This is a genomic window from Dactylosporangium sp. NPDC000555 (assembly GCF_040300025.1).
GTDB lineage: Bacteria > Actinomycetota > Actinomycetes > Mycobacteriales > Micromonosporaceae > Dactylosporangium.
In genome coordinates, this window is sequence record NZ_JBEPDB010000018.1 from 1 (window position 1) to 57,340 (window position 57,340).

General features: G+C 74.4%; 46 protein-coding genes and 1 pseudogene. 26 read left to right on the forward strand and 21 right to left on the reverse strand.

Annotated features, from left to right (window positions below; genetic code table 11):
• Positions 1–258, reverse strand: a pseudogene (locus tag ABT297_RS14185) (hypothetical protein); the annotation flags it as partial.
• 141 nt (positions 259–399) lie between these two features.
• On the opposite strand from ABT297_RS14185, the gene ABT297_RS14190 reads away from it, so the two are divergent.
• Positions 400–1,062: an HAD family hydrolase gene (locus ABT297_RS14190; RefSeq protein ID WP_350548739.1), complete on the forward strand. Its 663-nt coding sequence runs from the start codon at positions 400–402 to the stop codon at positions 1,060–1,062.
• Positions 1,063–1,111: 49 nt separating this feature from the next.
• On the opposite strand, the gene ABT297_RS14195 is transcribed toward ABT297_RS14190, so the two are convergent.
• Positions 1,112–1,825: an ABC transporter ATP-binding protein gene (locus ABT297_RS14195; protein ID WP_502885569.1), complete on the reverse strand. Its 714-nt coding sequence runs from the start codon at positions 1,823–1,825 to the stop codon at positions 1,112–1,114.
• 53 nt (positions 1,826–1,878) lie between these two features.
• Here ABT297_RS14195 and ABT297_RS14200 point away from each other — a divergent pair, with 53 nt between their 5' ends.
• Positions 1,879–3,846, forward strand: a complete 1,968-nt coding sequence (locus ABT297_RS14200; RefSeq protein ID WP_350548743.1) for an Hsp70 family protein — start codon at positions 1,879–1,881, stop codon at positions 3,844–3,846.
• Positions 3,847–3,874: 28 nt separating this feature from the next.
• The gene (locus ABT297_RS14205) at positions 3,875–4,570 is read left to right on the forward strand and encodes a B3/B4 domain-containing protein (protein WP_350548745.1); all 696 of its coding nucleotides are present in this window, start codon (positions 3,875–3,877) and stop codon (positions 4,568–4,570) included.
• 47 nt (positions 4,571–4,617) lie between these two features.
• Here the strand turns inward: ABT297_RS14205 and ABT297_RS14210 are convergent, their stop codons facing one another.
• The 3 genes from ABT297_RS14210 to ABT297_RS14220 all read right to left on the reverse strand — a co-directional run bounded on the left by ABT297_RS14210 (position 4,618) and on the right by ABT297_RS14220 (position 7,178).
• Positions 4,618–5,454, reverse strand: coding sequence for an undecaprenyl-diphosphate phosphatase (locus tag ABT297_RS14210; RefSeq protein WP_350548747.1), 837 nt, complete (start codon positions 5,452–5,454; stop codon positions 4,618–4,620).
• A gap of 62 nt (positions 5,455–5,516) precedes the next feature.
• Positions 5,517–6,212, reverse strand: a complete 696-nt coding sequence (locus ABT297_RS14215; protein ID WP_350548749.1) for a hypothetical protein — start codon at positions 6,210–6,212, stop codon at positions 5,517–5,519.
• A gap of 57 nt (positions 6,213–6,269) precedes the next feature.
• Entirely contained in the window at positions 6,270–7,178 is a 909-nt protein-coding gene (locus ABT297_RS14220; RefSeq protein ID WP_350548751.1) for a LysR family transcriptional regulator, read from the reverse strand.
• Positions 7,179–7,251: 73 nt separating this feature from the next.
• Between ABT297_RS14220 and ABT297_RS14225 the strand changes: the two genes are divergently transcribed.
• The 4 genes from ABT297_RS14225 to murD are packed head-to-tail and all read left to right on the forward strand — an operon-like array spanning position 7,252 to position 12,017.
• Positions 7,252–7,962, forward strand: coding sequence for a succinate dehydrogenase cytochrome b subunit (locus tag ABT297_RS14225; protein WP_350548753.1), 711 nt, complete (start codon positions 7,252–7,254; stop codon positions 7,960–7,962).
• A gap of 1 nt (position 7,963) precedes the next feature.
• Complete coding sequence (locus tag ABT297_RS14230; protein ID WP_350548755.1) at positions 7,964–9,901, forward strand: fumarate reductase/succinate dehydrogenase flavoprotein subunit; 1,938 nt, start codon at positions 7,964–7,966, stop codon at positions 9,899–9,901.
• Positions 9,901–10,650: a succinate dehydrogenase/fumarate reductase iron-sulfur subunit gene (locus tag ABT297_RS14235; protein ID WP_350548757.1), complete on the forward strand. Its 750-nt coding sequence runs from the start codon at positions 9,901–9,903 to the stop codon at positions 10,648–10,650. The genes ABT297_RS14230 and ABT297_RS14235 overlap by 1 nt, the downstream gene beginning before the upstream one ends.
• Positions 10,651–10,661: 11 nt before the next feature.
• Positions 10,662–12,017 carry a UDP-N-acetylmuramoyl-L-alanine--D-glutamate ligase gene (gene murD / locus ABT297_RS14240; protein ID WP_350548759.1) on the forward strand — a complete coding sequence of 452 codons (1,356 nt, stop codon included), beginning with the start codon at positions 10,662–10,664 and terminating at the stop codon, positions 12,015–12,017.
• An 11-nt stretch (positions 12,018–12,028) separates the two neighbouring features.
• Here murD and ABT297_RS14245 read toward each other — a convergent pair whose 3' ends face one another.
• The 5 genes from ABT297_RS14245 to ABT297_RS14265 are packed head-to-tail and all read right to left on the reverse strand — an operon-like array spanning position 12,029 to position 25,109.
• Positions 12,029–14,257 (reverse strand): hypothetical protein, encoded by a 2,229-nt coding sequence (locus ABT297_RS14245; RefSeq protein WP_350548761.1) that lies wholly within the window; start codon positions 14,255–14,257, stop codon positions 12,029–12,031.
• The gene (locus ABT297_RS14250) at positions 14,254–18,273 is read right to left on the reverse strand and encodes a vWA domain-containing protein (protein ID WP_350548763.1); all 4,020 of its coding nucleotides are present in this window, start codon (positions 18,271–18,273) and stop codon (positions 14,254–14,256) included. Before ABT297_RS14250 ends, ABT297_RS14245 begins: the two co-directional genes overlap by 4 nt.
• Positions 18,257–19,417, reverse strand: a complete 1,161-nt coding sequence (locus tag ABT297_RS14255) for an ATP-binding protein (protein ID WP_350548765.1) — start codon at positions 19,415–19,417, stop codon at positions 18,257–18,259. Before ABT297_RS14255 ends, ABT297_RS14250 begins: the two co-directional genes overlap by 17 nt.
• Positions 19,414–24,237, reverse strand: coding sequence for a hypothetical protein (locus ABT297_RS14260; RefSeq protein ID WP_350548767.1), 4,824 nt, complete (start codon positions 24,235–24,237; stop codon positions 19,414–19,416). The genes ABT297_RS14255 and ABT297_RS14260 overlap by 4 nt, the downstream gene beginning before the upstream one ends.
• Positions 24,234–25,109 (reverse strand): DUF4132 domain-containing protein, encoded by an 876-nt coding sequence (locus ABT297_RS14265; RefSeq protein WP_350548769.1) that lies wholly within the window; start codon positions 25,107–25,109, stop codon positions 24,234–24,236. Before ABT297_RS14265 ends, ABT297_RS14260 begins: the two co-directional genes overlap by 4 nt.
• A 96-nt stretch (positions 25,110–25,205) precedes the next feature.
• On the opposite strand from ABT297_RS14265, the gene ABT297_RS14270 reads away from it, so the two are divergent.
• The 4 genes from ABT297_RS14270 (at position 25,206) to ABT297_RS14285 (ending at position 29,485) form a co-directional block, all read left to right on the forward strand.
• Positions 25,206–25,481, forward strand: coding sequence for a DUF2277 domain-containing protein (locus tag ABT297_RS14270; protein WP_350548771.1), 276 nt, complete (start codon positions 25,206–25,208; stop codon positions 25,479–25,481).
• A 111-nt stretch (positions 25,482–25,592) separates the two neighbouring features.
• The gene (locus tag ABT297_RS14275; RefSeq protein WP_350548773.1) at positions 25,593–26,759 is read left to right on the forward strand and encodes a sensor histidine kinase; all 1,167 of its coding nucleotides are present in this window, start codon (positions 25,593–25,595) and stop codon (positions 26,757–26,759) included.
• Positions 26,744–27,571, forward strand: coding sequence for a response regulator (locus ABT297_RS14280; RefSeq protein ID WP_350548775.1), 828 nt, complete (start codon positions 26,744–26,746; stop codon positions 27,569–27,571). Before ABT297_RS14275 ends, ABT297_RS14280 begins: the two co-directional genes overlap by 16 nt.
• Positions 27,572–27,778: 207 nt before the next feature.
• Positions 27,779–29,485: a hypothetical protein gene (locus ABT297_RS14285; RefSeq protein WP_350548777.1), complete on the forward strand. Its 1,707-nt coding sequence runs from the start codon at positions 27,779–27,781 to the stop codon at positions 29,483–29,485.
• 53 nt (positions 29,486–29,538) lie between these two features.
• Here ABT297_RS14285 and ABT297_RS14290 read toward each other — a convergent pair whose 3' ends face one another.
• Positions 29,539–30,333 (reverse strand): endonuclease/exonuclease/phosphatase family protein, encoded by a 795-nt coding sequence (locus ABT297_RS14290; protein ID WP_350548779.1) that lies wholly within the window; start codon positions 30,331–30,333, stop codon positions 29,539–29,541.
• Between the two features lie 88 nt (positions 30,334–30,421).
• On the opposite strand from ABT297_RS14290, the gene ABT297_RS14295 reads away from it, so the two are divergent.
• The 4 genes from ABT297_RS14295 to ABT297_RS14310 are packed head-to-tail and all read left to right on the forward strand — an operon-like array spanning position 30,422 to position 32,463.
• Positions 30,422–30,853, forward strand: a complete 432-nt coding sequence (locus ABT297_RS14295; protein ID WP_350548781.1) for an SRPBCC domain-containing protein — start codon at positions 30,422–30,424, stop codon at positions 30,851–30,853.
• Positions 30,843–31,175 (forward strand): ArsR/SmtB family transcription factor, encoded by a 333-nt coding sequence (locus tag ABT297_RS14300; protein ID WP_350548782.1) that lies wholly within the window; start codon positions 30,843–30,845, stop codon positions 31,173–31,175. Before ABT297_RS14295 ends, ABT297_RS14300 begins: the two co-directional genes overlap by 11 nt.
• Positions 31,176–31,235: 60 nt before the next feature.
• Positions 31,236–31,721, forward strand: coding sequence for a hypothetical protein (locus ABT297_RS14305; protein WP_350548783.1), 486 nt, complete (start codon positions 31,236–31,238; stop codon positions 31,719–31,721).
• Positions 31,722–31,779: 58 nt separating this feature from the next.
• Positions 31,780–32,463: a cysteine hydrolase family protein gene (locus ABT297_RS14310; protein WP_350548785.1), complete on the forward strand. Its 684-nt coding sequence runs from the start codon at positions 31,780–31,782 to the stop codon at positions 32,461–32,463.
• Positions 32,464–32,491: 28 nt separating this feature from the next.
• Here the strand turns inward: ABT297_RS14310 and ABT297_RS14315 are convergent, their stop codons facing one another.
• Positions 32,492–33,178 carry a response regulator transcription factor gene (locus tag ABT297_RS14315; protein ID WP_350548787.1) on the reverse strand — a complete coding sequence of 229 codons (687 nt, stop codon included), beginning with the start codon at positions 33,176–33,178 and terminating at the stop codon, positions 32,492–32,494.
• Positions 33,179–33,295: 117 nt separating this feature from the next.
• On the opposite strand from ABT297_RS14315, the gene ABT297_RS14320 reads away from it, so the two are divergent.
• Genes ABT297_RS14320 through ABT297_RS14330 form a run of 3 tightly spaced genes read left to right on the forward strand, consistent with a single transcriptional unit; the run spans position 33,296 to position 35,950 of the window.
• Complete coding sequence (locus ABT297_RS14320) at positions 33,296–33,991, forward strand: phosphatase PAP2 family protein (protein ID WP_350548789.1); 696 nt, start codon at positions 33,296–33,298, stop codon at positions 33,989–33,991.
• Positions 33,936–34,706 (forward strand): polysaccharide deacetylase family protein, encoded by a 771-nt coding sequence (locus tag ABT297_RS14325; protein WP_350548791.1) that lies wholly within the window; start codon positions 33,936–33,938, stop codon positions 34,704–34,706. The genes ABT297_RS14320 and ABT297_RS14325 overlap by 56 nt, the downstream gene beginning before the upstream one ends.
• Positions 34,703–35,950 carry a YncE family protein gene (locus ABT297_RS14330; RefSeq protein WP_350548793.1) on the forward strand — a complete coding sequence of 416 codons (1,248 nt, stop codon included), beginning with the start codon at positions 34,703–34,705 and terminating at the stop codon, positions 35,948–35,950. Before ABT297_RS14325 ends, ABT297_RS14330 begins: the two co-directional genes overlap by 4 nt.
• Here ABT297_RS14330 and ABT297_RS14335 read toward each other — a convergent pair.
• The 3 genes from ABT297_RS14335 to ABT297_RS14345 form a co-directional block, all read right to left on the reverse strand.
• The gene (locus tag ABT297_RS14335; RefSeq protein WP_350548795.1) at positions 35,917–36,750 is read right to left on the reverse strand and encodes a PIG-L family deacetylase; all 834 of its coding nucleotides are present in this window, start codon (positions 36,748–36,750) and stop codon (positions 35,917–35,919) included. The two genes, ABT297_RS14330 and ABT297_RS14335, sit on opposite strands and share 34 nt — an antisense overlap.
• A 299-nt stretch (positions 36,751–37,049) precedes the next feature.
• A complete protein-coding gene (locus ABT297_RS14340; protein WP_350548797.1) occupies positions 37,050–38,210 on the reverse strand; it encodes a glycosyltransferase family 4 protein in 1,161 nt (386 codons plus the stop codon).
• A 28-nt stretch (positions 38,211–38,238) separates the two neighbouring features.
• Positions 38,239–39,288, reverse strand: a complete 1,050-nt coding sequence (locus ABT297_RS14345) for a lysylphosphatidylglycerol synthase transmembrane domain-containing protein (RefSeq protein WP_350548799.1) — start codon at positions 39,286–39,288, stop codon at positions 38,239–38,241.
• 272 nt (positions 39,289–39,560) lie between these two features.
• On the opposite strand from ABT297_RS14345, the gene ABT297_RS14350 reads away from it, so the two are divergent.
• From ABT297_RS14350 to ABT297_RS14365, 4 genes are all read left to right on the forward strand, one after another.
• A complete protein-coding gene (locus ABT297_RS14350; RefSeq protein WP_350548801.1) occupies positions 39,561–42,782 on the forward strand; it encodes a GH92 family glycosyl hydrolase in 3,222 nt (1,073 codons plus the stop codon).
• Between the two features lie 84 nt (positions 42,783–42,866).
• Positions 42,867–43,361, forward strand: coding sequence for a hypothetical protein (locus ABT297_RS14355; protein ID WP_350548803.1), 495 nt, complete (start codon positions 42,867–42,869; stop codon positions 43,359–43,361).
• A 103-nt stretch (positions 43,362–43,464) separates the two neighbouring features.
• On the forward strand, positions 43,465–44,295 hold the full coding sequence (locus ABT297_RS14360) for an MEDS domain-containing protein (protein WP_350548805.1): 831 nt from the start codon (positions 43,465–43,467) through the stop codon (positions 44,293–44,295).
• On the forward strand, positions 44,292–45,248 hold the full coding sequence (locus ABT297_RS14365; protein ID WP_350548807.1) for an anti-sigma factor RsbA family regulatory protein: 957 nt from the start codon (positions 44,292–44,294) through the stop codon (positions 45,246–45,248). The genes ABT297_RS14360 and ABT297_RS14365 overlap by 4 nt, the downstream gene beginning before the upstream one ends.
• 52 nt (positions 45,249–45,300) lie before the next feature.
• Here the strand turns inward: ABT297_RS14365 and ABT297_RS14370 are convergent, their stop codons facing one another.
• Together ABT297_RS14370 and ABT297_RS14375 are read right to left on the reverse strand one after the other, a co-directional pair.
• Positions 45,301–48,051, reverse strand: coding sequence for a carbohydrate-binding protein (locus tag ABT297_RS14370; RefSeq protein WP_350548809.1), 2,751 nt, complete (start codon positions 48,049–48,051; stop codon positions 45,301–45,303).
• 199 nt (positions 48,052–48,250) lie between these two features.
• Complete coding sequence (locus ABT297_RS14375) at positions 48,251–48,718, reverse strand: GNAT family N-acetyltransferase (RefSeq protein WP_350548811.1); 468 nt, start codon at positions 48,716–48,718, stop codon at positions 48,251–48,253.
• Between the two features lie 212 nt (positions 48,719–48,930).
• Between ABT297_RS14375 and ABT297_RS14380 the strand changes: the two genes are divergently transcribed.
• Positions 48,931–49,371 (forward strand): SRPBCC family protein, encoded by a 441-nt coding sequence (locus tag ABT297_RS14380; protein ID WP_350548813.1) that lies wholly within the window; start codon positions 48,931–48,933, stop codon positions 49,369–49,371.
• A 35-nt stretch (positions 49,372–49,406) separates the two neighbouring features.
• Here ABT297_RS14380 and ABT297_RS14385 read toward each other — a convergent pair whose 3' ends face one another.
• Entirely contained in the window at positions 49,407–50,534 is a 1,128-nt protein-coding gene (locus ABT297_RS14385) for a histidine kinase dimerization/phospho-acceptor domain-containing protein (RefSeq protein ID WP_350548815.1), read from the reverse strand.
• A 287-nt stretch (positions 50,535–50,821) separates the two neighbouring features.
• On the opposite strand from ABT297_RS14385, the gene ABT297_RS14390 reads away from it, so the two are divergent.
• Entirely contained in the window at positions 50,822–51,646 is an 825-nt protein-coding gene (locus tag ABT297_RS14390; RefSeq protein ID WP_350548817.1) for a sensor histidine kinase, read from the forward strand.
• A 50-nt stretch (positions 51,647–51,696) separates the two neighbouring features.
• Here the strand turns inward: ABT297_RS14390 and ABT297_RS14395 are convergent, their stop codons facing one another.
• Both ABT297_RS14395 and ABT297_RS14400 read right to left on the reverse strand, forming a co-directional pair.
• A complete protein-coding gene (locus tag ABT297_RS14395; protein WP_350548819.1) occupies positions 51,697–51,855 on the reverse strand; it encodes a hypothetical protein in 159 nt (52 codons plus the stop codon).
• 546 nt (positions 51,856–52,401) lie between these two features.
• Entirely contained in the window at positions 52,402–54,648 is a 2,247-nt protein-coding gene (locus tag ABT297_RS14400; RefSeq protein WP_350548821.1) for an exo-beta-d-1,3/1,6-glucosidase, read from the reverse strand.
• Between the two features lie 123 nt (positions 54,649–54,771).
• Here ABT297_RS14400 and ABT297_RS14405 point away from each other — a divergent pair, with 123 nt between their 5' ends.
• Together ABT297_RS14405 and ABT297_RS14410 are read left to right on the forward strand one after the other, a co-directional pair.
• The gene (locus ABT297_RS14405) at positions 54,772–55,815 is read left to right on the forward strand and encodes a LacI family DNA-binding transcriptional regulator (RefSeq protein WP_350548823.1); all 1,044 of its coding nucleotides are present in this window, start codon (positions 54,772–54,774) and stop codon (positions 55,813–55,815) included.
• 145 nt (positions 55,816–55,960) lie between these two features.
• On the forward strand, positions 55,961–56,161 hold the full coding sequence (locus ABT297_RS14410; RefSeq protein ID WP_350548825.1) for a DUF1918 domain-containing protein: 201 nt from the start codon (positions 55,961–55,963) through the stop codon (positions 56,159–56,161).
• Between the two features lie 197 nt (positions 56,162–56,358).
• Here the strand turns inward: ABT297_RS14410 and ABT297_RS14415 are convergent, their stop codons facing one another.
• Positions 56,359–57,279, reverse strand: a complete 921-nt coding sequence (locus tag ABT297_RS14415) for an acyl-CoA desaturase (RefSeq protein WP_350548827.1) — start codon at positions 57,277–57,279, stop codon at positions 56,359–56,361.
• Positions 57,280–57,340: the final 61 nt, after the last annotated feature.

Consider the following 57,340-nt stretch of genomic DNA (forward strand, 5'->3'; position numbering starts at 1 on the left):
CGCGGAGTAGGCCGGGGCCGAGGGCGGCGGCGCCGGGTAGGCCTGCACGGAAGCCGGCGGTGCGTGCATCTCCGGCCCGCGCTGCTGCGGAATCACCACCGCCGGAGTCGTCGGCGGCTCGCCGGCGACGACCACGCCCGGCGACACCACCGGTGCGGCCGAAGGCGCGGCGGGACCCGGACCGGCCGGCACCGTCGGCTCGTCCGAGCCCGGCGCGGCCGGAGCGCCCACCGGCTCGGTGTTCTCCCCGTGATACACGCAGGCACCGTACTGGATACGAGCCGTCCTCGGGTATCGCCGGACCGGCCAGGCCGGTGCTCCGCCGCCGGACGTGACACGCATCATAGGAGGCCACGGACGTGCCGGGCCGGCCCGGATCGCGCCCGTAGTGTCGCGGCCATGCTCCGCGGCCTGGACGCCCTCGTCTTCGACTTCGACGGCTTGCTCATGGACACGGAGTCCACGCTGCTGGAGTGCTGGCGGGCCGAGTGGCGCCACCACGGCCTGCGGCTGGACGAGACCAGGTTCTTCGCCGATCACGGCGGCGACGTCACCGAGCAGCGCTACGCCGAGCTCGCGGCCGCGGTCGGCCCCGGGTACGACCGCGCCACCAGCCACGCCCGCCGGGTCGCCTACCGCGACGCCCTGCACGCCGGGCTGGGCCTGGCGCCCGGGATCCGCGACTGGCTCGACCAGGCCGGCGGCCTGGGCCTGCGGCTGGCCGTGGCCAGCAGTTCGCCGCGCTCGTGGGTGGAGGACCACCTGGCCCGCACGGGCGACCTGGACCGCTTCACGGCTGCCGCGTACGGCGACGAGGTCGCCGGCCACAAGCCCGACCCGGCCGTGTACCTGCTCGCCCTGCACCGCCTCGGCGTCGCGCCGGACCGCGCGGCGGCGTTCGAGGACACCCCGCACGGCGTGGCCGCGGCGAGGGCGGCGGGCCTGCGCTGCGTCGCGATCCCCAACCGGTACGCCGACCCGTCCCGCTTCGCCGCGGCCGATCTGTTCCTGCGCGCGGCCGTGGACGCCCCGCTGGCGAAGGTCCTCAGCGCGCTGGCGTGAGCGCCCGCGGTCCGCCGGCCGGGACGTCGCCGGCAGCGTGATCCGGTGGTCAGCTCGTCGGCGAGCCGCTCCTTGACCTGTCCTCCGCGGCTTCGCGCACCGCGTGGCCGATCTCGGTGCGGTAGGCGGCGTAGGCGGCCAGGCCGCGCAGTTCGTCGGGCTCCACGCCGGCGCGCGGCAGATCGATGTCGCGGTCCAGCGCGATGCGCCCGGGCCGGCTCGTCAGCACGATCACGCGACTGCCGAGATACACGGCCTCGTCCACGCTGTGCGTGACGAACACGCAGGTCCGCCCGGTCTCCGCGCTCACCCGCCGCAGATCCTCCTGGAGGTGTTCGCGGGTCAGGGCGTCCAGGGCCGCGAACGGTTCGTCCAGCAGGAGCAGCGGATTCGGTACGGCGAGTGCGCGCGCGATGGCCACCCGCTGCTGCTGGCCGCCGGAGATCTGCCAGGTCCGGCGCCCGGCGACGTCGTGCAGCCCGACCCGGGCCAGCAGCTGCGCCACCCGCTCCGCCCGCTCCTGGCGCGGCACCCCGGCATAGCGCAGCGCCAGCTCCACGTTGCCGCCGACCGTCTTCCAGGGCAGCAGCCGCGGCGCCTGGAACACCAGTCCGGCGCCTCGGCCCGGCACGGGCTCGGCCCCGGCGACCCGGACGGATCCGGCGGCCGGCCGCTCGAACCCGGCGATCAGCCGCAGCAGGGTGCTCTTGCCGCAGCCGGATGCGCCGACGAGTACCAGGAAGGAACCGGACGGCACCTGCAAGTGGGCCTGGTCGCGGGCCGGGACCGGGTGCCCGCTGCCGGTACGATGCCGCGATGCCTTTCCGGTTCGCGGTGGACCTCGGCACCTCCAACACCGTCGCGGTCGTCGACCGCGGCGACGGCACGCCCCGCCCGCTGCTGTTCGACGGCAGCCCGCTGCTGCCCTCAGCGGTCTTCGCCGATGCCGCCGGCGCGCTGCTCGTCGGCCGTGACGCCGAGCGGCACATGTTGACCGACGCCGCGCGGTACGAGCCGAACCCCAAGGGCCGCGTCGACGAGGGCGTGATCCTGCTCGGCGACCGGGAGCTGCCCGTCGCCGAACTGCTCGCCGCCGTGCTGCGCCGGGCCGCCGCCGAGGCCGCCCAGACCGGTGTGCCCGTGCCCGGCGCGACCGTCCTCACCTGCCCCGTCGACTGGGGCAACACCCGCCGGGCGGTGCTGCTGGACGCCGCCGCGCGCGCCGGGCTCGGCCGGGTCGCGCTGGTGGACGAGCCGGTCTCCGCCGCGACGTACTGCGTGCGCGCCCTCGGCGGACGCCTGGCCCCCGGCCGCTGCGCGGTGGTCTTCGACTTCGGCGGCGGAACGCTCGACGTGACCGTCGTCGAGGCGCCCGGCCCGGCGCCCGCGGGCCTGCGCGTGCTGGCCACCGGCGGACTGGCCGACCTCGGCGGCACCGACGTCGACGCGGCGCTCGTGGGCCACCTCGGCCACCTGGTCGCCGCCGCCGACCCGGAGCTCTGGCGGCGGCTCGCCGCGCCGCGGACCGTGGCCGAGTTCCGTGACCGGCGCACGTTCTGGTCCGAGGTACGCCAGGCCAAGGAGATGCTGTCCCGGGCGTCCTCGGCGCCGATCCACGTGCCCGGCAGCGACCGCGCCACGCACCTGACCCGCGACGAGCTCGACCGCATCGCCGGCCCGCTCGTCGACCGCGCCGTCGACGAGACGCGCCGGGTCCTGCAGCGTTCGGGGGTATCGCCCGCGCGGCTGGACGCGATCGTGCTCGTCGGCGGCTCCAGCCGGCTGCCGCTGGTGGCGAGCCGGCTGCACGCCCGGTTCGGCCTCGCCCCGGTCGTGCCCGAGCAGCCCGAGCTCCCGGTCGCCTTCGGTGCCCTGCTGCTCGCCAACGGCAATGACGGCGGGGCCGGCGCGGTGCCGTCCCCGACTGCGGACCGCACGTGGACCGGCACCATCCACGGCGGTACACCCTCCCCGCCGGCCGCCGTCTCGACACCGCCCGGCGGCTTCCCGGCCACGTCCGCGGCTCCGGTCAGTGCTCTTCCGGTCAGTGCCCTTCCGGTGCAGGCCGCCGCGCCCGTGAGTGCGTTGCCCGTGGCGCCGGTCAGCGCTCAGCCCGGCGCCGCACCACCGCGGCGGGCGTCACGGCCGTCGGTCGTCATCGGGCCGGGCGTGACGCTGCAGGGCAACGTGGCCGTGTACGGCGACGCCGACCTCATGCCCGACGATGACGACGAGCCGCGGCGCGGTTCGGCCGGCCCGCACGAGCCATCCGCGCCACCCGAGCCGCGCGGGTCGCGCCGCCGTCGAGGCGGGGGGATGCTGCGCCGGCTGCGCTTCGCCGCGCTGCCGCTGCTGCCGTGGGTGCTCATCATGACGCTGACGCCCTGGGGTCGCGGCCTGTTCAACGACGGCAAGGCGAAGGTCGAGAGCCTGTTCGGCGTCGCGCCGTCGCCGAGCGTCACCACGCCGGCGCCGGCCGACGGCCCGCCCGCGAGCCCCGCGCCCTCCGCGAGCGCCCCGCCGGCGACGGCACTGCTCCAGCCGAACAGCGGCCGGGCCGGCGCCGCGGTGAGGCTGACCGCGAGCGGGTTCGGGCCGGGGGAGCGGATCGAGGTGCGCGCCGGCACCAGGACACTGACCACGCTCACCGCCGACGAGCGGGGCGGAGTCGAGGAGAGCGTGACGGTGGCCGCCGCCGGGACCAAGGCCGGCACGTCGGTCGTGGTCCAACTCGTCGGCAAGACGAGCCACCGCTCCGCGACCGCCTCCTATCGGGTGGCCTGACCGCCGGATGGCGCGCGATACTGGCCGGGTGCGTTTCCGACACCGCGCCGAGATCTGGCGCGACTTCCCCGATCTCGTCCCGGGCGTGCTGTACCTGGAGGGTGTCACCCCCGATGCCGACGTGAGCCGCGGCGTCGCCGCCCACACCGCGGCAGCGCTCGAGCGGCTCGCCGGCGGCGGGGAGAGCGCGATGCCCGAGATCCAGGCCTGGCGGCGGGCGTTCGCGGCGCAGGGCGTGCGGCCCACGCAGTACCGCTGCGCCTCGGAGTCCCTCCTGCGCCGCCTGCGCCGCGAGGGTGCCATGCCGAGCCTGCACCCGCTGGTGGACCTGTGCAACGCGGTGTCGATGGCGTACGCCGTCCCGATCGCCACGCTGGACGTCGACCGCGTGGACGGGGACCTCGAGGTCGGCTACGCGGCCGGCACCGAGACGTATGAGACGTTCGCCGGCACCGTCGAGCACCCCGACCCGCGCGAGGTCGTCTACGCCGACGGTGCCAGGTTCGCGCACGCCCGCCGCTGGACCAACCGGCAGAGCGGCCGCTCCGCGATCCGGCCGGAGACGACGCGGACGCTGATCGTGGCCGAGGCGCTGCACGAGACGGCCGGATCCGACGTACCGAAGCTGGTCGAGGCCCTGGCCGAGGCGCTGCGGGAGGCGTGGGGCGCGACCCCGGCGACGGCGATGCTCACCGCCGAGCACCCGGAGATCCAGGTGGTCTAGATCCCCTGGTCCTCGCGAGGACCAGGGGAGCCGGCGATAGGGAACGCTCAGGTGGCGGCGATGGCGCCGGTCCACAGCAGGCCGACGATGACGCCGCCGACCGCGACCCGGTAGTACACGAACGCGCCGATCGAGTGGCCGGCGACGAACTTCAGCAGCCAGGCGATGCTGGCGTACGCCACGACGAAGCTCACCGCCGTGCCGACCGCGGTGGACACCCACCCGACCGTCGCGGCGATCTCGTCGGCCCGCTGCACGCCCTCGAGCACGCCGGCCGCGGAGAGCGCGGGGATGCCCAGGAAGAACGACAGCCGGGTGGCGGTCACCCGGTCGAGGTTGCGCAGCAGGCCGGCGCTGATCGTGGCGCCGGAGCGGGACACGCCCGGCACCAGCGCGATGCACTGCGCCAGACCGACGAGCAGCGCGTCCTTCCAGCCCACGTCGGCCTCGCCGCGCTTCTGCCGGCCCAGGTACTCGGACAGGACCATGACCACGCTCCACACCACCAGCGCTCCGGCCACGAACCACAGGCTGCGCAGCGCGCCCTCGATGAGGTCCTTGAACACCAGGCCGATGACGGCGATCGGCACCGAGCCGACGATGACGTTGACCGCCATCCGCCAGTCCTGGTGCCGGCGGCCCTCGGCGCTGCGCAGCCCGCGGAACAGGCCCGCGATGAACCGGATGATGTCCTTGCGGAAGTAGATGATCGCGGCGATGATCGCGCCGACCTGGATGACCGCGGTGAACGCCGTGACACCCTTGTCGTCGATCGGAATGCCCATCAGTTTCTCGGTGATGGTCAGATGACCGGTCGAGGACACGGGGAGGAACTCCGTCACGCCCTCCACGACGCCCAGCACGATCGCTTCCCAGATCTGCAACGCCCGTTCCTCCTCGCCGTGCCCGACACGCCGCAGGCGAACATACCGGACGGAGTCGAGCGCTACTGCGGCGGCGCGGCGTCGCGGTGGTGCCGGTTTGCGTGTCCCTCGCGCAGCTCGGCGCGCAGCTCGGCCAGGTGCGCGGTGTCCTCCGGCAGGTCGAGGCGATCCAGCAGCTCCAGGGCCGGGGTGATCTCCAGCGAGCCGTAGACGTCGTGGTAGCTGTACAGCAGGCCGTTGAACACCGCCGGGCGCAGCTTCGGCACCTCCACGGCCGCGGTGTACACGGCGTGCTTGAGCTTCCACGGCACCGGCCCGCTGACCTTGAGCACCGCGGCCGCGCGCCGCAGCAGCCCGTCGCCGGCCTCCGGCAGCCGCGGTACGTCGTTGGCGAGCACCTCCGCGAACGCGTGCTCGACGGTGGCGATGTCCTCGAACCAGTCGACCCACAGCGAGTACAGCACGGCCTCGCTCGGCATCGGCTGCTCCAGATGATCGCGGATCGCCTGCCAGTGCGTCGCCCGGAGCACGTCGTCGTTCGCCGCGTTGACGAACCAGCGCAGCTCGACCGTCACCCAATAGGTGTCGAGCAGCTCGAGCAGGCCCAGGCCGAGCTCCAGCCGGTCGGCCGGGTCGAGCTCGGCGTCGTTGCGGATCTCGGGCATGATCGCGCGGGCGGCGTCGTCGGGGTCACCTTCCGTGGTCAGGTCGTGCGCGGCCAGCCACTGCCGGGTGCGTTCGCTTCGTGCGGTTTCCACGATCGACAAGTATCGCCGGTTCGCGGATTTCCCGCGCGGCTGCGCGGACCGCCGGCGTCAGAGGGGCTGGACGCCGACGGGGAGCGAACCGTGCGCGGCGTGGTCGAGCAGCATGGCGCGCATCTCCCGCGCGGCGTGCGGCAGGACCGACTCGCGGCGCTGGGCGAGGGCGATCGTGCGGTGCACCCCCGGCGCGACCAGCGGGGCCGCGCGCAGCAGCGGCCGGTTGACCAGGGCCATGCTCGGCACCAGCGCCACACCCAGGCCGGCCTCGACGAACGCGAGCACCGCGTCCATCTCGCCGCCCTCGACGGCGTACCGCGGCGTGAACCCGGCGCGGCGGCACGCCTCCAGGGTGGCGTCGCGCAGGTCGTACCCGGTGCGGAACATGACCAGCGGGGTGTCGCGCAGGTCGGCGAGGGAGATGCGCTCGGACAGCGGCGAGACCGAGGCGACCACGAGGCTCTCCCGCAGCAGCGGCACCGTCTCGAGGGCCGGGTCGGTGCCGCGCGCCGGCTCGACGATCAGTGCCAGGTCCAGCGAGTGCGCGACCAGGTCGGCCACCAGGTCCTGCGAGCCGCCCTCGTCGACGTGCAGCTCGATGTCCGGGTGCCGCGCGTGGAACTCGCGCAGCACCACCGGTACCAGCGACGTGCAGAGACTCGGCGTCGCGCCCAGGCGCACCCGGCCACGGCGCAGGCCGACCACTTCCTGGACCGCGTCGCGGGCGCTGTCGGCGTCGGCGACGACCCGGCGGGCGAGCGGCAGCAGCGTCTCGCCGGCGGTCGTGAGGAGCACGCCGCCGCGGGACCGGTCGAACAGCGGGGCGCCGAGCGCGTGCTCCAGGGTGTGAATTTGTTTACTCAGTGTAGGTTGGCTCACACCGAGTCGCTCTGCCGCCCGGGTGAAATGTCGTACTTCGGCGACAGTTACGAAGTATCGAAGCTGTTGCAACTGCACTCTCATAGCCTATGGCTATTGTGGCTGCGGCCTTCATGCATTGGACGAATCGAGCCGGACCGACCTAGCGTCGGCGGGTGTGGCGGTAATAACGGCAGAACGGACGAATCCGGCAACCCGGAGGAAGAAGACCTCGTCCGTCGCCCTGAAGATGCTCATGGCGGGCACCGGCATCCTTCTGGTGCTGTTCCTGTTCGCGCACATGGCCGGCAACCTCAAGATCTTCGTCGGCGAGGACGCGTTCGACCACTACGGACAGTGGCTGCGTGATCTCGGCGCGCCCCTGCTGCCGCGCACCGGGTTCCTCTGGCTGCAGCGCGCCGGGCTCACCGTCGCGGTGCTCGCGCACATCTTCGCAGCCGTCCTGCTGGCCCGCCGGGCCCGCGCCGCCCGCCCGGTCCGCTACGCGCACCGGCCCAAGGTGCAGGGCAGCTACGCGGCGCGCACCATGCGCTGGGGCGGCGTCATCATCCTGCTGTTCGTCGTCTTCCACATCCTCGACCTGACCACGGGCACGGTGAACCCGGTCGGCGACAAGGAGCACCCCTTCGCCAACGTGGTCGCCGACTTCGCGCCGTCGCGCTGGTACGTGACGCTGTTCTACACCCTGGCGATCGTGGCGGTCGGGTTCCACCTGCGCCACGGGATCTTCTCCGCGCTGCGCACCCTCGGCCAGCAGTCCCCGCGCGGGGAGCGGCGGGCCCAGGCCGTGGCCCTCGCGCTGTCGGTCGTGCTGGTCGCCGGCTACCTCTCCGTGCCGTTCGCCGTTCTCACCGGGTTGGTGAAGTGACATGACGTACTGGATCGAAGGCGACCCCGTCGCGGACCAGGCGGCCCCTGACGGGCCCGTCGAGACCCGCTGGGAGCGGCGGCAGTTCTCCGCCAAGCTGGTCAACCCGGCCAACAAGCGCAAGCTGACCGTCATCGTCGTGGGCACCGGCCTGGCCGGCGGGTCCGCGGCCGCCACGCTGGCCGAGGCCGGTTACAAGATCCGTTCGTACTGCTACCAGGACAGCCCCCGCCGCGCGCACTCGATCGCGGCGCAGGGCGGGATCAACGCCGCCAAGAACTACCGCAACGACGGCGACTCCGTGTACCGGCTCTTCTACGACACGGTGAAGGGCGGCGACTTCCGCGCCCGCGAGTCCAACGTGTACCGCCTTGCCCAGGTGTCGGTGAACATCATCGACCAGTGCGTGGCGCAGGGCGTGCCGTTCGCCCGCGAGTACGGCGGCCTGCTCGACAACCGCTCCTTCGGCGGCACCCAGGTCTCGCGCACCTTCTACGCCCGGGGCCAGACGGGCCAGCAGCTGCTGCTCGGCGCGTACCAGGCCCTGGAGCGGCAGGTCGCGGCCGGCAACGTGGAGATGAACGCCCGCCACGAGATGCTCGAACTGATCGTGGTGGACGGCCGGGCCCGCGGCATCGTCGTGCGTGACCTGGTCACCGGCGAGATCACCACCGACTTCGCCGACGCGGTCGTGCTCGCCTCCGGCGGCTACGGCAACGTGTTCTTCCTGTCGACCAACGCCAAGGGCTGCAACGTCACCGCGTCGTGGCGGGCGCACCGCCAGGGCGCGCTGTTCGCCAACCCGTGCTACACGCAGATCCACCCGACCTGCATCCCCGAGTCCGGCACGCACCAGAGCAAGCTCACGCTGATGAGCGAGTCGCTGCGCAACGACGGCCGGGTGTGGGTGCCGGTGCGGGCCGGCGACGACCGCGCCCCGGCCGACATCCCCGAGGACGAGCGCGACTACTACCTCGAGCGCATCTACCCGTCGTTCGGCAACCTGGTGCCGCGCGACATCGCCTCCCGCGCCGCCAAGAACGTCTGCGACGAGGGCCGGGGCGTCGGCCCCGGCGGACTCGGGGTGTACCTCGACTTCGCCGACGCGATCGCGCGCCTGGGCCGCCCGGCGGTCGAGGCCAAGTACGGCAACCTGTTCGAGATGTACGAGCGGATCACCGGCGACGACCCGTACGTCACCCCGATGCGCATCTACCCCGCCGTGCACTACACGATGGGCGGCCTGTGGGTCGACTACGACCTGCAGTCCAACATCCCCGGGCTGTTCGTCATCGGCGAGGCCAACTTCTCCGACCACGGCGCCAACCGGCTCGGCGCGTCCGCGCTCATGCAGGGCCTCGCCGACGGGTACTTCGTGCTGCCCAACACCATCAACGACTACCTGGCGGCCGGCCCCTTCCCGAAGGTCTCCGACACCGACGAGGCCGTCGTCGCGGCGCGCGGCGCGGTCGAGGAGCGCATCGCGAAGCTGCTGTCGATCGACGGCGACCGCACCGTCGACTCGTTCCACCGCGAGCTCGGCCACATTATGTGGGAGTACTGCGGCATGGAGCGCACCGAGGCGGGCCTGACGAAGGCCGTCTCGCTGATCCGGGCGCTGCGCGAGGAGTTCTGGACCCGGGTCAAGGTGCCCGGCGCCGGCGAGCAGCTCAACCAGAACCTCGAGCGCGCCGGCCGCGTCGCCGACTTCTTCGAGCTGGCCGAGCTCATGTGCGTCGACGCCCTGCACCGCGCCGAGTCGTGCGGCGGGCACTTCCGCGGCGAGAGCCAGACGCCCGACGGCGAGGCGCTGCGCCACGACGACGAGTTCTCCTACGTCGCGGCCTGGGAGTTCGCCGGCACCGGCGAGCCGCCCGTGCTGCACAAGGAGACGCTCGAGTTCGAATACGTCCACCCGACCCAGCGGAGCTACAAATAATGAACATCAAGCTGCGCGTGTGGCGCCAGGCGGGCCCGGCCGACCGTGGCCGCATGGTGACGTACGAGGTCGAGGACATCTCGCCGGACGCCTCGTTCCTGGAGATGCTCGACGTGCTCAACGAGCGCCTCATCCTGCGGGGCGAGGAGCCGATCGCGTTCGACCACGACTGCCGCGAGGGCATCTGCGGCATGTGCGGCATGATGATCAACGGCGTGGCGCACGGCCCGCTGAAGGCCACCACGACCTGCCAGCTGCACATGCGCCACTTCAAGGACGGCGAGACGATCGACGTCGAGCCGTGGCGGGCGGCGGCGTTCCCGGTCGTGCGCGACCTCGTCGTGGACCGCGGCGCGTTCGACTCGATCATCCAGTCCGGCGGCTACATCACCGCGCCCACGGGCGCGGCGCCGGACGCGCACGCCACCCCGGTCCCGAAGGCGGACGCCGACGCGGCGTTCGAGGCCGCCACCTGTATCGGCTGCGGCGCCTGCGTCGCCGCCTGCCCGAACGGCTCGGCGATGCTGTTCACCGCCGCCAAGGTCGGCCACCTCGGCCTGCTCCCACAGGGCCAGCCCGAGCGCGACCCCCGGGTGCTGAACATGGTCGCGGCGCACGACGAGGCCGGCTTCGGCGGCTGCACCAACACCGGCGAGTGCACCACGGTCTGCCCCAAGGGCATCCCGCTCACCCTGATCGGGAGACTGAACAGCGACTACCGCAAGGCGTCGACCGGCCGCCGCGGCTAGAGTACCGACTCATGCATCTGTCGGAGCTCGCCGGGCGGCGGGTGGCCGTGTGGGGCACGGGCCGGGAGGGCGTCGCCGCGATCGAGGCGATCACCCCTGTCGGCCCGGCCTCGCTGGTCGTCGTGCAGGACAAGACCACCTTCCTGGCCGCGAAGTGGGAGGGGCGGCTCGCCGAGCTGGCCCCGCTGCACGAGGGCGAGGCCATGGGCCCGGCCCTGGAGGGCGTCGAGGTCCTCGTGCGCTCGCCGGGCGTCGGCGAGTCCAACCCGTGGATCCAGCAGCTGCGCCGCCGCGGGGTTGCCATCACCGGCGGTACGTCGCTGTGGATGGCCGACCACGCCAAGCACACGATCGGCGTGACCGGCAGCAAGGGCAAGAGCACCACCACCACGCTGATCTCGCACCTGCTCACCGCGACCGGCCGCCCGAACGAGCTCGGCGGCAACATCGGCATCGCCGTGCTGTCGCTGCCGCCGGCCGAGCGCTACGTGCTCGAGCTGTCCATGTATCAGTGCGCCGACCTGCAGGACTCGCCCCGCGTCGCCGTGCTCACCTCGCTGTTCGAGGAGCACCTGGACTGGACCCGCGACGGGCTGCCGTCGCAGTACTACGCCCACAAGCTCAACCTCGCCGAGCACGGCCCGGAGTCGGTGGTCTACAACGCCACCGACCCGACCCTCGCCGCGGAGCTGGCCGCCCGCCCCGGCCTGCCGCTCGTCCCGGCCGCCACCGAGGACTCCTTCCACGTCGTGGACGGATGGGTGGTTCTCGGTGGCGACCGGCTCTTCCCACGCGACGCGTTTCCCCTCCGCGGCCGCCACAACGCCGGCAACCTGTGCGTGGCCCTCGCCGCGCTGCAGGCCGCCGGCGTCGATGTCGCTGGCGAGCGCGAGGCGATCGAGGCCGGGCTGCGCTCCTACACGCCGCTGCCGCACCGGCTCACCCCGATCGCGGACCCCTCGGGTGTGGAGTTCGTGAACGACTCGCTCTCCACCGCGCCGCAGACCACGATCCACGCCGTCGAGGCCTACGCGGGCCGCCCCCTGGCCGTCATCGTCGGCGGCCAGGACCGCGGCATCGACTACACGCCGCTGCGGGACTACCTGCGCGACAAGGCGGTGGAGCTCACCCTCGTCGCGGTGCCCGACAGCGGCGAGCACATCCTCGACGTGGTCGGCGACCTGCCCACCGTGCGCCGGGTGGTGGCCGCCGACCTGCCGGACGCGGTCCGCCTGTCCCGCGAGATCGTCCCGCCCGGCGGCGTGGTGCTGCTCTCGCCCGCGGCCCCCAGCTACGGCCGGTACGACAACTACGAGGCCCGCGCGAAGGCCTTCATCGCCGCGATCGAGGCGACGCGCGCCTCCTGAGCTCTTCTCGATCATCCGGTCGGCTCCAGGTGCGGGTCGCCCGGCAGCCACGCCGCCTCGGCAAGAGCGCGCCCGGCGGCGTCCGCGTACGTCGCCGCAGCCAGCCACGCCTGCGCGAACGCGGTGCCGTCGTCGTCGGCCAGCCGCCCGAACGCGTCCCGCGGCCGGTCCGCGGCCGCGCGGGCGAGCCGGTCCAGCAGGTCCGCGCCGGTGTCCAGCCGGGCCCACCGCAGCCGGGCCGCGTCCGAGGCCCCCCGCCCGTTCGGGAACGTCAGCATGACCCGCCCACCCGAGACCGCCCGCTCCACCTGCGCGGTCAGCATGTGCAGCGCCGCATCGTGTACCGCGGGCCGCCATCCCCCGTCCGCACCACCGCCCACGGCTCCGGCCGCCCCCGTGACCTCGTCCTTGCCGCCGCCCACGGACTCGGCCGGCCCCGCGACCTCGTCCTGGCCGCCGCGCGCTGCGTCCTTCGCCGTCGCCACGGGCTCGTCCTGGCCGCCGCGCGCCGGGTCCCTCGCCGTCGTTGTGACCTCGTCCTGGCCGTCGCGCGCTGGGTCGTTCGCCGTCGCCGCGGGCTCGTCCTGGCCGCCGCGCGCCGGGTCGTTCGCCGGGTCCGGCTGGGGGAGCTGGCTGCGGTGCAGTCGGTCGAACGCCAGGTCGGCATGCCCGTCGAACGGTGCCGGTAGATGCCACGCCGCGCCCGGCGGCGGCGCGACCGCGAGCGGCAGGACCGTCCCCGGCCGCCCCGGGTCGGGCCGCGCGATCAGCAGCAGCTCGAGCCCCTCCGCACGGCCGAGCACGCGCAGGTTCTCCCGGTACCCCAGCGCCGGATGCTCCACCGCCACCCGCAGGCTCAGCGGCAAGCCATCGGGAGTCTCGGCGAGGACCGCGTCGCCGTCGCGTCCGCGCAGCGTCACCCGCAGGAACAGCAGGTCGGCGCCCGCCGGACGGTCGGTCACCGGCACCGCCAGAGCCTCGAACGCCCGGTGCACCTGCGCGGCGACCGGCTCCGCCCACAGCCCGGCCAGCGGCTCCTCGTGCCACGCCGCCCCGGACGCGGTCACGGCCCGCACGCCCCGCCCCGCGCCCAGCTGCCGGGTGCCCGCCGCAGTCGCCCCCGACACGACCAGACCCGCCCGGGTCAGCCGGCGGTGGGTGAGCGCGGTCTCGCCCATCGCGATGGTGGCGTCGCCCGCCCGCGCGGCCCGCCGTGCGTCACCCGGCATGACGTCGGCGACCATCCACAGCCGCCCCCGCCGGTCCGCCGCGTACGTCACCACGCCCGCGTGTCCCGTCCCCGCCAGCACCGCGGTCGTGCACAGGCCGTAGAGCCGCAGGCTGCCCTCCAGGTGGTACTGCCGGCGCGCGCTGCCCAGCAGCTCCTCCCCGCCGGGTCCGGGTTGGCCACCGCGAGGCCGTGCCGAGCCAGGCTGGGCGGCAGCGGTGCCGCCCGGCCAGGTGCGCAGCCGATGCACGACGCCGAGCAGCTCGCGTAGCGCCTCGCTCAGATCGCCGAGCCGGTAGTTCGCGTCCCCGCCCCGGCCCGCCTGCAGCAGCGTGGCCACGACCCGCGCCGAGGCCGCCGCCCGGTAGACCTTGCACGCCTGCGCCTCGTGCGCCGCCCGCAGCAGCGCGGCCCGTGTGACCGTGCCGGACCCGGTGGTCCCGCCCGCGAGCACCGCGACAGCCGCCCGCCAGAGCTGTGCCACCGCTGCGGCCTGCTGCGCGGTGAGCACCACGGCGTCCTCCTCCGGCACCGCGACCTCGACATCGCCGCCGCTGTCCCGCACCGCGCCGCGCCCGTCCTGCGCCGGGTTCCCGTCGCCCCGTGCCGGTGTCCCGTTCCCCCGAGCCGAGATTTCCTCGTCCTTCGCCGGGGCTTCTTCGTTCCGCGCCGCGATTTCGTTGCCCTGATCCTGGGGTTCGTCGTCTTCTGCCGGGGCGTCGCCGTCGTGGACCGGGGCCAGGGACAGCACGGCCGCGCGGTGCAGGCAGTTCGGGGCGAGCAGGCAGGTGCACGTGACGGCGTCCGGTGCGCGGACCACGCCGCCGTCGGTCGTCAGGGTCACCGTCGTCGCGTCGTCGATGGCCACCGTGTGCTGGTCGCCGTCGCGCGTCACCGTCCGGCCGGCGAGCTTCGCCGCGGCGTCGTCGAGCTTCTTGCGCAGCCGGGCCGGCAGCGCGTCGAGCGCCGCGAGCAGCACCGGCGTCTCGATCGGCGGCAGGGAACCGTTCATGTGCGCACCTTCTCCGCGACCCAGCGGGCCAGTTCCATGGGGCTCAGCGCGGCCACCGGCATCCCGGCCGCCACGAGCTGCGAGGCGATCGGCACCGAGTACCGCGGCCGGCCCGAGTCGTCGAGGCTCGCACACCCGAGCACCGTCACGCCCGACTCGACGAGCGCACGCGTCTCGGCGAGGAGGCCTCCGAGCGGGTACCCCTCCTCGAAGTCGCTGACGAGCACCACCAGCGTCCGCGACGGCACCGTCACCAGGCTCCGCGCGTGCCGCAGCCCTTTGGCGATGTGCGTGCCGCCGCCGACCCGCACCTCCAGCAGGAGGCTCAGCGGGTCGCTCACCCGGTCGGTCAGGTCGACGACCTCGGTGGAGAACGCCACGAAGTGCGTCGTCAGGGCCGGCACCCCGGCGAGGATCGCGCCGGTCAGCGCCGACCAGATGATCGACGCCTCCATCGACCCGGAGACGTCCACGACCAGCACCAGCCGCCAGTCGACGCCGCGCCGCGCCCGCGTGCGGAACACCGGCCGCTCCGGGATCACCAGGACCCGCCCGTCGGCGTCCCGCCGGGTCGTGGCCAGGTTGGCCCGCAGCGTGCGTGGCAGGTCGAGCGGCCCGCCAGGCCGGCGCGTCGGCCGCGGCGTGCTGATCCCCGCGAGCGCCGGGCGAAGTTGCGTGGCCAGGCGCCGGGTGAGCTCGTCGACGATGCGCGCCACGAGGGGCCGCAGTCGCGCGACCGAGCTCTCGGACATGCCCCCGGCCAGCGACAGCACGGTCTGCAGCAGCTCAACCGAGGGGTTGACCGCCTCGGGATCGAGCAGCATCACCGCGTCATGCCGCCCCGCCTCCGCGGCCCGGGCGAGCACCTCCTCGCGAATCCCCGGCCCGAACAGCGCGGACAGCTCCTCGGCCCACTCCCGCACCCCGGGGAACGGCGCCTCGCGCCCGGCCCGCCCGGCCGCATCGGCCTCGGCCCCTTCACCCGTGCTCGCCCCGTAGAGCTCGTCGAGCGCCGTCGCATACCGTCGCGCTGCCCCGGCGAGCCGTTGATCCTGTCGCCCGAGCAGCAGCCGCCATCGATCGATGACGATCAGCGACCGTTGGCCACTATCCGGAGAATCGGAAATATCCGATGTGTCGGTGGACGGGGCGCCAGCGGCGGTCGACGCCCCACGGGGCAGCGCGGCCGCTTCACGGGGCGACGCCGCACCCGGGGAACCGGCACCGGCCGGAGCATCACCGGGAGACGGTGCACCCCCCAACGAAGCGGCCGCGCCGCCGGGAGCCGTATCGCCGGGAGCCGCACCGCCGGAAGCGGCACTGTCGGAAGCCGCACCGTCGAGAGCCGCACCGTCGAAAGTCGTAGCGTTGGGAGCCGTGCCGTCGGGAGCCGCGCCGTCGGAAGCGGCACTGTCGGAAGCCGCACCGTCGAAAGTCGTAGCGTTGGGAGCCGTGCCGTCGGGAGCCGCGGCGTTTTGATCCGCGGCGTCCAAGGCTGCGGAGTCCGAGGCCGCGGCATCCGGCGTTGTGGCGTTCGGGGTTGCGGGCGGGGGGAGGAGGCCCAGCGCGTCGGCGGCGGCGCGGCCGGCGCGGTCGGCCAGCAGGCGGCGGAGCAGGGCCGCCGGATCCGTCGACTCCACGTCGCGGGTCAGGCCGTCGCCAAGGCGGTCCTCGACCACCGCGAGGAGGCGGTCCCGGGCCGCCGGGCTCACCGTCTGGAAGCCGCCGCGCAGGGCCGGCAGCCTCGATAGGAACGCGGCATCGGGGAGTGAGGCCACCCGCTCGAGCAGGCCGTCCAGCGCGTCCGGGCCGGACTGCAACAAGGGTTCGGCGGCGGCCAGCAGGCCGCGCAGGTGGCCCAGTAGCCGGCGGCGGCCCTCGTCGGAGACGGCGCCGTCGATCCACGACGCGACCCGGGTGCCGAGGGCGGCGGGCTCGTCGAGGCCGACCAGGACCTGGACGGCGCAGGCAGCGGCGGACATCGTCGGGGTGCCGGTGGCGGCCAGGCGGCGCAGGGCGTCGGCCAGGCGCAGGCCAACGCCGGCGGCGTCGGCGCGGCGGCCCAGGGCCACCAGGGCACGCACGTCGGCGACGTCGTCGGACCCGGCGAGGCCGTCGATCTGGCGAACGGCCGCGGCCTCGAGCGCGTCGCCCAGCGCCGGCAGGTCGGCCAGGGTCGCGGCGACCTCGGCCGGCAGGCCGGGCACGTGGCCGTTGCGGAGGCGGTCGAGCAGCGCCAGGGCCGTCATGAGCTCCTCGAGCGTCGCGCTCGCGGGGATCTGCTCGGCCAGTTCCGTCAGCCGCTCGCCGGCCAGCCCGGGCAGCCCGCATTCGGCCGCGGCGGCGAGCCCGGCGATGATCTGCGCCGCGGTCGGGCCCTCGGCGCCCTCGTCGGCGCGGCGCCGCTCGCGCAGCGCGCCCTCGGCCGCCTGGGCCAGGGTCACGCCGCGGATGCCGGCGACGCCGAGCATCGCCTCGGTGCCGGGCGTCCACTCCACCGTCCAGCGGGTGGTCAGGGCGTCGACGCCGGCGGTGCCCTCGACGGCGGTGTTCTCCGCGTAGGGGATCCGGCACGCGGCCAGTTGCCGCAGCGCGACGTCGCGGCGGCGATCGAGGCCGGAGCGCAGCGGGTCGAGGCGTAGGTCCTTCGCCCGCTCGCCGGGGCCGGGCAGACGCAGGTCGGCGAGCAGCGCCCGCACCGCCGGGAGCAGCCCGGAACGCGGCGCGCCGGGCGCGAGGGCGCCGCGGACATCGCCGACGAGGACGGTCTCCATCGCCGCGGCGACGACTCGGCCGCGGCCGAGCACCTCGCCGTGGGCGAGCACGCTCTGCAGCGACTCGATCAGCTCGCTGCGGCCCGGCGCCGGCAGGCCCCGCAACCGGGCGAGGTCGGTGGCGAGCCGGAAGGCCTCGCGCGCCTCGGCCGGCCCCGCGGGGTGCCCGGCGGCCCGCACCCGCGCGCAGACCTCGACCACGCTCGCGAGGGCGGCCGCCTCGACCGCGTCGGGCCGCCCGCCGGCCGCGACGACGGCCTGCTGCCACCTGGGGTCGCGGATGCCGGCCGGATACCCGGAGCGCGAGTCGAGCAGGGCGAAGCTGTACGGCACGAGCGAGGTCACCACGTCGCCCCGCCCCGCGACCGCCCCGTCCGTCACCACGACACCACGAGACGCGGTCGCACGAGCCGCCGGCCCGGATGAGATCGAGACGGCGGGCGCCGGCGCACCGGACGAGGCCGGCGGTGAGGTCGAGGCGCGAGCGGACGCTCTGCCGGAGGAGGCCGAGGCGCGCGGCGGCGGCTCGTCGGATGGCGCCGCGGCGTGGGGCGTCGGCGCGCCGGGGAGCAGGGCCGCGGCGTGGAAGGAGCCGACGACCGCGGCGGCCCGGCGATCGCCCACCGAGGCCAGGCAGCGGCGCATCCACGCCTCGCGGTGCAGGTCCAGCTCCTCGACGCCCGCGCCCGCGGCGGCATCGCCGCGCATCGCCCAGCCGACCAGCAGCGCCGCGCGGCGCACCGCCTCCGGAGCGGACCCGGGCGCGCGCGCCTCCACGACCCGGTCCCACATGTCTTCGTCGGACCGGCCGGTGGCCGAACGCTTCAGCGCGTCGCCGAGGAACGAGACCGGCGCGCCGAGCGACCCGGGCGACCCGGGCGCGTGCCACTCCCGGGCGGCCAGCGGCAGGTCGCAGGGGACGACCTCGACGCCGTTGCGGGCCGCCCAGCGCACCGCGACCAGCTCCGGCGAGAAGTCGGCGAACGGGTAGAACGCCGGCGCGCCGTCGCCGCCGACCACGCCCGCGAGTGCCACCGGCGCCGTGGTGGCCGGGTCGGCCAGCCACGGCAGCCACGAGGCGAACTCGGCCGGCAGCTCCAGCAGCAGCACCTCGGGCCGGAACCCGTCCAGCAGCTCGCCCATCACCGCCGACAGCGCGGGGGAGTGGTGGCGAACGCCGATGAGGAACGGCGCGGTGCAGCCGGCCAGGCCGGCGAGCGCGGCGTCAGGGCTGGAGGACATCGCGCAGCTCCCACAGCCGGCGCCACAGCCGGGCGCCCTCCTCGGCGCGGCGGCGCACCGCCCCGTCCCAGTATCCCAGCAGCTTCGCCCCGTCGGCGGGGTCGTCCTTGCAGACCACGCCCTGCAGGTGTGCCGGCAGCAGCGACAGCACGTCGCGGTCGCCGGGGAAATACGCCGCCGCGAGCCCCAGCGACGTGGCGACCGCCACCGCCTCGGCGGTGCTCATCACCGTCGAGGGACGCTCCACCTCCCAGCCCTCGACCGAGCGCCCGGCCCGCAGGTCGCGAAACGCCGTGACGAGCGCCTCGAGGACCGCCTCGTCGACCTCGAACGGGGTCTGCACCCGCTCCAGGGCCGCCCGCGCCTGCCGGCCCACGAGCGCGGTCTCGGCGGCCAGGTCGGGGATCGGGCCCACGGTCTCGAAGTTGAAGCGCCGCTTGAGGGCCGCGGACATCTCCGACACCCCACGGTCACGCAGGTTGGCGGTGGCGATGAGCGTGAACCCGGGCGCGGCGTGCACGGTCGCACCCTCGGTGCCGGCGAGCTCCGGCACCGCGATGCGCCGGTCGGACAGGATCGACACCATCGCGTCCTGCACCTCGGGCAGGCACCGGGTGATCTCCTCGATCCGGGCGACCCGCCCGGATCGCATCGCGGTCAGCACCGGCGAGGGCACGAGGGCCTCCGGACTCGGGCCGTGCGCGAGCAGCAGCGCGTAGTTCCAGCCGTATCGCAGCTGGTCCTCGGTCGTGCCCGCGGTGCCCTGCACGACCAGCTCGCTGGTGCCGGACACGGCCGCGGCCAGCAGCTCCGACAGCATCGACTTGGCCGTGCCCGGCTCGCCGACGAGCAGCAGCCCGCGCTCCCCGGCGAGGGTGACGACGCACCGCTCGACCAGGGCCCGGTCGCCGACGAACTTGCGCGGGATCTCCAGCCGCGCCGGGACCCCGTCGGGCCGCGCGCCCTTGGGCAGGGCGAGCGCCTCGCCGTCGCTGCCGACGATGAACGTGACGACGGCCCGCGGCGTGAGCCGCCAGCCGGGCGGCCTGGCCCCGCCGTCGAACGAGGCCAGGAACGCGAGCTCGGTCGCGTGGGCGTGCTCGGCGGGGTCGACCTGCCGGGGGCTGGTGACGGTGGCGGTCATCGGCGGCCTCTCGTGGTGAGTTCTTCGAATCGGGGGTGGTCGCCGGCGACGACCCGATCCCAGGCGAGCTCGAACAGTCGCGGCGCGGGCGCCACGGGGATGACGGCGCCGAGCTTGGCACCGTCATCGTCGGCGCCGATGAGCAGCGGCAGCTTCCATCGCTCCACCGGCGGCAGCGGCGCCTTCCAGGCCAGCCAGCCGCCGGGCAGGAACAGCGAGCGCCCGGCGCGCGGCCGCTTCGCCTCGGCGACGAGGTCGGTGGCCAGCAGCTCGGCCCGGGCGGCCTTGAGCCGGGCGGGCTTCCACCCGGTCCAGGCCGCGACGTTGCGGTCGGTCGGGTCGGGCAGGGCGAGCAGCTGCAGGTAGAGCGTGGCGGCGTCGGCGCCGAGGCCGTGCCGCTCGGCGACCCGCGCGACCAGCTCGGGCGCGGAGCGCGACGGGTCGTGCGGCGCGTCGCCGAACGGTGTGTCGAGCCAGACGTCGAGCCGGTCGCCGAGGACGGTGCGCAGCGCCACGACCGGCAGGTCCCGGCTGCCCAGCCCCGCGACGAGCGCGTCGACCCGCGGGTCGTCGGGGCCGTCGAGGCGGGCCGGGCGCAGGTGCACCCGCCGCCAGTAGCCGCTCGTCGATACCACGAACAGCCCCGCGTCGATGCGGTCCGCGCTTCGCTCGACCGGCATGGCCAGCGCGGCGAGGATCTTCTCCAGGTTCTGCTCATCGGTGCCGTCGAGCGGCACCTCGAACGCCGGGTCGGCCGCCAGCCGCCGGACGAGCTCCAGCACCCGCGGCAGGTTTCGGCGGATCGGGTCGTCCTCCGGCAGGTGCCGCGCCAGCCACGGCAGCCCGCGCACGACGGTGACGAGCAGGTCGTCGCCGTCAACGCCGGCGTCGGGGTGGTGCAGCCAGCGGCAGGTCTCGGGGTTGGTGACGCCGTGCAGGAACTCGGAGGCACTCAGGCCGTCCGGGACGCCCGCCCGGCGCAGTGCGGCGATGAGGTCGTCGCCGATCGGGGTGCGGGCGCCGGCGCGCTCGGCGTGCCAGGCCGCGAACCGGGCCACGTCCGGCCGGCCGGTCCACAGCTCGGCCGGCTCGGCGGGCAGCAGGGCCGTGTGGGCGCTGCCGTCCCCCGCCCGCCGCTGCTGCAGCCATTGCACGTGTTCGATCGCAGCCTCGATCGCATAGTCGGTGACCGCGTCGTCGGCCGCCTGCCAGTCCGCCGGGCGGTGCGCCTTCCACAGCTGGACGTCGGTGGTGCCGGCCAGCACCACCGTCGCTTCGGCGAGGCTGACGCCGGCCGCAGCGGAGACCGCGCGGACCGTCTCGGGGCTCAGCAGGTCGGCCGGGCCCCCGCGGGCGCGGCCGGCGGCGGCGAAACGGGCCACGGCCGCCGACTCGTCCCCGGACCGCTCGTATACCTGCTCGTAGGTGATCGTGTGCCCCGGCACCGGGCCGAACCGGCCGTCCGTCGCGTGCTCGATCCCGATGACCCCGCCGCCACCGGCGTCGACGCGGAACGGCAGCAGCCGGCGGCCGTCGCCGGTCGTCACGATCTGCCCGGCGGTCATCTGCGGCCGGTGGGTGCCGGACTCGACCGTGACGCGGCGGGTGCGCCCGTCGCCGTCGAGCAGCCCCGAGCCGGCCAGGACCTCCAGCAGGTCGAGCAGGGCGGCGCGGTGCTGCTCGCCGGTCGTCGGCGACGCCGCCCGCAGCATGATCGAGGGCACCACGCGGAGCACGGAATACCAGTCGAGGTCCGCGGAGCCCAGCCACGGCGCCAGCGGCGCGCTGGGCTCGCGGCCGGTGAGCGCGGCCCCCACGTCGGCGAAGAGCTTCACCCACTCGCGGCCATGGTCGTAGCAGTGCGGGATGAGGCCGCCGAGCGCGGCGTCGAGAACCTCGTCGCCGGCCAGGTGCGCGTCGGGGCCGTCGGCGACGGCCTGCGGGTCGTGCGCGCCGACCGCCTCGGTCGCGCTCGTGAGCCGGGCCAGGCGCAGCGCGGCGCGGGCGGCGTGCTTGACCACCCCGCCGACGCCGGCCACCAGCGCCTCGGCGGACAGCTGCGGCACCGCCTCGCGGACCGCGGCCCGCAACTCGGCGTCCGGGAACGTCAGCTCGTCGCGGTCACCGGCGGCGGTGGCGAGCCCGGACACCGTGGCCAGCAGTCCCGCGGCCCGCTCGTCGCCGAGCCCGCGCAGCGCCAGCGAGCCGGCCTCGTCGCGCGGTCGCAGCTGGTGCCAGAACGATGCCGGCGGGACCAGCGGCGTGCCCTCGGCGAACGGGCCGGGCGCACCGCCCGCGCCGAAGGTGGCGAAGCGCAGGCCGTCGGCGGTGTGCAGGTGCAGTGTGACGACCCGCCAGCCGTGTTCGGTGACGAGGCCGTGCACGGCGTCGGCGCCCGGGAACCGGATCGCGCCGATGAGCGAGACCTGCCGGCCGCGGCTGCCCGGCTCCGGCTCGGCCAGCGCGAACGACCGCCCGTCGACGCCCTCGCCGGTCTGGCCGTCCGGGGTGTGCCGGACCCGCCAGCCGACGAGGCCGTCGCGGTGGCCGAGCGGGCTGAGCGCCATGCGGGGCGAGGCTGGGCGCAGGCGGCACGCGGCGAATGCCAGCGGCTGCCCGTCGACGGCGCCCTCCTCGAAGAACGCCGGCAGCGAGACCCGGCCCCGGGCGCCGGTCGCCGGGTCGTACTCCTGCCAGCGCCAGCTGTGGTCGGACTGGTCCTGGGTCTGCACCCAGTAGTGCTGTCCGTCGCTGATCACGGCGCCGGACTCCTGAGCGCGCCGGTCGCCCGGGTGCAGCGGACGGCCGCCGGCGCTGCGCCCGCCGCCGGGCAGGGCGACGGACTCCTCTCCCGGGTCATACAGCCCGTCCTCCGCGGCGGTGAACACGTCGTCTGGCGCGCCGCTCCAGTAGCCGGCCCGCTCCCCGTCGCGGTTCCAGGCCACGAGCAGCTGGCCGTCGACGTAGCGCACCGCCGTGCGCCACGAGTAGCGCCGCTCGTCCGGCGGGATGCGCAGCGTGTGCTCCAGCTCCAGGCCCTCGTCGCCGACGACCGCGACCCGCTCGCCGCGGTGCAGCACCAGCGCCGGCCACTGCGGCACCACGGTGAGGTCCTCGTGCAGCGGGCGGCGGTCGTCGCCGCGGACCGCGGCCGCCCCGGCCTCCAGCGCCGGCCACTCGAACTCGTCAAGGACCCCGGCGCGCAGCGTGCGGCCCAGCACCGGGCCGAGGTCGAGGGCGGTGATCCGGGCGACCGCCTCCGGGTTGACCGCGAGGCCCGCCGGGCAGGCGACCATGGTGAGCCGGTCGAGCTCGTCGTCGAGGGTCGTCAGGCCCTGCGCGGCGATCCGGTCGGCGAGCCGGTCGAGCCACCGGTGCAGCGCGGTGCGCAGGCCCGGCACGGCCACCACCCGGCCGACCCGGTCGGGCGCGACCGCCGCCTGATCGGCGCGATACCACGTCTTCAGATACGACTCCATGCTCTCCGCGACCAGCGGCAGCAGCCGCTCATGGGCGGCGACCTCGGTCAGGTCGCGGCGTCCCTCGCCGTCGTCGGAGATCCAGCCGGCGACGTCGCAGCGCGCGTCCTCGGCCGTCTCGGCCACCGGGATGCCCAGGGCGAGGGCCAGGTCGACCAGGTCGAGGTCGATCCGCTGGTGGCTCGGGGCCAGGTCGGTGGCGACGCCGTCGGCCCGCAGCCGCGGCGCCATCCGCTCGGCGATGGCGTAGAGCCGAGCTTCGCGGGGCCGGCGCCAGCCGCCGCGGCTGCGGTCGGCGCGGGCGAGCCAGCCCGCCGGCCCGTCCGGCGACTCCGCGCTCGCCTCGACCCCGCCGGCCGGGCCGGTCAGCGCCGCCGTCGCCCCGCACTCCTCGAGGATGTCCAGCCACATGCCGAGCGGGCACTCGCCGGGGAACATGCCCAGCAGCTGCCCGCGCACCCGCGGCTCGCGCCCGGCGAGGCGGACCAGGGCCGGCCGGTAGGCCTTCCAGAACCCGCCGGGGGCCCGCAGGATCGACGGCGCCGCCAGCACCTCGGACAGCAGCGCCTCGTCCTCCTCGGCGCCCAGCCCGGCGGCCTTCGCCAGGCGGCCCAGGTCGACGTGCATCTGCGCATACGGCGGCATCCCGCCGAGGGTGCGCTCCACGCACAGCCGGCGGAACCGCTCGTAGGCGACCTGCGGCGTGCACCGCCCGGCGAGGTCGCGGGCGTGCTGGGCGAGCGCCTTGGCGGTCAGCGCGCCGGCCAGGGCGAACTCGAGGAAGACCGCGTGCTGGCGCTCCTCGTCGATCTCCAGCGCATAGAGCCGCTCCGCCTCGCGGGCCTTGCCGAACATGCTCGCGGCATACGTCTGGCTGTCGGCGGCGAGGAACGCCCGCGCCGCCTCCTCGTAGAACGTCGGCAGGAAGTGCGGGACCGAGCGGGCGAGCCGGTCGCCGAGCTCGTTGAAGCCGTCGCGGGCCGGGCCGATGCGCGACTTGGCCACCCGCACCAGCCGCTCGATGTCCTTGACCAGGGCCAGGGCGTGGTGGCCGTTGGCCGGGTCGTGCACCAGCGCCCAGGCGGGGAAGCCCAGCGCCTGCTGGCGCACCACGCCGACCTCGGCGACGGTCTCCGGCGCGGCGAAGCCGAGGAACTCCATCGTCAGGTCCTCGGCCTGGCCCAGGGTGCCGGGAACCAGCCGGACCACCTTCCGGTCGCCGAGCACCGGATGCCCATACGCCCGGGTGGTGAGCGTGTCGATGGTGTCCTTGGCGGCGTCGGTGCCGACGGGCAGCACCGCCCCCGCGTCCAGCAACGCCTCGATCCTCTCCGCGCTCACGCCGTCTCCTCCGTGCTCTGCTCGACCAGCCGGCCCGCGTAAAGCGCCGCGGCCATGCGCATGCCCTCCGACCAGGCCACCGGCCCCACCTCGGCGAGCGGGATCGACCGGCCGTCGGACCGGACGAACACCAGGTCGCCGGTCTCCGCCTCCGAATACGGATCGTCGGCGCCGACCCAGTTGCGCGCCTCCAGCCCCCGACCGTCCTCGAAGACGCGGCAGACCGCGTAGCCGCCGCGCACCGGATAGCCCAGCGACGCGGCCCGGGCCAGCAGGTGCCGCAGCTCCCCGAACCGGCCGCCGGCGTAGTCGCGCACGCTGCTCGCGCCCGCCTCCAGGTCGTCGGGGCGTGTCCAGGTCTGGCGGAACAGCTGGTCGACGGACTGCTTGACGCCCAGGTCGGCGGCGAACTCGCGCAGGTCCTCGAGGTCGCGCAGGCGCACCGGGTGGGGCACCGCGATCCGCTCCGCCGGCAGCCGCACCGTCTCGCCGTCGAGGTTGACCACGCCGATCCCGTCGGCGGTCGCGTCGCGCAGGAAGCCGGCCTCGTCCGGGTCGAACCCGCCCTCGTCGTCGAGGACCGCGACCACGAGGTCGGTCAGCGCCGCCCGCCACGTCTCGTCGGGCCACACCCGGGCGAGCAGCTCGGCCGGCACCGGCAGCGAGCGGATCATCCACAGGTCGACCTGCTCGCGGACTTCGGCCTCGTGCCGGGCGAGCCACTCGGTGAGCTGCCGCAGCCCGGTGACCACGGGGTCGTCGCGCAGTGCCGAGGGCATCGACTTGAGCACCTTGCCCTTCTGGTTGCGGCACGCTATCCGCCCCGCCTCCAGGGTCACCTCGTAACCACCGGCCGTCGCCAGCCAACCCATGCGATCCGCCTTCCGTCGCCTCGCGCTTGATCGAATGCCCCCGGAGACTAGCGAGGGGGTGCGACATTTTTTCGCGGGCCTGGCAAGGTGGGGTACATGTGCAGGAACATCCGGGTGCTGAACAACTTCGAGCCGCCCGCGACCGAAGACGAGATCGAGGCCGCCGCGTTGCAGTACGTGCGGAAGGTCTCCGGCATGACCCGGCCGGCCGCGGTCAACCAGGAGGCGTTCGACGCGGCCGTGCAGGCCGTGACCGAGGCGACCAGGGTGCTGCTGGAGGGATTGGTGACCCGCACGCCACCGCGCGACCGCGAGGTGGAGGCGGCCAGGGCCAGGGCCAGGGCCACGGAGCGCTACGGCCCGCGGGACTGACCTTCGCTGACGCGGACCCGGTCCGAAACCGCACGCACGACCGGACACGGAATGCCATCCGCCGTCACGGGGATCCCATCGATCACTCCGCTGCGGCAACATACTGTATTGATGACCCTCACTCAGCGTGTGGTCGCCGCATTGGACTGGTCGCGGGTTCCCACCGAGTCCGACGCGGAGATCGTGCGTGCCAACGAGCAGCGCCTGGCCCGCACGGTCGCCTACGTCCGGGTCGCGACGGTGCCGTTCCTGGCGGTACCGCTGATGGAATGGCGCCACCTGCCCCACCCGTGGATCATCGTGGCCGCGCTGCTGGCCGCGGCGGGCGAGGCGCTGTGGTTCCTGCGCCGGACGCGGCGCACCGGCGACCTGCGCGGGGACCGGCTGCTGGCCTTCGCCGACGCCGCTTTCTGCGTGGCGCTCATGGTCGCCGGGTCGCGGGCCGGCCTGCCCGACCAGCGCAACGCGGTGCTCACCGAGCTCGTCCCGGTGAGCCTGGTCAGCCCGGTCGTGCTGGCGTTCGCGGTCGGGCTGCGCCCGTGCGCCGCCGCCGCGATCCTGCTGCTGTCCGCCACGTGGGCCGCCTCGGTCTGGCCGGACGTGACGCAGAAGCTCGCCTCCGACATTCTCGGGTTCGTCGTCTGGTACGTCGCGGGCCTGGCCGTCGCGACCATGCTGCGCGGTATGGCGGCGCAGACGGCCGCGGCCGTGGCGCACGCCCGCCGGCTGGACCTCGCCCTGCAACGGGAGGGCCTCCAGCGGTCGCTGCACGACGGCGTCCTGCCGATCTTCGACGGCATCGCCCTGGACGAACGCGTCGGCCGCGACACCCGCCGGGCCGCCCGCCGCGGCGCAATCCGGGCCCGTGCCCTGCTGCACACCCCCGCGGAGAGCGACGGCGGGTTCTCCACGCGCGTCCTCGAACTCGCCGACACGTTCCTCGACCTCGGCCTGCTGCTGTTCCCGCGGGTGTACGTGCACGCCGAGCCGCCGCCCGAGGTCGCCGGCGCGCTGCTGTCCGCCGCGCACGAGGCGCTCGCCAACGCGCTGAAGTACGCGGGCCCCGACGCCGAGGTCGTCCTGTTCGCCGAGGCGACCGGCGACGGCGTGGAGATCTCGGTGCTCGACAACGGCGCCGGCTTCGACGCCGCCGCCACCCCGCGCGGGCACGGCCACACGGAGTCGCTGCCCGCCGTCGAGGCGGTCGGCGCCGCCTGGAGCGTGACGTCCGAGCCGGGAAAGGGCACCAAGGTGGTACTGCGGTGGCCGTCCCCGTAGCCCCTGAAGTCCCGGTGGTCGTCGTCGACGACCACCGCCTCGTCGCCGGGCCGCTGGTCGGCGTGCTCGGCCCGCTGCTGGCCCGCCACGGCTTCGCGGTGCGCCCCCTCGTGTCGACGGTGTCCGCCGCGATCGACACCGGCCCGGCCGGCATCGCGGTCTGCGACGTGATCCTCGGCCCCGGCACGTCCGGGCCGGAGGCGGTGCGGGCGCTGGCCGAGCACGGCTGGCGGGTGCTGCTCATGTCCGGCTACGCCCCCGAGGAACAGGTCCTCGACGCGATCGCCGCGGGCGCCGCCGGCTACGTGGAGAAGTCCGAGGACCCCGCCGGCCTCGTCGCCGCCGTCTTGGCCGTGCACGACAGCGGGCTGCACCTGTCCGCCGCCCTCGCCGCGATGTTCTACGCCGACCTGCGCCGCCGCCCGCTGCCGGCCGGGTCCGAGCTGTCCGCCGGCGACCGGCGGGTGCTGCGCGCGGTCGTGCAGGGCGAGCCGCCCGCGCGGGCCGCCGCGAGCTGCGAGCTCACCGAGGCACAGGGGCGCGACGCGGTCGGGCGGATCTTCGCCGCCGCCGTCGCCCGGCGCCAGCAGTACCAGCTGACCCCGCGCGAGCTCGACGTGGTGCGCCTCGTCGGCTGTGAGCACCTGTCCACCGCCGAGGTGGCCCGGCGGCTGTTCGTGTCGATCGACACCGCCAACACCCACCTGCGCTCGATCCGGCGCAAGTACCGCCTGGTGCACCCGGAGGCGCCGGCGCCGCTGCCGCAGCGCACCGCCGCGCAGCTGTGGGCCCGCGAGCTGAACCTGCGCTGATCACAGGGCCTGTCACCAGGACTGGGGAGTGCCCGGCGCCGGTCCGGGCGCGACAATTGACTCGCCGTGCGGTAGTCACGCGGGGGGTGTGACTACCGCACGGCGATCGACAACCCGCTACACTCCGCGTGATGAGGTCGACGCGTCCGACGACAGCGCCCCGATCCCGCAGCGGCTCGATCTGCGCGCCGTGACCACGACGACGCCGTGGCTCTTGACACCCTGACCCCCGCCCGGGCACGCCTGGGCGGCCGCCGCCGCGCCGACGCCCTGGCCGCCGCGAGCTACCTGCTCGCGGCGGTCGTGCTGTGCGGGCGGCTGCTCGCCCACCCCGGGCAGCGACTGCCGTACACGCCCGGCGACCGCATCCTGGCGGAGTACTACCTCGCCTACGCCGCCCGCATCCTGCACCACCTCGGCAACCCGCTGCTCATCGATCGGATGAACGCGCCCGCCGGGGTCAACGCGATGGCGAACACCACCCAGTTCGGCCTCGGGATCCCGATGGCGCCGGTGACCTGGCTGCTCGGCCCCGGCATCGCGTTCGATGTGCTGATCGTGGCGGCCCTGGCCGGTACCGCCGCGGCCTGGTATTGGCTCCTGTCGAGACACGTCGTGGACTCCCGGCCGGCGGCCTGGGTCGGCGGGCTGGTCGGCGGCTTCGCTCCCAGCGTCGTCAGCCACGCCACGTTCCACCCCAACCTCGCCGCGCAGTTCCTCGTGCCGGTCATCGTGTGGCGGGTGGTGCGGCTGTTCGACTCGCGCCGGTTCGTCCGCGACGGCCTCATCCTCGCCGCGCTCATCGTGTGGCAGGTCTTCGTCAACGAGGAGACGCTGTTCATCGCCGCGCTCGCGATCGGGGTGTTCCTGCTGCTGTGGCGCGGCCCGCGGTGGGGCCCGATCCTGCCCGGCCTCGCCGTCGCCGCGGGCGCGTCGCTGGTCGTCCTCGCGTACCCGCTGTGGTGGCAGTTCTTCGGCACCGGCGCCTACCGCGGCGGCGAGCAGCATATGACGGAGTTCCACACCGACCTGCTCGGCGTCACCTCGTTTTCCCGCAACTCGGTCGCGGTCCGGCTCAGCGAGTTTCCGCCGGCGCCGGGCTTCTCCGCCGAGCAGCACGCGCACCTCGGCTGGCCGCTGGTGCTCGCCGCGGCCGCGTTCGTCGCCTGGCGATGGCGCGACCGGCTGGTCCGCTCGCTCGCGCTGACCGGGGCGCTGTTCCTGGCGCTGTCGCTGGGCAACGAGCTCACCGTCCGCGGCCGCGCCACCGGCGTCCCCGGCCCCTACGCGCCGCTGGCCCACCTGCCGCTGTTCGACACGCTGCTGCCGACCCGGCTCGGCGAGGTCGCCACGTGGGCCCTCGCGCCGATCGCCGCGCTGGCCGTCGCCGCGGCCCGGTTCCCCTCGCGGGTGCTGACCGCCGGCCTGGTCGCCGCCGTCCTGCTGCCGGCCGCGCCGACGCCGACGCTGGTGTTCGACCGCCCGGCGGTGCCGGCCTTCATCACCACCGGCGCGTGGCGGCCCTATGTGGCGGCGGACGATTCGGTACTCGTGGTGCCGCTCGCCGACTTCGATCACTGGACGGCGCTGGACTGGTCGACCGCCACCGGCCTTGACCTGCGCCTCTCGCACGGCTACTTCCTGGGTCCCGAGGGCGGCGTCACCGGCCACCACGCGGTCGTCGGGCCGCCGCCGCGCTTCCTCGACGGGCTGCTGCGCACGCCGCCGGCGGCCGTCACCGCCGCCGACCGGGACCGGGCGGCGGCCGATCTCGGCCACTGGCACACCGCCCTGATCCTCGTCCCACCGGACGCGGCCCTCGCCCCGCAGTGCGCCCTGCTCGACGCGCTGTTCGGCCCCGGCCGGCTCACCGGCGGCGTCTGGGTCTGGGACGTGCGCGGCGTCCGCCGGTAGTGCGAACCGGCCGCGAGACGTCGCACCGGGGCGCCCGGGGACCCGGGTGGAGGTCAGCCGCTCCCGGCGAGCCGCAGGTCGGCCTCGACGCCGTAGTGGTCGGACAGGTACACGCTCCGGCCGCCGTCCAGCGTGACCGTGTCGTCCCGCAGCACCAGCCGGCACTCGGCGCTCAGCCCGCCGCCGGCACCGGGCCGCACGAGCACGTGGTCGAACGCGGGCGGCGCCGGCCAGCTCGGCGTGGGCCGGTACGTCGGGCGCGTGTCGCCGGCCATCGCGTCGCGCAGCCCGGCCGCCGCACAGAACCGCGCCAGCGCCGGCGACTCGCGCGGGAGGTTGAGGTCCCCGGTCACCACCAGCGGCAGCACCGGGTCGAGCCCCGCGAGCTCGGCGCCGAGCCGGCCCAGCTCGGCGCGCGCGACGCCGGAGTACCGGTTGCCGTCCGACCAGTCGTCGTCGCGGTTGGCCGACAGGTGGGTGTTGACCACCGCGAGCCGGCCGGCGGGCGTGTCCAGCAGCGCCACCTGCGCGCCCTTGCGCATCAGGAACTCGGGCCGGACCGGGCGGGTGAACGGATACCGTACGAACCGTTGCCGCACGACCGGCCACCGCGACAGCAGGACCAGGCCGCCCTTGAGCAGCACCGCGCCGCTGTGCAGCCGGTGCGGGTACGCCGCCGCGAGCCGCCCCAGCAGCCGCGCGTGACCGCGCGCCATCACCTCCTGCAGGCACACGACGTCGTACGCGCAGCGCTCCAGCATCTCGCCGATGGCCCGCAGCCGGGGCCGGACGTCGCCCTTGAACAGCGCGTTGAGGGTCAGCAGCCGCAGCACACCGTCATCCGTCACCGGAACATTGTGCGCGGCGCTTGACGCAACCTAGTGGTTGCAATAGGTTGGATAGCAACCGAATGGTTGCTATTTTATGGAGGCTGTCATGGCATTTCCCGATCGCATCGAGCGCACCGTCGACCTCGCGCACCCGCCCGCCAAGGTGTGGGCGGCGCTCACCACGGCGGAGGGGCTCGGCACCTGGTTCGGCAACGGCGCGACCGTCGACCTGCGCGAGGGTGGGTCGGCCCAGCTGACCTGGGACAGCGGCGACAAGGCCAACCTGCGCATCGAGCGGGTCGAGGAGCCGTCCGTGTTCGGCTTCACCTGGGGCATCTACGGCATGGCGGAGGGCGACCCGCGCCGCACCTACGTCGAGTTCACGCTCGAGCCGGCGGGCGCCGGCACCCGGCTCACCATGATCGAGACCGGCTTCGCCCAGCTGCCCGACGACCAGTACCGTAAGGCGTTCCAGAGCAACACCGACGGTTGGGCACACGAGCTGGGTGAGTTGGTCGAATACCTCAATGCCGCCTGACATCGAGGCGATCGCCGAGCAGGTCTTCGCCGCACTGGCCGACCCCACCCGCCGCGGCATCCTCGCCGCGCTGGCGCAGGGCGGCCCGGCCACGGCCACGGACCTGGCCGACCGCCTGCCGATCACCCGGCAGGCGATCGCCAAGCACCTGGCCCTGCTGACCGAGGCCGGCCTGGTGACGGCCGAGCCGGGGGAGCGCCGCCGGGTGCGATACCGGCTGTGCTCGGCCCCGATGCAGGTGGCACGGCAGTTCCTGGCCGCACTGGCGCGCGACTGGGATGGGCACCTGGACGCCCTGAAGGACCATCTCGACCGACGGTGACACCCGAGGTGGCATGAATCGGGGATTCCGCGGCCGGGAACGAGGGTCACGCTGTCGGGTATGGCGTACGCATACCAGCCGCAGCAGGCGTGGCACTCACACCCGGTCCGCACCACCGCCCCGATCTCCCTGCACGTCGTGGCGATCTTCCAGTACCTGGGCGGCCTCCTCCTGCTGGGCGCGGCCGTCCTGATGGCCCTGGCCGTGGCGAGCATCGCCCCGGAGTGGAACATCGACGCCGGCAACGACGTCTTCACCACCCGCCCGCAGGCCGTCACCACCGCGACGTACATCGTCAGCGGCCTGTTCGCCGCGGCCGGCCTGATCGCCATCGTGCTGGGCCGCAAGGTTCAGCGCGGCCGCAACTGGGCGCGGATCGTGCTCACCCTGCTCAACATCCTGAGCATCGCCGGCGGCCTTTGGCAGGGCTACACGACCAGCGCCTCGTACGCGGCGATCCTGCTGTCGATCGCGTTCCCGCTGCTGTTCGTGATCCTGCTCAACACCCGCGCCGCCCGCGGCTGGTGCCGCTACCGCACGTACTGATACCGCATACGACCGTGGGCGGTATCAGTACGTGCGGCGATGCGGGATGATGTCGTTCATGAGCATCGAACCGGCAGAGCTCGCGGCGGATCCCTGGCTGCGTCCCGAGTGGGGCCGGGCGGCGCTGCTCACCATCGACACCCAGCTCGACTTCGTCGAGGGCGGGGCGAGCCCGATCCCCGGCACCGCCGCGGTACTGCCGGCCGTCGCGGGCCTCGCGGGGGCCTTCCGGGCCGCCGGGCGCCCGGTCGTGCACGTGGTCCGGCTGTACGACGGGCCGGACGTCGACCTGGCCCGGCGCACCCTGCTCGACGGCGGCGCGCCGATCGTGCGGCCCGGCAGCCCGGGCTCCCAGCCGGCGCCGGAGATCCTGCCGCCGGGCGCCCCGCCGCTGGACCCGGCCGGCCTGCTCGCCGGCGAGTTCCAGGCGATGGGGCCGGGGGAGTGGGCGATGTGGAAGCCGCGCTGGGGCGCGTTCCACCGCACCGGCCTCGAGGCGTTCCTGCGCGGGCTGGACGTGTCGACCGTCGTCGTGGCCGGCTGCAACTTCCCCAACTGCCCGCGCGCCGCGATCCTGCAGGCCACCGAGCGCGACTTCCGGGTCGTCGCCGCCGCCGACGCCATCTCCGGCGCCGACGGGCGGCACCTGGCCGAGGCGGCCCGGATCGGTGCCCTGCACGCGCCCGCGTCCGCCATCGCCGCCGCGGTCACCGCCGGGGCCGGCGTCATCGAATGCCGTTGAGCTGCCCGGCGGGCAACACGTGCCCGGGTCAGCCGCCGTCGGGGTCGAGCCGGTAGCCGGCGCCGCGCACGGTGCGGATCGCGGTGCGGCCGTACGGGTGGTCGATCTTCTTGCGCAGGTATCCGACGTACACCTCGACGATGTTCGGATCGCCGTCGAAGTGGGCGTCCCACACGTTCTCGATGATCGCCGTGCGGCTCAGCACGTCGCCGGGGTGGCGCAGCATGAACTCGAGCAGCGCGAACTCCCGCGCCGTCACCGATATCTCGTCGCTGTCGCGGGTGACCCGCCGTTGCACCGGGTCGAGCCGCAGGTCGCCGGCGCTGAGCACGACGGGCCGCTGCGGCGCGCCCCGCCGGATGAGCGCCCGCAGCCGCGCCACCAGCACCACGAACGAGAACGGCTTGGTCAGGTAGTCGTCGGCGCCGAGGTCGAACGCGTCGGCCTGGTCGTACTCGCCGTCCTTCGCGGTGAGCATGAGCACCGGCGTCCACACCTCGCGCTCGCGCAACTGCCGGCACACCTCGTAGCCGGACAGCCCGGGCAGCATGATGTCGAGCACGACCGCGTCGTAGGCGCCGTACGGCGTCTCGGTCGCCGCCCACAGGCCGTCCACGCCGGTGTGCATCAGGTCGACGGTGAACCCCTCGGCCGCGAGCCCGTCGCGGATCGTCTCGGCGAGGTCCACCTCGTCCTCGACCACCAGCACGCGCACAGCGCCCCACCCCCCAAATCAGCGTGACGTCACTAGTTCACACTGCGATCCTGAACCAATCCTGAGGATGTCGTGGGTCTTCAGCCCGCTTTCAGGTGTGCCGGGTCACCATGGTGTGTGCCACCGCCCGATCGTCCACAGCGCACCGTCGTCCTCGTCGCCGGACTCGCGGCGCTCGCGCTCGCCGCGCTGAGCGCCCTGGTCGCCGCCCGGGCGTCCGCGCTGCTGAGCGCCGACGCGACGGTGAGCGCGGCCGCTCGCCGGTTCACCGCCGGCCACGGGTGGTGGCATTCGGCGATGATGGCGGTCACGCACAGTGCCGATCCCATCGCAATGTACTGCATGCTCGTCGCCGTCCTCGCCGCGAGCCTGCTGGCCCGCCGGTGGTGGCCGGCGCTGTTCGTGGCCGCCGTCGCCGCGCTCGGCACGGGCGCGCGGCTGGCGCTGTTGCACCTCATCGCCCGGCACCGCCCCGAGCACCGGCTCACCGACGCGTACGGCTTCTCGTTCCCGTCCGGGCACACCACATCGTCCGCGCTCGCCGCCGGCGTCGTGATCGTGCTCGGCCTGGCCGCGCTGCGGCCCCGGTGGGCGCGGCGGGCCCTCGTCGCCGTCGCCCTGGCCTGGGCGGTGCTGGTCGGGGTGAGCCGGGTCGCGCTGGTGGCGCACTGGCCCACCGACGTGCTCGGCGGCTGGCTGCTGGCCACGACCGTGATCACGGCCCTCGCACTCGCACTCCACAGGAAGGTCGACCCTCATGCATCGGCGGACTCTGCTCATCGCGGCGGGAGCCGCGGCGCTCGGCGGCTGTGACGCCCCGGCGCCGTCCCCGGGCGCCTCCACCCCGCGGCCCGCGGGGACCGGGTCGCAGCCCGGATCCCGGCCCGGATCCCCGTCCGCGACCCCGGCGAGCACCGTGCCGAGGGCGCTGCCGGCGGAGGTGGACAGCGGACCGCGGGACGTGCCCGCCGTCGCCCTCACGTTCCACGGGCAGGGCGAGCCGGGCGTGGTCGGCGGCCTGCTCGACGCCCTCGCCGCCGAGCGCGTCCACGTCACCGTGCTGGCCGTCGGCGTGTGGCTGCGCCAGCAGCCCGCGCTCGCCCGGCGCGTGCTGGACGACGGCCACGAACTGGGCAACCATACCCTCAACCACGCCGACATCGCGGGCATGTCCGAGGCGGAGGCCTACGCCGAGATCGACGGCTGCGCCACGGCGTTGCGCGACGTGAGCGGCTCGATCGGGCGCTGGTTCCGCCCGTCGCAGACCCAGCACAGCACCGCGCGGATCCGGGCGCAGGCGGCCCGGGCCGGCTACCCCACCTGTCTGTCATACGACACCGACTCGCTCGACTTCACGGACCCCGGTGCCGACGCCGTGGTTCGCAATACGCTGCGGGGCGTGCGAAACGGCTCGATCGTCAGCCTCCACTTCGGCCACGCGAGCACCGTCGCCGCGATGCCGAAGCTCCTCGCCGGTCTGCGCGAGCGCGGCCTGCGCCCGGTGACCGCCTCGGAGCTGTTCGCGTGACCGCCCGGATCCGGGCGCTGACCGCGCTCGCCGGCGTTGTCGTGCTCCTCGCCGCCGGCTGCTCCGCCTCGCCCGACCGGAGCGCCCACTCCGGGCAGCACCCGGCCGGCCCCGGCGACGACAACGCGCCGGCCAGCATGTCCGACATGCCGGGCATGGGCGGCAGCGGGGGTCCGGCCGGACCGTCGGGCAGTGCCGGCACGAGCCCCGGCCCCGGGCTGCCGGGCATGCCGCCGCCGCTCGACCCGCACGACGTCTACGCCGCGGACCGGCCGGACGCCTTCTCCCCGGTCGTGAAGGGCGACCCGGTCCGGGTGTACGTGCCGAACCTCGGCAGCGACAGCGTGTCGGTCATCGACCCGGCCACATTCAAGGTCATCCAGACCGTGCGCGTCGGCGGCGGCCCGCAGCACGTGGTGCCGTCGTGGGATCTGCGCACCCTGTGGGTGAACGACAACACCGGCAACGCGCTCGTCCCGATCGACCCGGCGACGGGCACGTTCGGCAAGCCGATCGCGGTCGACGACCCGTACAACCTCTACTTCACGCCCGACGGCCGGTATGCGATGGTGATGTCCGAGGCGCGGCGCAAGATCGTCTTCCGGGACCCGCACACGATGGCGATCGTGCGCGAGCTCACCGTCAACTGCTCCGGGGTCAACCACGCCGACTTCTCGCCCGACGGCCGATACTTCATCGCCACCTGCGAGTTCTCCGGCGACCTGATCAAGGTCGACGTGCAGCGGCAGGAGGTCATCGGCCAGCTGCACCTCAGCGGCCAGCAGTCGATGCCGCAGGACATCAAGATCTCGCCGGACGGCGCCACGTGGTACGTCGCCGATATGCACACCTCCGGGGTGTGGGAGCTCGACGGCGACCAGTTCAAGGTGCGCACGTTCCTGCCCACCGGCGCCGGCGCGCACGGGCTCTACGTCAGCCGCGACTCGCGGTACCTCTACATCGCCAACCGCGGCGAGGGCTCGGTGTCGCTGCTGGAGTTCGCCACCGGCAAGCTCGTGGCCAAGTGGCGCATCCCCGGCGGCGGCAGTCCCGACATGGGCGGCGTGTCGGCCGACGGCGCGGTGCTGTGGCTGTCCGGCCGCTACAACGGCGAGGTATACGCGCTGTCGACCGCCGATGGCCACCTGCTGGCCCGGATCAAGGTCGGCACCCAGCCGCACGGCCTGTGCTTCTGGCCCCAGCCGGGCCGCTACTCACTCGGCCACACCGGCATCCTGCGCTGACGCACACGGTCGAAGACGTCTCCGGACGCCCGGTCTCCGGCCGGGCGTCCCGCCTCGACGAACCACTCGCGCCCGGCCACGACCCGGAACAGCGGCCCCGGCAGCCGCGACAGCAGCGCCAGGGTGCGCACACCCCCGCCCCCCTCGCCCTGGCTGGCGTGGGCGCGCATCGCGGCGCGTTTCTGGCGGTGGTACCCCCTGACGTCCACCACGTGCGTGATCTCCCGCCGCTCGCTGAACGCCGTCGCGGCACCGCCGAGCGGGAGCGACGGCAGCAGCCGCCCGGCCAGGCGCAGCACCGCCAGCACCGGCCGCAGCGCGGAGCGGTCGATGGTGGCCTGCAGCAGCACCGGCGTCCCGGCGAGGCGCGCGGCGGCCGCGGCGACGCGGTGCACCTGCACGTGGTCGGGGTGACCGTACCCGCCGCGCGGGTCGTACCCGGTCACGACGTCGGCGCGCTCCTCGCGCAGGATCGCGGCCAGCCTCCCGGCGGCCTCCTCGACGGGCACGTCGGCGAAGCGCCGCGCATCCGTTGCCGAACGGGCGTCGAGACCGGAGTCGGCGTAGCCGAGCGTCTCCACGCGGGCGCACCCGAGCGCGGCCGCGGCCGCGAGCAGCTCCCGGCGCCGCCGCTCGGCGAGCGTCGCGCCGGTGTGCCCGGCGGAGAGCCCGGCCTCCCCGAGCGTGGCGGTGACCAGCACGACCCGGTGACCCTCCGCGGCCGCCCGGGCGAGGGTCCCGCCGGTCAGCAGCGTCTCGTCGTCGGGATGCGCGTGGAAGGCGACAATCGTGAACGTCATGCGCCCTCCTCGCTTCGCTCGTCGGTCGCATGGAGGCTGAGCTTGCTGATGACCGGCCCCTCCACTCCGCTCCGGACCGGTCATGCGCCCTCCTCGCTTCGCTCGTCGGTCACTTGAAGGCTGAGCTTGCTGATGACCGGCCCCTCCGCCCAGTCTGGCTCGATGAGGCTTCGCGTGGATCGACCCAGACCGGGCGCCGCTCCGCTCCGGACCGGTCATGCGCCCTCCTCGCTTCGCTCGTCGGTCACATGGAGGCTGAGCTTGCTGATGACCGGCCCCTCCGCTCCGCTCCGGACCGGTCATGCGGCCTCGCCGAGTGGAGCGCGGCGGCCCAGGAAGGCGGCGGCCCGGGCGTAGAGCGCGTCGGCGGCATCGAGCACGGTGTCCCAGCGTACGACCGGGGCCACCGCCCGGTTGTGCCAAGCCACCGCCGCCGCCCGTCCCGGCTCGTCCAGCAGCCCCCCGAGCGTCGCGCGCAGCTCATCGTCGGACTGGACCAGCCACCCCTCGACGCCGTGGCGGATGAAGTCCGCGACCCCGCTGCCGGCCCGCGCCACCACCGGGAGGCCGGCGCTGCGCGCCTCCAGCGCCGCGATGCCGAACGACTCCCGCGGCGCCGGCGCGACGTACACGTCGGCGGAGGCCAGCAGCGCCCGGATCGCGGTGCGGTCCAGCGCCCCGGTGAGGTGGATGTCCGCCCCGGCGCCCGCGGCGGCGATCTCGCGGCGCAGGCCGGGCAGCAGCGGGCCGTCGCCGACGAGCACCGCCCGGAACCGGCCCGGGTGCGACTCGCGCAGCGCGAACAGGGTGCGCAGCAGCGCCTTGGGCCGCTTGCGCCGCACCATGCGCATCACGCTGATCAGCGTCGGCACGCCGGCCCTGGCAGCCGGCCCTGCGGCCGGTCCGCGCGCGGGCAGCAGCCAAGCGGCCGGGTCGATGCCGTTGGGCAGCACCGCGACCGGCGTGCCATCGAGGGCCTCGCGGACCGCGGACGCGGCGGCGCTGCTGACCGCGGCCCACTGCACCGGCCAGGCGGCCGCGTTCTGCCAGCGGGCGAAGCGGTGTACCAGCGGCGCGATGTCGTGCCACATCGAGTGCACCGAGACGACCGTGGGCGGGCCGCCGGCCGCCGCGAGCCGGGCCGCCGTCCACGCCAGCGGCGAGAACGCGGACACGTGGGCGTGCACGGCCTCGACGCCGTGCGCCCGCAGCACCTCGCCGAGTGCGCGGACGCCGAACGTCCGGTACGGGCCGGCGCCGAGGCCGGCGGCGTCCCGCCCGACCCGCAGCACCGGCACGTCGCCCAGGGCGGCGGGCCGGCTCGAGGCGGTCGGCGCGGTGGTGGTGAGCACGAAAGTCTCGTGGCCGATGGTGTACTGCCGGGAGGCCAGATCGTGGACCTGCAGCTCGACGCCGCCGAGCCGGGGCAGGTACACGTCGGTGACATGGGCGATACGCATGGACGGTGCTCTCCAGAGGTGGACGGGCTCACGTGGCGAAGCGCCGGCCGAGCAGCCACAACGCCGTGGCCAGGCCGCCGATGGGGATCTCGGCGACGAAGACGAACGCGCGGTACAGCAGGACGCCGGCCATCGCCTCGGTGGGGTCCGCGCCGAGGGCGATGAGGATCGCGATCGTGCCCGCCTCGACCACACCGGCGCCGCCCGGCGTGATCGCCGCGAGGGTCAGCACGCGCTCGGCGACGAGGCCGGCGAGCACCACCGGCACCGGCAGGTGTACGCCGATCGCGACCAGGCAGAGCCAGAGCAGGGCACCCTGCAGCAGCCAGTACCCGGCCATGCCCCAGCCGAGCTCCGCCCACCGCCGCCGCACGAGCCGGTCGGTGCCGTCCAGCAGCGCGGCCGTCGCCGCCGTCCAGCCCGGCTCCGCCGCCGTGGCGCGCCGGCGCGGCCGCCGGGCCCACACCCGCTCGGCCAGCGCGACCAGGCGCAGCAGCGGGGCGGCCCGGCCCAGGAGGGCGGCGACGACGAGCATCCCGGCGGCGGCGCCGGCGGCCGAGCACACGAGCCACAGAACCTCGTGCCCGACCGGGCCCGCGTCGGCGAGCAGCAGCACGGCGACCGCGACCAGCGGCATGATGAGCTTCGCGACGAGGTCCGAGGCCTTCGAGACCACCACGAACCGGGCGAACTCCAGGCCGGTGTGCCCCCAGCCGCGGACCATGCCGAGGTTGAGCGCGGTGCCGGCCACGCCGCCGAGCGGCAGCACGTTGGCCACGGCGCTGCCGGACAGGTTCAGCGTCAGCGCCCGGCGGTGGCTGAGCCCGGGCAGCGAGGCGGTGAGCACGCTCGTGTGCACCCACAGCCCGAGCAGCCACACCACGCCCAGCCCCAGCGGCCAGCGCCAGCCGAGGTTTGTGATCAGGCGCCATGCCTGCGACCACGAGGCGCCGACGGCCGACAGGTGCACCGCCGACCACACCACGATCGCGATGCCCACCAGGAGCAGTGCCGCCCGCCGCCCGCGGCCCGACGCGGCCTCGCGCGGCGCGGCGTCCAAGCTCCCCGTCCGGCCCATGCGGTCCTCCCCGTTCGCCACCCGTTGTCGAGTCGCTCAAGGTCGCAGACGGCTGCTGAAAGAACGCTGAATGACGCCCGTGATCGATTGTGACACCCGTCATGGCATACACACCGGAAAATCCGGACCTGCGGTGGCCGTTTCTGATCAGCCGCAGGGGGCGACGCTCGTCATTTGACAAGTATTGACAGATCTCGTGATTCGCGAGAATCTTCACGAGCGTCGATTTCGGCGGTCGGCGGCCCACTCACCGGTTGACCGATCGGAGCGACGTGAGAAGGCTGCTGTGCAACGCCCTGGCCGCCGCGGTTGCGGCCGCCGTGACCGTCCTCGCCGCCGGGGCGCCCGCCCGGGCCGCGGTGCCCACCGACCTGACGACCCTCGTCAACCCGATGATCGGGACGCAGAAGGAGGGCAACACCTTCCCCGGCGCGGCCCTGCCGTTCGGGATGGTGCAGGTCAGCCCCGACACCGGCTGGGGCACCGGCTACAACTACGACCAGACGAAGATCTGGGGCTTCTCGCAGACGCATCTGTCCGGCGTCGGCTGCCCGGTCGCCGGCGAGGTGCCGCTCATGCCGACGGTCGGCGCGGTCGCCTCCAACGACCCCAACGCCTACGGGCAGGCGCTCAACCACGCCCAGGAGCAGGCCGCCCCGGGCTACTACCGCGTCGGGCTCCCCAACGGCGTCACCACCGAGCTCACCGCGACGCTGCGCACCGGCTGGCAGCGGTACACCTTCCCGGCCGGCACCCAGTCCAACGTGCTGTTCAACACCGCGCAGGCGCGCGGCCAGGCGACCGGCGCGAGCAGCTCCTCGCTGTCGATCGTGGGCAGCGACACGGTGGAGGGGTCGGTGACCACGACCGGCTTCTGCGCCCCGTCGCCGGCGCACACGGTGTACTTCACCGCGCAGTTCAGCCGCCCGTTCGCCGCGTTCGGCACGTGGTCCGGCTCGACGTTCAGCGCCGGGTCGCGCTCCGCGAGCGGCAGCGGCGCCAGGGGCGGCTGGGTGCGCTTCGACACGAGCGCCGACCGGGCGGTGACGGTGAAGGTCGGGCTGTCCTACACCGGCCCGGCGGGGGCGCGGGCCAACCTGGCCGCGGAGACGTCGTCCGCGGGGTTCGCCTTCGACACGGTACGGCAGGCCGCCCGCGACACCTGGAACGCCAAGCTGCACAAGATCGAGGTGGACGGCGGCGCCACGGACCGGCAGGTCGCCTTCTACACGTCGCTCTACCACGCGCTGCTGCACCCCAACCTCGCCGGCGACGTTGACGGCACCTACCGCGGCTTCGACAACGCCATCCATACCGCCGCTGGCTACACGCCGTACCAGACGTTCTCGCTGTGGGACACCTACCGCGCGCAGAACCAGCTCGTCGCGCTGCTGGAGCCACAGGTGGCCCGGGACTCCGCGCTGTCGCTGCTGTCCGTCGACCGGGAACTGGGCTGGCTGCCCCGCTGGGCGCTGGCCAACACCGAGACCAACACGATGACCGGCGACCCGGTCACGCCCTTCCTGGTCGACCTCTGGGCCCGCGGCCTGCTCTCCGGCTACGAGGAGCAGTTCTACGCCGCACTGCGCAAGAACGCGCTGGGCACCCCGCCCGCCTCGACCGGGCTCAACGGCCGCAACGGCAACCCGTACTACGCCGCGCTCGGGTACGTCCCGACCGGCGTGACGTGCAACCCGACCGCGTTGTTCGACCACGACTGCCAGTACCCGAGCTCGGCGACCCTGGAGTACGCGGCCGCCGACTCCGCCCTCGCCATCATGGCCCGGTCGCTCGGGCACACCGCCGACGCCGACCTGCTCGCCGCGCGCGGGCAGAACTACCGCAACCTGTTCGACCCGTCGATCGGGTTCTTCCGGCCGCGCAACGCGGGCGGGGTCTTCGCCACGCCGTACTCGCCCACCGACGGCGCGCACACGTTCCACGAGGCCGGGGCGTACCAGTACCAGTGGCTCGTGCCGCAGGACCCCGAGGGCCTCGTGGCGCTGCTCGGCGGCAGGGCGGCCGCGAACACCCGCCTCGACCAGTTCTTCGCCTACGGCGACCTGCTCAACGACCCGTCGGGCACGGCGCGCAACAAGTGGGTCAACGGCGCCTACGACTACTACAGCTTCACCACGTACAACCCGAACAACGAGCCGGACCTGCTAGCGCCGTACACCTACCTGTGGACCGGCCAGCCCTACAAGACCTCGACGGTACTGCGCGCCGCGTTCACGCTCTTCGCCAACGGCCCCAACGGCGTCACCGGCAACGACGACCTCGGCACCATGTCGGCCTGGTACGTGTTCGCGTCGCTGGGCCTGTATCCGCTCATGAACGGCGCGAACTTCTACGGCGTGAGCACGCCCCAGTTCCCATCGGCGCGGCTCACCGTCGGCTCGTTCGGGTCCCAGCAGGGCGGTACCGTCACCATCTCCGCCCCCGGCGTCACCGACGCGAACCGCTACATCGCCACCGCGGCCCTCGGCGGCACCGCCTTCACCCGCACCTGGCTGTCGCAGGCCGACCTCGCCCATGGCGCCGCGCTCGCCTACACCGTGGCCGGCGCCCCCGGCACCTGGGGCACCGGCGCCGCCGACGCCCCGCCGTCGTCGAACCACACGACACCGCAGGCCCCGCAGCCGAACCTGGCCCAGGGCCGCGCCGCGACCGGATCGGCCGCCTGCGCCGCCACGGAGGGGCCGGACAAGGCCGTCAACGGCAGCGTCACCGGCGGGAACACCGACAAGTTCTGCTCCCTGGCCGGCCCGGCCTGGCTGCAGGTCGACCTCGGCTCACCGCAGTCGCTGGCCCGGCTGGTCGTCAAGCACGCCGGCGCCGGCGGCGAGCAGGCGGTGTTCAACACCAAAGCGTTCACCGTCCAGCTATCCACCGACGGCAGCACCTGGCAGACCGCGGCCACGGTCACGAACAACGCCGACCCGGTGACCACGCACGAGATGCCGGCCACGACCGCGCGGTACGTCCGGCTCAACGTCACCACGCCGACCCAGAACGCCGACACCGCCACCCGGATCTACGAGCTGGAGGCGTACGGCGGCAGCACCGCACCGGCCAACCTGGCGCTGAACCGGCCCGCCACCGGCACCACCGCGTGCGCGGCCACCGAGGGCCCGGAGAAGGCGGTCAACGGCAGCGTCACCGGCGGGAACAGCGACAAGTTCTGCTCCGCGGTCGCCGGCGCCTGGCTGCGGGTGGACCTCGGCGTGACCCGCACGATCGGCCGCTTCGAGGTCGCGCACGCCCAGGCCGGCGGCGAGCCGGCCACGTACAACACGAAGGCGTTCACGATCGAGGTCTCCAGCGACGGCAACACCTGGACGAAGGCCGTCGACGTCGCCGGCAACACGGCGGCGAACACCACGCACCCGGTCAGCGGCGTCTCCGGCCGGTACGTCAGACTCAACATCGTCACGCCGACGCAGACCACCGACCAGGCGACCCGCATCTACGAGCTGCGCGTGTTCGGGTGAGGCCCGGGTGAGGCGGCGGGTGATTCTTCTGCTCACCCGGTCCGGACGGGATCGGCGAGCGCTGATGAGGTTTACCGTCGCCTCATGCCTCCGGCCCTTGTCCGCCCGTACGTCCGGGCCATCCCGATCACCCATGTCGCACCAGCCCACCAGGGCCGCTCGTTCGTGCCGCCACCCCGGACGGCACCGCCCGACTACCGCCCGCGCCACTCCACCGCCGGGATCCCCGTCGTCCCGGCGCCGGCCCAGCCGGTCCCGCCGACCCGGCCGGCTGGGGTGGTGCGGGCGGTCGTGGCGAAGCACCCGGGAACCCCGCGACGCCCGGGGCACTCGGCCCGGGCGTCGCGGCCCAGGCAGCGCCGGACCCCCGCCCTCGCCTGGGGCGCGCTGCTGATCGCGCTCGCCGCGACCGGGATGTCGATGCGCCCCGGCGAGCTGCGGGAGGGCAACCTCACCGCCGCCGAGCCGGGGCGGCCGCAGATGGTGCTCGTCCCGGCACCGGCCGCCGCGCCGGCCGTACCGCCGCGCGATCATCGGGCCAAGCACCTCCCCGACGCCCCCGTCCCGCCCGCGCGCTGAGGGCCGGCACCCATCGGGTCCCGTGAAAGGGTGACCGTGCGGCGCCGCGGGTGACATCTGCGGTACCGTGTGGGGGCTCGCGCACGGGGAGTGAGGTGACGCGGTGGCGGGCACCACCCTGGGCGGCCTGGCGCCCGGCGATCATGTGTGCGTCCTCCACGGCGGCCTGGTGGGCCGGTCCGGCGTGCTCGAAGCGTTCATCCTGCCCGCGCTGGACAGCGGTGACAAGGTCATCTGCCGCATCGCCAGGGTCGCGCCGGCGGTCGTCGCCGAGGCCCTCGAGGCCGCCGACGGCCGCGCCCGCGAGGCGCTGCGCAGCGGGCAGTTCGTGATCACCGGCGCCCGGGAGAGCTACCTGCCTTCGGGCGCGTTCGACCCGGAGCGGGTCATCGACGCCTGGCGCGAGGAACTGGACCGCATCCGCGAGGATGGCTACCCGGGGATGCGGGTGGTCGGCGACATGAGCTGGGCGGCGGACCCGGTCCCCGGGACCGAGCGGCTGGCCTGGTACGAGGCCGAGGTCAACCGGGTCTTCGTCGCCGGGTTCGCCTGCGTGGTCTGCCTGTACGACCGCAGCACGTTCTCGCCGGCGCGCCTGCGGCAGTACATCCAGGCCCATCCCGGCACCATCGAACCGGGCGTTCCCCGCATCCCGCAGTTGCGGCTGCGCTACACCAGCGACCCGCGCGGCCTGGCGATCGCCGGCGAGGCCGACATCGCCAACCGGACGGCGCTGGCCGCCGTGCTGGCCGGCCTGCCCCACGACGCGCCCGGCGACGGCCCGCTCACCATCGACGTCTCCGGCCTGACCTTCGCCGACGTGGGGACGGCGGCGGCCCTGCTGCGCTGCACCAGGGAGATCCCGCAGCTGCGCCTCACCGGCCTCAGCCCATACCTGAGCGACCTCCTGGACATGGTGGCACAAGCGACATGAGAGCGGGCGCGGCCGCGGGGCACCGGGGCCACTTTCACGAGACCGCCTTCTACGGTTCGGACGAGGAGTTCCTCGCCGTCGTGGCGCCGTTCTTCACCGAGGGCCTCGCCGTGGGCGAGCCGATCATCTCGGCGTTCGCCCCGCACAACCAGTCGATCGTGCGCTCCGTGTTCGGCGGCCGCGCCGGCATCCTGTTCGCCGACGCGGGCGCCCACTACGCCAGCCCGGCCACCGCCATCCGCCGATACAGCGGACTGCTCGCCGACTACGTGGCGGCCGGCGCCGCCCAGGTCCGCCTCGCCGGCGACGTGCCCCACCCGGGCCTGGGCGCGCCGTGGGACTGGTGGGGCCGCTACGAGGCCGCCGTCAACCGCGTCTGGGACGACTTCCCGGTCTGGGGCCTGTGCCCGTACGACACCCGCACCACCCCCGGCGACGTGCTCGACGAGGTGCGGCGCACCCATCCGCGGATCGCCACCACCGCCGGGCAGCACCACGCCAACCCCGACTTCGTGCCCCCCGAGGACTTCATGCGCGACCGTGCCTGGTCGTGGCGCGACCCCGTCGAGGACACCGAGCCGCTGGCCTACCTCACCGATCCGGCCCCCGCGACCGTCCGCGCCACCGTCGTCGCCACGGCCCCGGCCGCCGGGGTGCCGGCGAACGACGTGCGGGGCATGACCCTCGCCGCGACCGAGGCCGTCACGAACGCCATCGTCCACGGCGTGCCGCCGGTCGAGGTCCGCGTGTGGGCCGCCCCCGGCCGCATCGTCGTGGCGGTCACCGACCACGGCCCGGGCTTGTCGGACCCGCTCGCCGGCCTGCGGCCGACGGGCGCGGCGACGGGCGGCCTGGGACTGTGGGTCGCCCATCAGGTCTGCGCGTTCGTGTCCATGCAGCACCGCGACGGCGCCTTCACCGTCCGCCTGGTCGCCGGCCGGCCCCACCCCTGACGCAGCCCGGGCCGGGCCGGCGCACCCGCCCGCCCGGCCCCCGCGAACTGTGCTACGGGTTCCAGACCTGGAACTCCGAAAGCTGGCCCGCCGGCCAGCCGGTGTTCGCGCCGACCGTCACCCGCCAGTACCGCTGCGTCACCGCGGGGAAGGTGATCGTGACGGTGTTGTTCGACGCGGGGGAGAACGTGTACGACGCGGCCGCCGCCACCGTGACGAACGACGATCCGTCGGCCGAGGCCTGCAGCGTCAGCGTCTGGTTGCGGGCGCCCCACGACGCCGGCAGCTGCAGCACGACCCGGCCGGCCTGGCGGGCCGAGCCCAGGTCGACCTGGACCCACTGCGGGAACGCGTTGTTGACGCTCTCCCAGTAGCTGCCCTGGTTGCCGTCGGTGACGTTGGACGAGGCGTACGCCTGGTTGTGCGACGACTCGGTGGTCGGCCGGCCCGCGGCCAGGTTCGTCGGGGTCGTCGCGCCGCCCGCCGTGAACTGCAGGCTGTTGAGGTTCCAGCCGGCGTTGTCCTCGGCGAGGGTCAGCACCTGGGTGCCGGCCGGCAGGGTGAGCGTCGCGGTGACGGTGGCCCAGCTCTGCCAGCCGCCGGTCGCCGGGATGTTCACCGCGCCGGTGAGGTTGCTGCCGGAGGCGTCGGCCAGGTGCAGGGCGCCGGTCACGGCGCTCGGCGCGGCGACCCGGGCGCTGAGCGTGTAGGCGCCCGCGGTGGCCACGTTGACGGTGTAGCGGAACCACTGGCCGCCACTGGTCCAGCCGAGGTTGTAGCCGCCGCCGGTGTCGGACGTGGCCTCCAGGTCGACGCCGTCGGCGCGGTAGGCGTTGCCGGTGCCGTTGACCGACGTGACGTTGTACGCCAGGCCCTGACCGCCGGTGTCGTAGTTCTCGGCCTGGACCGTGCCGGGGATCGCGGCGGGAGCGCCGCCGAACGGGGCCTGGACCGGCCCGCCGCCGCCCTGCCAGCTGTTGCCGCTCAGGGTCGCGGCGAAGCCGCCGGAGTTGTTCAGGTACGGCGACGCACCGGCGCGCAGCCCGGTGACCGTGTTGCCGGTGATGGCGGCCGAGCCGCTCGGCGCCGGGTAGAACGGCGGCGCGACGACGATCCCGTTGCGCCACGGCGACGTGACGGTGTTGTTCTGCAGCTGGGTGTTCGTCGACGTGGAGAACCCGATGCCGTCGTACAGCGCGTCGACGACGGTGTTGTTGGTGACGGTGACCCGGTCGACGGCGCCGACGTTCTGGCCGTCGCCGCCGTTGCCGACCTGCAGCGCGGGCTGGCCCTGGTTGTAGCCGTTGCCGCCGGAGCGCGTCACGACGTTGCCGTTGACGGTGGCGCCGAGCAGGTCGCTGCCGTTGACGCCGAACCGGCCGGCGCCGAGGCCGATGTAGCGCGCCGTGTCGCTGATCGCGTTGTACTGCACGTCGTGCCCGCTGCCGCCGTAGATGCCGATGCCCTTGCCGCCCCACGGCGCGATCACCGTGTTGCGGGTGAACGACACGTTGGACATCGGGGTGTAGTACGTCCGGTTGCCGTTGCCGTCGGTGTTGTAGTTGACGGAGTTGATGGCCATGCCGTCGTCGCCGGTGCCGCGCACGAAGTTGTTGGTCGCGGACAGGTTGTTGCCGACCGAGTTGTTCAGCGAGACGTTGTTGAGGTTGATGCCGTCGGCCCAGATCGAGGTGAGCCGGCTGTTGCGCACGGTGCCGCCGGTGCCGGAGGCCCAGAAGCCCGACAGGGTGTGCTGGGTCCAGATGTTGTCGGCGACCCAGTTGGTGCCCGTGGTGTCCATCGCACCGCCGGCGCCGTCGGCCGTGGCCCGGCTGGTGGCGTTGGAGTCGATGTGGAAGTCCTTCACCGTGCACGACGTCACCTGGAAGACCGCGCCGAGCGGGGTGTTGTTCGGTAGCGGTACCGCGCGGTAGATGGTGCTGTACCAGGGTCCCGCGCCGGCGATCGTGATCCCCTGCGCGTGCAGGCCGTTCGTGCCCTTCAGGTAGAACGTCCCGGCCGGGATCCACAGGATCTTGCCCTGGGCCTGCGCCTGGTCGATGCAGCTCTGGATGGCCGCGGTGCTGTCCACGCCCGCGTTGCCGGGCACCGCGCCGCAGGAGGTGATGGAGATGGAGTTCGCCGGCTGGGCGATGGGCCCCGGCGGGTTCTCCACGTCGACGACGTCGATGTCGTAGTACGACGCGGTGTTCGCCGCGTCCTTCTGCAGCGCGAACGTGGCGCCCGGCGCGATCGGCGCTCCGTTGACGAAGGCGCTGGCCTCGTCGAAGAAGACGCGCGGGTTGCCGTCGGCGGGGTTCTGGTCGCTGCTGTCGTTGTAGTGGTTGTTGCCCTCGTAGACCCAGGTCTGCTTCGAGCTGAGGTTCAGGGCCTGGCGCAGCGCGCCGTCGACGTACAGGTTGAGGGTGGCGGTGATCCCCCCGCCGGTGGGGGAGTCCGGGATGCTCGCGCGCACGACGAGCGCGCTGATCGGGCGGCCGGTGGTATTCGTCCACTGCACGCGCTGGCCTGGGCCGGCCAGGTGCACGTACGCGTGGCCGGACGCCTCCAGGGCGGGGCTGGAGTACTGCGTGGTCGGTGCCGCGGTCAGCGACACGGTGGTGGCGCCGCCGCCGGGCGTGCCGGCCTCGGCCTCGTAGCTGGTGAAGGGCGTGCTCGCCCCGGCGGCCGGACCGGCGGCGGCCGGAGCCGGCGGTGCCGCCAGGAGCAGCGCGCCGGCCAGGGCGGTGGCGGCCGCCGAGGCCAGCACGCGGCGCGCGCCATTGATCGATGGTCGTCTCATCGGAGTCCTCCTCGGACCTGCGGTACGTAGCGGCGTACCTCGCGGTCCGTGAGCGCACCGCCGACGCGCGGCTCGGAACGCGACTGACGCAAGTATTTGCATACAACGCTCCGAACAGTCGCCCGTCAAGGGTCATCTTTCGGAGGTTCTTCGGCAAAAATTCGACGGCCTGAGGACGTTGGCGGACTGACGCGTGCCCTCACGCGTCGAACGAGAAGACGATCATGTCCAGCATGGGGATGCCGTCCTCGTGGATCGGCGGGCGGATGTAGGCGAAGAAGTCGCGGTGCACGGTCAGCATGCGGAAGCCGCACCGCTGGTAGAACGCGATGTTGTCCAGCGAGGAGTTCGCGGTGCCCACGATGAGCCGCCGCCCGTGCGCGGGCAGCTCGGCCTGCAGCGCGGCCAGGATCCGCCGCCCGTGCCCGAGCCGGCGTTGCTCGCGCGCGACGGCGAGATACACGATCTCGCTCGGCTCTCGCGCCGCCCAGCGCACGACGGCCGCGCCGACGGGCACGCCGCCGTCGCGCGCCGCGTAGGCCCGGCACGCCGGCTCGTCCAGCACGGCCCGGATCCGCTCGTCGCCCTCCTCGGCATCGCGCAGGATCGGCACGAGCTCCTCGGCCGCGGCCCGGTCCACCGCGACCAGCTCGAACGGCGGCGTCATGTCGCACTCCTTCGTCGGGACCGCCAGGTTGGCACCCGTTCGCGGGCAGGCTCAACCGATAAACGTCCGGGCCGTGTTCCGGTGCACCCTCACCCTCGGCGAGGTACGCGCCGGGCCGCCGGCGCCGCGATGGCCGGGTCCGGCGCTCACCCGGGCATGAGGCTCGGGCCGCTCGGGCGCTGACCGCCCCGCGCGAGGTGCACGATGGTGACGTGGCCGTGGACGTGCTGACCCAGATCGAGATCGGCCGGCCGCGCGACGTCGTCGCCGCATACGCCGCCGACCCGGGCAACGCCCCGCAGTGGTACGCCAACGTCGACTCGGTCGACTGGCGCACGGCACCGCCCGTGCGCCTCGGTTCGCGGGTGGCGTTCGTGGCCCGCTTCCTCGGCCGGCGGCGCGTCCACACCTACGAGGTCGTCGAGTACACCGCCGCCGAGCGGCTGGTGATGCGCACCGCCGAAGGGCCGTTCCCGATGGAGACCACGTACACGTGGGCGGACCACCCCGGCGGCGGCACCCTGATGACCATGCGCAACCGCGGCGAGCCGGCCGGCCTCGGCCGCCTCGCGGGGCCGCTGGTCGCGCTGGCGGTGCGCGCCGCGAACCGCAAGGACCTCGCCGCGCTGCGCCGCCGGCTCGAGCGGGGCTGACGGGGCTGGGCGGCCCGGCACGCCGCCGAGGCCGTCTACGCCTGACCCTGGCGGGGCCCGGCGCGGCCCTCGCGGGGCAGGCGCAGCTCGATCGCGCCGCCACCCCCGGCGGTGGCCGTCCGCAGCGTGCCGCCGTGCCGGGCGACGACCGCGCGAGCCAGCATCAGCGCCGTGGAGGTGCGCGCCCCGCCGGTCGCGGTGAAGAGCCGGTTGCTGGTGAGCTGCTCGTGCAGCGGCAGCCGCACGAGCCACCCGTCCGGCCCGGCCGTCGCCGTGACCCGCACCGGCGCGTCCCCGGCGGACGCGACCGCCACGGACAGCAGCCGCTCGAAGAGGGCCGCGAGCCACGCCGGGTCGGCCGCGATCGTGGCGCGCGGCTCGCCGTCGACGGCCAGCGTGACGGGCGCGGCGGCGGGCTCGCGGGCGTTCCACCGCGCCACCGCCTCGCGCAGCAGCCCGTCCAGCGGTACCGGTCGCACGTCGAGCTCGACCTGACCCTGCTCCAGCGCGTTGAGCGTGGACAACTCGTCGACGACGTCGCCGATGCGGGCCGCGTTGCGCCGCACCACGTCCAGCAGCTCGCCCACCCCCGCCGCCGCGGCCGCGTCCGGCATCAGCTCCAGCATCGTGCTGGTCGAGGTGAGCGGCGTGCGCAGCTCGTGGCACAGCGCCGAGACCAGCTCCGTCTTCTCGGCCACCTTCTGGGCCAGGGCCCGGTTGTGTTCCCGCAGCCGCCGCCGGACCTGCGATTGCAGGGTCACGTCCCGCACGACGAGCACCCACCCGCCGTCGCCGGGTTCGCCCGGGGCGTCCGGCTCGAGGCGGTGCCAGGCGGCCTGGACGCTGCGCCCGTCCGGCAGGCACAGTTGCTGCGGGCGCGGCGGCGGGGGCCAGCTCAGCGCCGCCGCGAGGGCCGGCGCGCCGCGGGCCGTCAGGGCCTCGGCGATCTCGGACAGCGTCATGCCCAGCGGGTCGGCCAGCCGCCCCTGCCCGACCAGCCCGAGCAGCTCCGGGACCGCCCGGTTGACCAGCACGAGCCGCCCGTCGGGCCCGGCCACCGCGACGCCCACGTCGAGCACCCCGATGACCTCGGCCAGCAGGTCGGGCGCGATCCCGGGCGCCGCGGCCACCCGCGCCCGCCCGGCCGATACCGCCGCGTTCACGGATCAGCTCCGCGGCGACTGAGGCGGCACGTGGGCGGCGAGCCCGGTGCCCGTGGGCATGAACTCCATCAGTTCACGGACCGCCGTGTCGTCGTCCTCCTCCGCCGGCAGCACCGTCGCCATCGCACCCCCAGGACCTCGGGTCGGTTGCTTTCCGTTCGACGGTACCGAATCCGCATGATCCAGATGCTACGTTCGGCAGGATATAGCCGACATACCCGACATGCACCGTTGGTCGTCCCTGCGGCCGGCGCCATCGACGAAGCGCATAGGGAGGTCGCCCCTCCATGCCCGCCGCACCCCGGCCTCCTGGCTCGCCGCCCCGCCCCGTGGCGGCCCGCGCCGACGCGCCCACTCCGGAGGCGCCGCGGCTGCGGACCGAGTTCATCCGCATCGCCGCGCACGAGCTGCGCACGCCGCTGACCGTCATACGCGGGTACAGCGACGTGCTCGCTTCCGGTCGCGCCGGCCCGATGAGCGAGCAGCAGCAGCGCATGGTCGCGCTGATCGACCTGTGCGCCGGCCGCGTGTACGGCGTCGTCGAGGACCTCATCGTGCTGTCCGGCCTCGACGACGGCAGTTTCGGCCTCGCCCCGCGGCCGACCGTCCTCGCCCCGCTCGCCGCCCGCGCGGCCGGGGAGCTCGCCACGCCGGCCCGCGCCGCCGGCGTGACGATCGACGTCGCCGTGCCCGAGGCCGTCGGGCTCCACGCCGACCCGCACCACCTGCGGCGGGCGCTGAGCAACCTGCTGTCCGCGGCGATCGGGTTCGCGCCGCGGCGCGGCACCGTGCGCCTGGCCGCCGACCCGTGCGCGGAGGGCGGCGTGCGCGTGGTCATCGCCTGCCCGGACGGCGGCACCCCCGCCGCGGAGCAGCGCGCCGCGTACGAGCGGTGCTTCGGCCCCGGGCCCGGCCTCAATCCCGGCGTCGCCGAGCTCGAGGGCGTCGGGCTGGCCCTGGCGGTGGCCGGGGTCGTGGTGCGCCGGCACGGCGGAACCCTCGACGTCGTGGCGCAGGACGCGGGCATCGCGGTCACCGTGACCCTGCCGCCCGCGCCGCCGCCCGACCCGGCGCACGTCCTGCTGCGCCGCCGCGGCGCCATCAGAACGTGAAGAGCGCGACGACCGCGTTCCGGCGGTGGGCGGGCACGCCGGCGGGGGTGTCAGCCGCCGAGCGAGGCGAAGAAGTCGCCGAAGCCGTTGGCGATCTCGAGGATGCTGCCGCCGATGGTGCCCACCACGTTGGCCGCGGACTGCGGGCGGTAGGCGACGAAGAACACCAGGAACGCCAGGCCGCCCCATTTGAGGATCTTCTTGACCATGGTCGCCTATTTCTCCCCATCCGGACGCTGGACATTCAGCGTAGCTGATCTGTGACACTCAGTGAAACTTCTCCATATGGTACTGCAATGACGATCGCAACACACTGAGGGGCATTCACGGTGGGTTCACTCAGGCCGCACCGGATGCACGCGAGGGCGTGACCCTCCGCCGGGGGCGAGGGGACGACAGGACAGGACCCGCGCGGGGTCGCAGCCGCCCTTCAGCCGGCCTGGATGGGTGGGTGAGACCGCGCTCCGAGGCCCGCTCCCGTGCCGGTGCGAGCACGGCCTGCGGCGTGATCGCGGTCATCTCAGCGGCCCACATCCGGTACGCCGGGCCAGCCGGTCGCGGCGCGGCAGCCGGGCCGGCGTCGGCGCGTACAGGCCCAGGGCGACGAGGGCGAGCGCGCCCATCGCGGCGGCGAGCCACAGCAGCGCGCGCCGCCGGAAGGGACGTCGGCAGGGGGATCGGCATGCGTCGGCGATCCCGTGTGCCGCGCGCCCCGGGTCGGGGGTGAGGCTGCCCCTGCCGGCCGCCGAGTCCGATCAGTCCGGCAGGATCTCGAAGCCGGCCCGCAGCAGGTCGGCGGGCTTGGAGCTGCGCCCGACGAGCAGCTCGAAGCGGCCCGGCTCGACGACCCGGCGCCCGTCGGCGGTGACCAGCGAACACGCCGCCGCCGGCAGCTCGAGCTCGACCTCGAGCCGCTGCCCGGGCTCGACGGTGACCTGGCGGAACGCCTTCAGCTCGCGCTCGGCCCAGGTGACGCTGGTGACGAGGTCGCTGACATACACCTGCACGGTCTCGATCGACGGCCGGGCGCCGGTGTTGGCCACCGTGACGCGGGCCCGCACGGTGCCGCCGGCCGGCACCAGGTCGCGCTCGACGCGCAGGTCCGAGTATTCGACCGTGGAGTACGACAGGCCCTCGCCGAAGGCGAACAGCGGCTCCTGGGTCAGGTCGGCGTAGCGGTTGCCGTGCTGGCCGCGGATCTGGTTGTAGTACACCGGCAGCTGCCCGGCGTGCCGGGCGAACGAGATCGGCAGGCGCCCGGCCGGCTCGATGAGCCCCAGCAGCAGCTCGGCGACGGCCCGGCCGCCCTGCATGCCCGGGTTGAACGCCTCGACGATCGCGGCGACGCCGTCGGCCGACGGCGGCAGGGTCGACGGCTTGGACTGGATCAGCACGACGATCACCGGCCGGCCGGTGGCGACGAGCGCGTCGAGCAGCGCGTGCTGGCCGCCCTGCAGCTCCAGCGTCGCCGTCGACTTGCCCTCGCCGGTCAGTGCCACGTTGTCGCCGAGCACCGCCACGACGGCGTCGCTGGCCTCGGCGAGCGCGACGGCCTCGGCGATCGCGGCCGGGTCGGCGGGCGCGGGCTGGAACAGCGGCGGGCGGGGCTGGCCGTCGGGGAAGTGGCTGCCGGCGGGGTCGGGCTGCAGGCTGCCGATCTGCGCGCCCGGGGCGTGCGCGACCGTCCAGCCCTGCGGGGCCAGCGCGCGCAGCCCGTCGAGCACGGTCGTGATCGTCTCTCGCGGGTGCCCGTCCGGCATCCAGTCGACCTGGCCCGACGCGCCGGCCCAGTCGCCGAGCTGGGCGTGCGGGTCGTCGGCGTTGGGGCCGACGACCGCGATGCGCCGGGTCGCACCCGACAGCGGCAGCGTGCCGTCGTTGCGCAGCAGCACCAGCGAGCGGCGGGTGAGCCGCAGGTTGAGCTCGGCGTGCGGGGCGCTGCCGATGATCGCGGCCTGGCGCTGCGGGTCGGCGGCGCGGGGGTTCTCGAACAGGCCCAGCTCGAACTTCAGGCGAAGGATGCGGCGCACGGCCGCGTCGATCCTCGCCTCGGCGAGGCGGCCCTCGGCCACGGCCCGCTGCGCGGCCTCGAAGAAGACCGGGGTGGTCATGATCAGGTCGTTGCCGGACTCGACCGCGACGACGGCGGCCTCCACGTCGTCGGCGCAGACCTTCTGCTCCCAGACCATCCGCCCGACGTTGTCCCAGTCGGTGACGAGCGTGCCGGGGAAGCCCCATTCGCGCTTGAGCACGCCGTCGAGCAGCCAGCGGTTGGCGGTGACCGGGACGCCGTCGATCGCCTGGTATCCGAGCATGAACGTGGCGCAGCCGGCCTGCACGGCGCGCTCGAACGGCGGCAGGAACCAGGAGCGCAGCTTGCGCGGCGTGAGGTCGGCCTCGCTGGCGTCGCGACCGCCCTGGGTCTCGGAGTAGCCGGCGAAGTGCTTGGCGGTGGCGAGCACGGCGGTGGTGTCGCCCAGGCCGCCGCCCTGGTATCCCCGGATCATCGCGGCGCCGAACTCCCCGACGAGGTGCGGATCCTCGCCGAACGTCTCGTCGACGCGCCCCCAGCGCAGGTCGCGGGCGACGCACAGCACCGGCGAGAACGTCCAGTGCAGCCCGGTCGTGGAGATCTCGGTCGCGGTCGCGCGCGCGGCGCGCTCGACCAGCTCCGGGTCCCAGGTGCAGGCCATGCCGAGCTGGGTCGGGAACACGGTCGCGCCCGGCCAGAACGCGTGGCCGTGGATGCAGTCGTCGGCCATGAGCAGCGGGATGCGCAGCCGGGTGGCTTCGACCATGGCCATCGCCTCGCGGATGCGCTCCGGGGAGGCGTGCAGCAGAGAGCCGGCCGTCCTCGTCAGCACCGCGTCGGCGAGGTCGAGCCGCGCGTCGAGCTGCAGCATCTGGCCGATCTTCTCGGCGAGGGTCATCCGCCGGACGAGATCCTCGACGCGCTCCTCGACCGGCAGGGCCGCGTCCTGGTACGGGAGTCTCTCGGTCACAGTCGTCACGATCCGTCGTCCTCTGCCAGCATGCTAGAAACTTTTTCCGGTGTTTCCGGTTGATAGGGACGTTATTGGTAACCTAGGCTGCTGTCAATGCGCGAAACTGTTTCGGGAGGTGGCATGGGCGACCAGCATTCGCGCGTCACGCTGGAGGACGTCGCCCAGGCCGCCGGGGTGTCGAAGGCCACCGCGTCCAAGGTGCTCAACGGGCGCCCCAACGTCGATCCGCGGACCCGCCGCAGGGTCGAGGAGACGATCAACGCGCTCGGCTACGTGCCCAGCACCGGCCCCCGCGAGGCGCAGGCCGAGGCCGCCGCCGTCGACGTCGTGTTCGACTCGATGGTCAGCATGTATTCCCTGCAGGTGCTCCACGGCATCCTGACCGCGGCCCGCGACCTCGGCGTCGAGGTGGTCGTCGACGTGCTCGACCAGGCCGGCTGCGCGGGCACGCCGCTGAGCGACGCGTGGCTGACGCGCTCCGCCGCCCGCCGCCGCCTGGGCGTCATCGTGGTGTCGCTGGCCCTCACCGCCGGCCAGGTCCGCACGGTGGAGGAGCTCGGCCTGCCGCTGGTCTCGGTGGACCTCACCGGCCCGCTCGGCGCAGGCCTGGCCAGCGTCGCCTCGACCAACTTCGCCGGCGGGACGCAGGCGACCGAGCATCTGCTGGCGCTGGGTCACCGGCGCATCGGCTTCGCCGGCCTGCCCGCGCAGATCGCGGCGTCGCGGGAGCGGCTGCACGGTTACCGCAACGCGCTCGAGCTCGCCGGGATCGAGGCCGACCCGGCCCTGGTCGTGCACGGCGGCTTCTCCGCCGAGGCCGGTTGCCGGATGGCCCTGGAGCTGCTGCGCCTGCCCGACCCGCCGACCGCGATCTTCGCCGCCTGCGACGGCACCGCGTTCGGCGTGTTCGAGGCGGCCCGGCGGCTGGGCCGCCGGGTGCCCCAGGAGCTGTCCATCGTCGGCTTCGACGACGTCGAGCCGGCCAAGCTGTCCTCGCCGCCGTTGACCACGGTGCACCAGCCGATCGCGGACATGGGCCGGGTCGCGATGCGCACCCTGCACACCCTGGCCCACGGCGGCGTGCCCGACTCGTTGCACATCCAGCTCGCAACCCATCTGGTGGTCCGCGAGTCGACCGCCCCGCCGCGGGGCAGTGCTCCATGAGCACATCCACCACGAGGACGGCTTGGCCGGCCATCATGCGGATGCCGCTGGACGGGATCGCCGCCCGCCTGCCCCGAAACCGCCCGGTCGGCCTCCGGGCCGGGCATCCTGGAAGGGTGCGGCCGACAGCGACCGAGGAGGAGCGATGCACGCAAACGTCGGAGATCGCCTGATCGTCGAGGGCGCTCACGTCGGTGACACCCGCCGCGAGGGCGTCATCACCCAGGTGCGGCGCGACGACCACACGCCGCCGTACACCGTACGCTGGCTCGACGGGCACGAGGGCCTGGTCTTTCCCGGCCCGGACGCCCACATCGTGCCGGCGGAGTCACCCGAGTCCCGCTGAGCGCCGTCCGGAGGTACGCCGGCTCCCGGCGCGTCGCGGCGTCATCGCGACTGGCCGTCGCGCGCGGCCTGGCGTCGCCCGTGTCGAGGAGGACCGGCCGCCCACCGCGGCGCCAGGTCGGGGCGAACCCGCGCCGGGCGTGTACTCGCCCGGCGCGCCTCATGACGGCGAAGCGGCCGGCGTGCCGGCGGCTGCGGCTATGCGGGGTCGGCGGCGATGCGGGCCAGGCGCTGCGGGGTCGGCCAGCGCACGTCCCAGGCCCAACCGGCCTTCTCGAACAGCCAGATGGCGCGGGCCGAGACGTCGACCTGGCCGGGCAGCACGCCGTGGCGGGCGCAGGTCGGGTCGGCGTGGTGCAGGTTGTGCCACGACTCGCCCATGCTCAGCAGGGCGAGCGGCCAGAAGTTCGCGGAGCGGTCGCGGGCGGCGAACGGGCGTGCGCCGATCATGTGGCACACGGAGTTCACCGACCAGGTCACGTGGTGCAGGGCGGTGACGCGGACCAGGCCGGCCCAGAAGAAGGCCGTCACCGCGCCCTGCCAGCTCCAGCTGATGAGGCCGCCGAGCAGCGCCGGTGCGGCGAGGGTGACGATCGTGAGCGGGCCGAACAGCCGGTGCACGAGGCGGATGTCGCGGTCGGTCAGCAGGTCGGGGGCGAAGCGCTCCTGGTTGGTCAGGTCGCGCTCGAGCACCCAGCCCAGGTGGGCGTGCCAGAAGCCGCGCACCAGCGCCGCGGGGGAGGTGCCGAACAGCCACGGCGAGTGCGGGTCGCCCTCCTTGTCCGAGAAGGCGTGGTGGCGGCGGTGGTCGGCCACCCAGTGCAGGATCGGGCCCTGTACCGCCATGCTGCCGGCGACGGCCAGGCCGATGCGCAGCGCGCGCTTGGCCTTGAAGGCGCCGTGGGTGAAGTACCGATGGAAACCCACCGTCGCGCCGAGACACGTCACGGTGTAGAAGGCCGCGGCCAGGATGACATCCAGCCAGGCCAGCCCCCAGCCCCAGGCGATCGGGACCGCCGCGAGCAGCGCCAGGAACGGAATGATGACGAACGCGTAGACCGCGACGTGCGCCGGGATGGGGCGCTTGCGGCCGAGGAGGGGCTTCACCGCCGTGGTCATGCGCGGACCGTAGCCGCCGGTCATGGCTGGCACCCCGCGAACAGGATGCCGGCCCACGACG

What these genes read in the sequence shown, in the direction of transcription:
- ABT297_RS14190 (WP_350548739.1), top strand. Translation starts at nt 400, where the DNA reads ATGCTCCGCGGCCTGGACGCCCTCGTCTTCGACTTCGACGGCTTGCTC.
- ABT297_RS14200 (WP_350548743.1), top strand. Translation starts at nt 1,879, where the DNA reads ATGCCTTTCCGGTTCGCGGTGGACCTCGGCACCTCCAACACCGTCGCG.
- ABT297_RS14220 (WP_350548751.1), bottom strand. Translation starts at nt 7,178, where the DNA reads ATGAGAGTGCAGTTGCAACAGCTTCGATACTTCGTAACTGTCGCCGAA.
- ABT297_RS14230 (WP_350548755.1), top strand. Translation starts at nt 7,964, where the DNA reads ATGACGTACTGGATCGAAGGCGACCCCGTCGCGGACCAGGCGGCCCCT.
- ABT297_RS14235 (WP_350548757.1), top strand. Translation starts at nt 9,901, where the DNA reads ATGAACATCAAGCTGCGCGTGTGGCGCCAGGCGGGCCCGGCCGACCGT.
- murD (WP_350548759.1), top strand. Translation starts at nt 10,662, where the DNA reads ATGCATCTGTCGGAGCTCGCCGGGCGGCGGGTGGCCGTGTGGGGCACG.
- ABT297_RS14245 (WP_350548761.1), bottom strand. Translation starts at nt 14,257, where the DNA reads ATGAACGGTTCCCTGCCGCCGATCGAGACGCCGGTGCTGCTCGCGGCG.
- ABT297_RS14250 (WP_350548763.1), bottom strand. Translation starts at nt 18,273, where the DNA reads ATGTCCTCCAGCCCTGACGCCGCGCTCGCCGGCCTGGCCGGCTGCACC.
- ABT297_RS14255 (WP_350548765.1), bottom strand. Translation starts at nt 19,417, where the DNA reads ATGACCGCCACCGTCACCAGCCCCCGGCAGGTCGACCCCGCCGAGCAC.
- ABT297_RS14265 (WP_350548769.1), bottom strand. Translation starts at nt 25,109, where the DNA reads ATGGGTTGGCTGGCGACGGCCGGTGGTTACGAGGTGACCCTGGAGGCG.
- ABT297_RS14270 (WP_350548771.1), top strand. Translation starts at nt 25,206, where the DNA reads ATGTGCAGGAACATCCGGGTGCTGAACAACTTCGAGCCGCCCGCGACC.
- ABT297_RS14275 (WP_350548773.1), top strand. Translation starts at nt 25,593, where the DNA reads ATGACCCTCACTCAGCGTGTGGTCGCCGCATTGGACTGGTCGCGGGTT.
- ABT297_RS14295 (WP_350548781.1), top strand. Translation starts at nt 30,422, where the DNA reads ATGGCATTTCCCGATCGCATCGAGCGCACCGTCGACCTCGCGCACCCG.
- ABT297_RS14300 (WP_350548782.1), top strand. Translation starts at nt 30,843, where the DNA reads ATGCCGCCTGACATCGAGGCGATCGCCGAGCAGGTCTTCGCCGCACTG.
- ABT297_RS14305 (WP_350548783.1), top strand. Translation starts at nt 31,236, where the DNA reads ATGGCGTACGCATACCAGCCGCAGCAGGCGTGGCACTCACACCCGGTC.
- ABT297_RS14310 (WP_350548785.1), top strand. Translation starts at nt 31,780, where the DNA reads ATGAGCATCGAACCGGCAGAGCTCGCGGCGGATCCCTGGCTGCGTCCC.
- ABT297_RS14325 (WP_350548791.1), top strand. Translation starts at nt 33,936, where the DNA reads ATGCATCGGCGGACTCTGCTCATCGCGGCGGGAGCCGCGGCGCTCGGC.
- ABT297_RS14335 (WP_350548795.1), bottom strand. Translation starts at nt 36,750, where the DNA reads ATGACGTTCACGATTGTCGCCTTCCACGCGCATCCCGACGACGAGACG.
- ABT297_RS14340 (WP_350548797.1), bottom strand. Translation starts at nt 38,210, where the DNA reads ATGCGTATCGCCCATGTCACCGACGTGTACCTGCCCCGGCTCGGCGGC.
- ABT297_RS14345 (WP_350548799.1), bottom strand. Translation starts at nt 39,288, where the DNA reads ATGGGCCGGACGGGGAGCTTGGACGCCGCGCCGCGCGAGGCCGCGTCG.
- ABT297_RS14355 (WP_350548803.1), top strand. Translation starts at nt 42,867, where the DNA reads ATGCCTCCGGCCCTTGTCCGCCCGTACGTCCGGGCCATCCCGATCACC.
- ABT297_RS14365 (WP_350548807.1), top strand. Translation starts at nt 44,292, where the DNA reads ATGAGAGCGGGCGCGGCCGCGGGGCACCGGGGCCACTTTCACGAGACC.
- ABT297_RS14370 (WP_350548809.1), bottom strand. Translation starts at nt 48,051, where the DNA reads ATGAGACGACCATCGATCAATGGCGCGCGCCGCGTGCTGGCCTCGGCG.
- ABT297_RS14375 (WP_350548811.1), bottom strand. Translation starts at nt 48,718, where the DNA reads ATGACGCCGCCGTTCGAGCTGGTCGCGGTGGACCGGGCCGCGGCCGAG.
- ABT297_RS14390 (WP_350548817.1), top strand. Translation starts at nt 50,822, where the DNA reads ATGCCCGCCGCACCCCGGCCTCCTGGCTCGCCGCCCCGCCCCGTGGCG.
- ABT297_RS14395 (WP_350548819.1), bottom strand. Translation starts at nt 51,855, where the DNA reads ATGGTCAAGAAGATCCTCAAATGGGGCGGCCTGGCGTTCCTGGTGTTC.
- ABT297_RS14405 (WP_350548823.1), top strand. Translation starts at nt 54,772, where the DNA reads ATGGGCGACCAGCATTCGCGCGTCACGCTGGAGGACGTCGCCCAGGCC.
- ABT297_RS14410 (WP_350548825.1), top strand. Translation starts at nt 55,961, where the DNA reads ATGCACGCAAACGTCGGAGATCGCCTGATCGTCGAGGGCGCTCACGTC.
- ABT297_RS14415 (WP_350548827.1), bottom strand. Translation starts at nt 57,279, where the DNA reads ATGACCACGGCGGTGAAGCCCCTCCTCGGCCGCAAGCGCCCCATCCCG.